Origin of the sequence: Streptomyces echinatus (assembly GCF_014203595.1) — a bacterium.
GTDB classification, from domain to species: domain Bacteria; phylum Actinomycetota; class Actinomycetes; order Streptomycetales; family Streptomycetaceae; genus Streptomyces; species Streptomyces echinatus.
The window spans coordinates 339742-396344 of record NZ_JACHJK010000009.1; the positions used below are offsets into that span (position 1 = coordinate 339742).

At 71.7% G+C, this 56603-nt stretch carries 53 protein-coding genes and 2 pseudogenes (1 of these 55 running past the window's edge); 21 read left to right on the forward strand and 34 right to left on the reverse strand.

Annotated features, from left to right (window positions below):
* The 5 genes from FHS34_RS25805 to pssA all read left to right on the forward strand — a co-directional run.
* A protein-coding gene (locus tag FHS34_RS25805) for an HpcH/HpaI aldolase/citrate lyase family protein (RefSeq protein ID WP_184969516.1) crosses the window boundary here: on the forward strand, positions 1 to 304 show its 3' portion. It extends 659 nt beyond the left edge of the window; the window shows 304 of its 963 coding nt (coding positions 660-963); its start codon lies beyond the left edge, outside the window; the stop codon is at positions 302 to 304.
* Between the two features lie 5 nt (positions 305 to 309).
* Positions 310 to 822 (forward strand): MaoC family dehydratase, encoded by a 513-nt coding sequence (locus FHS34_RS25810; RefSeq protein WP_037654726.1) that lies wholly within the window; start codon positions 310 to 312, stop codon positions 820 to 822.
* A gap of 2 nt (positions 823 to 824) precedes the next feature.
* Positions 825 to 2030: an acyl-CoA dehydrogenase family protein gene (locus FHS34_RS25815; RefSeq protein WP_184969518.1), complete on the forward strand. Its 1206-nt coding sequence runs from the start codon at positions 825 to 827 to the stop codon at positions 2028 to 2030.
* Positions 2031 to 2199: 169 nt separating this feature from the next.
* Positions 2200 to 2856: a phosphatidylserine decarboxylase gene (locus tag FHS34_RS25820; RefSeq protein WP_184969520.1), complete on the forward strand. Its 657-nt coding sequence runs from the start codon at positions 2200 to 2202 to the stop codon at positions 2854 to 2856.
* A gap of 22 nt (positions 2857 to 2878) precedes the next feature.
* Entirely contained in the window at positions 2879 to 3697 is an 819-nt protein-coding gene (gene pssA / locus FHS34_RS25825) for a CDP-diacylglycerol--serine O-phosphatidyltransferase (RefSeq protein WP_184969644.1), read from the forward strand.
* 261 nt (positions 3698 to 3958) lie between these two features.
* Here the strand turns inward: pssA and FHS34_RS25830 are convergent, their stop codons facing one another.
* Complete coding sequence (locus FHS34_RS25830) at positions 3959 to 5110, reverse strand: glycerate kinase (protein ID WP_184969522.1); 1152 nt, start codon at positions 5108 to 5110, stop codon at positions 3959 to 3961.
* Between the two features lie 150 nt (positions 5111 to 5260).
* On the opposite strand from FHS34_RS25830, the gene FHS34_RS25835 reads away from it, so the two are divergent.
* Both FHS34_RS25835 and FHS34_RS25840 read left to right on the forward strand, forming a co-directional pair.
* Positions 5261 to 6334, forward strand: a complete 1074-nt coding sequence (locus tag FHS34_RS25835; RefSeq protein WP_184969524.1) for an ADP-ribosylglycohydrolase family protein — start codon at positions 5261 to 5263, stop codon at positions 6332 to 6334.
* Positions 6335 to 6362: 28 nt separating this feature from the next.
* Positions 6363 to 6857 (forward strand): NUDIX domain-containing protein, encoded by a 495-nt coding sequence (locus FHS34_RS25840; RefSeq protein WP_184969526.1) that lies wholly within the window; start codon positions 6363 to 6365, stop codon positions 6855 to 6857.
* 47 nt (positions 6858 to 6904) lie between these two features.
* Here the strand turns inward: FHS34_RS25840 and FHS34_RS25845 are convergent, their stop codons facing one another.
* Positions 6905 to 7105, reverse strand: a complete 201-nt coding sequence (locus tag FHS34_RS25845; protein ID WP_184969528.1) for a type II toxin-antitoxin system VapB family antitoxin — start codon at positions 7103 to 7105, stop codon at positions 6905 to 6907.
* Between the two features lie 69 nt (positions 7106 to 7174).
* Between FHS34_RS25845 and FHS34_RS25850 the strand changes: the two genes are divergently transcribed.
* From FHS34_RS25850 to FHS34_RS25860, 3 genes are all read left to right on the forward strand, one after another.
* The gene (locus FHS34_RS25850; protein ID WP_184969530.1) at positions 7175 to 7486 is read left to right on the forward strand and encodes a hypothetical protein; all 312 of its coding nucleotides are present in this window, start codon (positions 7175 to 7177) and stop codon (positions 7484 to 7486) included.
* A 444-nt stretch (positions 7487 to 7930) separates the two neighbouring features.
* Positions 7931 to 8908, forward strand: a complete 978-nt coding sequence (locus FHS34_RS25855; protein ID WP_184969531.1) for a hypothetical protein — start codon at positions 7931 to 7933, stop codon at positions 8906 to 8908.
* A 15-nt stretch (positions 8909 to 8923) separates the two neighbouring features.
* Entirely contained in the window at positions 8924 to 9616 is a 693-nt protein-coding gene (locus tag FHS34_RS25860; RefSeq protein ID WP_184969533.1) for a hypothetical protein, read from the forward strand.
* Here FHS34_RS25860 and FHS34_RS25865 read toward each other — a convergent pair.
* From FHS34_RS25865 to FHS34_RS25875, 3 genes are all read right to left on the reverse strand, one after another.
* On the reverse strand, positions 9549 to 11951 hold the full coding sequence (locus FHS34_RS25865) for a tetratricopeptide repeat protein (protein WP_225817734.1): 2403 nt from the start codon (positions 11949 to 11951) through the stop codon (positions 9549 to 9551). The two genes, FHS34_RS25860 and FHS34_RS25865, sit on opposite strands and share 68 nt — an antisense overlap.
* Positions 11952 to 12105: 154 nt before the next feature.
* On the reverse strand, positions 12106 to 12453 hold the full coding sequence (locus FHS34_RS25870; protein ID WP_184969537.1) for a hypothetical protein: 348 nt from the start codon (positions 12451 to 12453) through the stop codon (positions 12106 to 12108).
* Between the two features lie 185 nt (positions 12454 to 12638).
* Positions 12639 to 13259: a hypothetical protein gene (locus tag FHS34_RS25875; protein WP_184969539.1), complete on the reverse strand. Its 621-nt coding sequence runs from the start codon at positions 13257 to 13259 to the stop codon at positions 12639 to 12641.
* A 139-nt stretch (positions 13260 to 13398) separates the two neighbouring features.
* Between FHS34_RS25875 and FHS34_RS44205 the strand changes: the two are divergent.
* Positions 13399 to 13509, forward strand: a pseudogene (locus FHS34_RS44205) (cytidine deaminase); the annotation flags it as partial.
* A 44-nt stretch (positions 13510 to 13553) separates the two neighbouring features.
* Complete coding sequence (locus tag FHS34_RS25880) at positions 13554 to 14291, forward strand: SIR2 family NAD-dependent protein deacylase (RefSeq protein WP_184969541.1); 738 nt, start codon at positions 13554 to 13556, stop codon at positions 14289 to 14291.
* Between the two features lie 18 nt (positions 14292 to 14309).
* Here FHS34_RS25880 and FHS34_RS25885 read toward each other — a convergent pair whose 3' ends face one another.
* The 8 genes from FHS34_RS25885 to FHS34_RS25920 form a co-directional block, all read right to left on the reverse strand.
* A complete protein-coding gene (locus tag FHS34_RS25885; RefSeq protein ID WP_184969543.1) occupies positions 14310 to 14792 on the reverse strand; it encodes a methylated-DNA--[protein]-cysteine S-methyltransferase in 483 nt (160 codons plus the stop codon).
* Positions 14793 to 14803: 11 nt separating this feature from the next.
* Positions 14804 to 16282, reverse strand: coding sequence for a DNA-3-methyladenine glycosylase 2 family protein (locus FHS34_RS25890; protein ID WP_184969545.1), 1479 nt, complete (start codon positions 16280 to 16282; stop codon positions 14804 to 14806).
* A gap of 82 nt (positions 16283 to 16364) precedes the next feature.
* On the reverse strand, positions 16365 to 17186 hold the full coding sequence (locus FHS34_RS25895; RefSeq protein ID WP_225817735.1) for a methylenetetrahydrofolate reductase: 822 nt from the start codon (positions 17184 to 17186) through the stop codon (positions 16365 to 16367).
* A 338-nt stretch (positions 17187 to 17524) separates the two neighbouring features.
* Positions 17525 to 17977: a DUF7144 family membrane protein gene (locus FHS34_RS25900; protein ID WP_184969549.1), complete on the reverse strand. Its 453-nt coding sequence runs from the start codon at positions 17975 to 17977 to the stop codon at positions 17525 to 17527.
* 151 nt (positions 17978 to 18128) lie between these two features.
* The gene (locus FHS34_RS25905) at positions 18129 to 18638 is read right to left on the reverse strand and encodes an O-acetyl-ADP-ribose deacetylase (protein ID WP_184969551.1); all 510 of its coding nucleotides are present in this window, start codon (positions 18636 to 18638) and stop codon (positions 18129 to 18131) included.
* Entirely contained in the window at positions 18635 to 20053 is a 1419-nt protein-coding gene (locus tag FHS34_RS25910; protein ID WP_184969553.1) for a phytoene desaturase family protein, read from the reverse strand. The genes FHS34_RS25905 and FHS34_RS25910 overlap by 4 nt, the downstream gene beginning before the upstream one ends.
* Positions 20054 to 20142: 89 nt before the next feature.
* Positions 20143 to 20988, reverse strand: a complete 846-nt coding sequence (locus FHS34_RS25915; RefSeq protein ID WP_184969555.1) for an inositol monophosphatase family protein — start codon at positions 20986 to 20988, stop codon at positions 20143 to 20145.
* A gap of 94 nt (positions 20989 to 21082) precedes the next feature.
* Complete coding sequence (locus tag FHS34_RS25920; RefSeq protein WP_184969557.1) at positions 21083 to 22945, reverse strand: gamma-glutamyltransferase family protein; 1863 nt, start codon at positions 22943 to 22945, stop codon at positions 21083 to 21085.
* Between the two features lie 120 nt (positions 22946 to 23065).
* Here FHS34_RS25920 and lplAB point away from each other — a divergent pair, with 120 nt between their 5' ends.
* Both lplAB and FHS34_RS25930 read left to right on the forward strand, forming a co-directional pair.
* Positions 23066 to 24130, forward strand: a complete 1065-nt coding sequence (gene lplAB / locus FHS34_RS25925) for a lipoate-protein ligase LplAB (RefSeq protein ID WP_184969646.1) — start codon at positions 23066 to 23068, stop codon at positions 24128 to 24130.
* A gap of 239 nt (positions 24131 to 24369) precedes the next feature.
* Positions 24370 to 25041, forward strand: coding sequence for a hypothetical protein (locus tag FHS34_RS25930; RefSeq protein ID WP_184969559.1), 672 nt, complete (start codon positions 24370 to 24372; stop codon positions 25039 to 25041).
* Positions 25042 to 25102: 61 nt separating this feature from the next.
* On the opposite strand, the pseudogene FHS34_RS25935 reads toward FHS34_RS25930, so the two are convergent.
* The 10 genes and pseudogenes from FHS34_RS25935 to FHS34_RS25980 form a co-directional block, all read right to left on the reverse strand.
* Positions 25103 to 25243: pseudogene (locus tag FHS34_RS25935) on the reverse strand (FHA domain-containing protein); the annotation flags it as partial.
* Between the two features lie 149 nt (positions 25244 to 25392).
* Positions 25393 to 26919: an NCS1 family nucleobase:cation symporter-1 gene (locus tag FHS34_RS25940; RefSeq protein ID WP_184969561.1), complete on the reverse strand. Its 1527-nt coding sequence runs from the start codon at positions 26917 to 26919 to the stop codon at positions 25393 to 25395.
* A 119-nt stretch (positions 26920 to 27038) separates the two neighbouring features.
* On the reverse strand, positions 27039 to 28058 hold the full coding sequence (locus FHS34_RS25945; RefSeq protein WP_184969563.1) for a TIGR03842 family LLM class F420-dependent oxidoreductase: 1020 nt from the start codon (positions 28056 to 28058) through the stop codon (positions 27039 to 27041).
* A gap of 11 nt (positions 28059 to 28069) precedes the next feature.
* Positions 28070 to 29473, reverse strand: coding sequence for a dihydropyrimidinase (gene hydA / locus FHS34_RS25950; protein WP_184969565.1), 1404 nt, complete (start codon positions 29471 to 29473; stop codon positions 28070 to 28072).
* Positions 29474 to 29555: 82 nt separating this feature from the next.
* Positions 29556 to 30398, reverse strand: coding sequence for a nitrilase-related carbon-nitrogen hydrolase (locus tag FHS34_RS25955; RefSeq protein ID WP_184969567.1), 843 nt, complete (start codon positions 30396 to 30398; stop codon positions 29556 to 29558).
* Positions 30399 to 30553: 155 nt separating this feature from the next.
* On the reverse strand, positions 30554 to 32137 hold the full coding sequence (locus FHS34_RS25960; RefSeq protein ID WP_184969569.1) for a PucR family transcriptional regulator: 1584 nt from the start codon (positions 32135 to 32137) through the stop codon (positions 30554 to 30556).
* A gap of 129 nt (positions 32138 to 32266) precedes the next feature.
* Entirely contained in the window at positions 32267 to 33517 is a 1251-nt protein-coding gene (locus tag FHS34_RS25965; protein ID WP_184969650.1) for an aspartate aminotransferase family protein, read from the reverse strand.
* Between the two features lie 29 nt (positions 33518 to 33546).
* Complete coding sequence (locus FHS34_RS25970; RefSeq protein ID WP_184969571.1) at positions 33547 to 34389, reverse strand: nitrilase-related carbon-nitrogen hydrolase; 843 nt, start codon at positions 34387 to 34389, stop codon at positions 33547 to 33549.
* A gap of 208 nt (positions 34390 to 34597) precedes the next feature.
* Positions 34598 to 35929 carry a hypothetical protein gene (locus FHS34_RS25975; protein ID WP_184969574.1) on the reverse strand — a complete coding sequence of 444 codons (1332 nt, stop codon included), beginning with the start codon at positions 35927 to 35929 and terminating at the stop codon, positions 34598 to 34600.
* 150 nt (positions 35930 to 36079) lie between these two features.
* On the reverse strand, positions 36080 to 36331 hold the full coding sequence (locus FHS34_RS25980; RefSeq protein WP_184969576.1) for a helix-turn-helix domain-containing protein: 252 nt from the start codon (positions 36329 to 36331) through the stop codon (positions 36080 to 36082).
* 54 nt (positions 36332 to 36385) lie between these two features.
* On the opposite strand from FHS34_RS25980, the gene map reads away from it, so the two are divergent.
* Both map and FHS34_RS25990 read left to right on the forward strand, forming a co-directional pair.
* On the forward strand, positions 36386 to 37162 hold the full coding sequence (gene map / locus FHS34_RS25985) for a type I methionyl aminopeptidase (RefSeq protein WP_184969578.1): 777 nt from the start codon (positions 36386 to 36388) through the stop codon (positions 37160 to 37162).
* Positions 37163 to 37505: 343 nt separating this feature from the next.
* Positions 37506 to 40043, forward strand: a complete 2538-nt coding sequence (locus tag FHS34_RS25990; RefSeq protein ID WP_184969652.1) for an ATP-dependent Clp protease ATP-binding subunit — start codon at positions 37506 to 37508, stop codon at positions 40041 to 40043.
* Positions 40044 to 40053: 10 nt separating this feature from the next.
* On the opposite strand, the gene ggt is transcribed toward FHS34_RS25990, so the two are convergent.
* The gene (gene ggt, locus FHS34_RS25995) at positions 40054 to 41856 is read right to left on the reverse strand and encodes a gamma-glutamyltransferase (protein WP_184969580.1); all 1803 of its coding nucleotides are present in this window, start codon (positions 41854 to 41856) and stop codon (positions 40054 to 40056) included.
* 143 nt (positions 41857 to 41999) lie between these two features.
* On the opposite strand from ggt, the gene FHS34_RS26000 reads away from it, so the two are divergent.
* Together FHS34_RS26000 and FHS34_RS26005 are read left to right on the forward strand one after the other, a co-directional pair.
* Complete coding sequence (locus FHS34_RS26000; protein ID WP_184969582.1) at positions 42000 to 42746, forward strand: hypothetical protein; 747 nt, start codon at positions 42000 to 42002, stop codon at positions 42744 to 42746.
* A gap of 106 nt (positions 42747 to 42852) precedes the next feature.
* Positions 42853 to 44418, forward strand: coding sequence for an alpha/beta fold hydrolase (locus FHS34_RS26005; protein WP_184969584.1), 1566 nt, complete (start codon positions 42853 to 42855; stop codon positions 44416 to 44418).
* Positions 44419 to 44467: 49 nt separating this feature from the next.
* On the opposite strand, the gene FHS34_RS26010 is transcribed toward FHS34_RS26005, so the two are convergent.
* The 9 genes from FHS34_RS26010 to FHS34_RS42725 all read right to left on the reverse strand — a co-directional run bounded on the left by FHS34_RS26010 (position 44468) and on the right by FHS34_RS42725 (position 51353).
* A complete protein-coding gene (locus FHS34_RS26010) occupies positions 44468 to 45346 on the reverse strand; it encodes an amino acid ABC transporter permease (RefSeq protein WP_184969586.1) in 879 nt (292 codons plus the stop codon).
* Positions 45343 to 45987 (reverse strand): amino acid ABC transporter permease, encoded by a 645-nt coding sequence (locus FHS34_RS26015; protein ID WP_184969589.1) that lies wholly within the window; start codon positions 45985 to 45987, stop codon positions 45343 to 45345. The genes FHS34_RS26010 and FHS34_RS26015 overlap by 4 nt, the downstream gene beginning before the upstream one ends.
* An 11-nt stretch (positions 45988 to 45998) precedes the next feature.
* The gene (locus FHS34_RS26020; protein WP_184969591.1) at positions 45999 to 46910 is read right to left on the reverse strand and encodes a glutamate ABC transporter substrate-binding protein; all 912 of its coding nucleotides are present in this window, start codon (positions 46908 to 46910) and stop codon (positions 45999 to 46001) included.
* 17 nt (positions 46911 to 46927) lie between these two features.
* Entirely contained in the window at positions 46928 to 47671 is a 744-nt protein-coding gene (locus FHS34_RS26025) for an amino acid ABC transporter ATP-binding protein (protein WP_184969593.1), read from the reverse strand.
* Positions 47672 to 47807: 136 nt separating this feature from the next.
* Positions 47808 to 48227, reverse strand: coding sequence for a DUF6278 family protein (locus FHS34_RS26030; protein WP_184969595.1), 420 nt, complete (start codon positions 48225 to 48227; stop codon positions 47808 to 47810).
* 15 nt (positions 48228 to 48242) lie between these two features.
* Positions 48243 to 49022, reverse strand: coding sequence for an exodeoxyribonuclease III (locus FHS34_RS26035; protein ID WP_184969597.1), 780 nt, complete (start codon positions 49020 to 49022; stop codon positions 48243 to 48245).
* A gap of 46 nt (positions 49023 to 49068) precedes the next feature.
* Positions 49069 to 49704, reverse strand: coding sequence for an MBL fold metallo-hydrolase (locus FHS34_RS26040; RefSeq protein WP_184969600.1), 636 nt, complete (start codon positions 49702 to 49704; stop codon positions 49069 to 49071).
* Positions 49705 to 49743: 39 nt separating this feature from the next.
* Positions 49744 to 51057 carry a bifunctional 3-oxoadipate enol-lactonase/4-carboxymuconolactone decarboxylase PcaDC gene (gene pcaDC / locus FHS34_RS26045; protein WP_184969602.1) on the reverse strand — a complete coding sequence of 438 codons (1314 nt, stop codon included), beginning with the start codon at positions 51055 to 51057 and terminating at the stop codon, positions 49744 to 49746.
* A 32-nt stretch (positions 51058 to 51089) separates the two neighbouring features.
* Positions 51090 to 51353 carry a transposase gene (locus FHS34_RS42725; RefSeq protein WP_225817736.1) on the reverse strand — a complete coding sequence of 88 codons (264 nt, stop codon included), beginning with the start codon at positions 51351 to 51353 and terminating at the stop codon, positions 51090 to 51092.
* A gap of 546 nt (positions 51354 to 51899) precedes the next feature.
* On the opposite strand from FHS34_RS42725, the gene FHS34_RS26055 reads away from it, so the two are divergent.
* Positions 51900 to 52481 carry a hypothetical protein gene (locus FHS34_RS26055; RefSeq protein ID WP_184969657.1) on the forward strand — a complete coding sequence of 194 codons (582 nt, stop codon included), beginning with the start codon at positions 51900 to 51902 and terminating at the stop codon, positions 52479 to 52481.
* A 139-nt stretch (positions 52482 to 52620) separates the two neighbouring features.
* Here FHS34_RS26055 and FHS34_RS26060 read toward each other — a convergent pair whose 3' ends face one another.
* A complete protein-coding gene (locus FHS34_RS26060) occupies positions 52621 to 53760 on the reverse strand; it encodes a PucR family transcriptional regulator (protein WP_184969604.1) in 1140 nt (379 codons plus the stop codon).
* A gap of 87 nt (positions 53761 to 53847) precedes the next feature.
* Between FHS34_RS26060 and FHS34_RS26065 the strand changes: the two genes are divergently transcribed.
* Positions 53848 to 54903: a ferredoxin reductase gene (locus FHS34_RS26065; protein ID WP_184969606.1), complete on the forward strand. Its 1056-nt coding sequence runs from the start codon at positions 53848 to 53850 to the stop codon at positions 54901 to 54903.
* Positions 54904 to 54910: 7 nt separating this feature from the next.
* A complete protein-coding gene (locus FHS34_RS26070; RefSeq protein WP_184969608.1) occupies positions 54911 to 56029 on the forward strand; it encodes a fatty acid desaturase family protein in 1119 nt (372 codons plus the stop codon).
* Positions 56030 to 56603 lie beyond the last annotated feature (574 nt).

Consider the following 56603-nt stretch of genomic DNA (forward strand, 5'->3'; position numbering starts at 1 on the left):
CTACCGCGAGGTGGCCCAGCGCGCCGCCGCGCTCGGCTTCGACGGCAAGTGGGTGCTGCACCCCGGCCAGGTCGAGGCGTCCAACGAGATCTTCTCGCCGTCGCAGGAGGACTACGACCACGCCGAGCTGATCCTGGACGCGTACGACTACTACACGTCCGAGGCGGGCGGCAAGAAGGGCTCCGCGATGCTCGGCGACGAGATGATCGACGAGGCCAGCCGCAAGATGGCCCTGGTCATCTCCGGCAAGGGCCGGGCCGCCGGCATGCAGCGGACCAGCAAGTTCGAGATCCCGGAGGCCTGAGCGCGATGCAGTTCGGACGCACCTACGAGGAGTTCGAGGTCGGTGCGACGTACAAGCACTGGCCGGGCAAGACGGTCACGGAGTACGACGACCACCTGTTCTGTCTCCTCACCATGAACCACCACCCGCTCCACATGGACACCAACTACGCCGAGAAGACGACGGATTTCGGCAAGAACGTGGTGGTCGGGAACTACATCTACTCCCTCCTGCTCGGCATGTCCGTCCCGGACATCTCCGGCAAGGCGATCGCCAACCTGGAGATCGAGTCGCTCAAGCACGTCGCGCCGACCTTCCACGGCGACACGATCTACGGCCAGACGACCGTGCTGGACAAGTGGCCGTCGAAGTCGAAGAACGACCGTGGCATCGTCTACGTCGAGACCAAGGGCTACAAGCAGGACGGCACCCTGGTGTGCGTCTTCCGCCGCAAGGTGATGGTGCCCACCGAGACGTACATCAAGGAGCGCGGCGGCGAGCAGCCCGGCCGCCCGGAACCGAAGCAGCAGGAGAAGTAGGCATGGCCCGTCTCGCCCAGACCGCCGGTCTGACCGACGTCCAGCAGGAGATCCTCTCCACGGTTCGGGACTTTGTCGACAAGGAGATCATCCCTGTCGCGACCGAACTGGAGCACCGCGACGAGTACCCGCAGCAGATCGTGGACGGCCTGAAGGAACTCGGCCTGTTCGGTCTCATGATCCCCGAGGAGTACGGGGGCCTGGGCGAGTCGCTGCTCACCTACGCGCTGTGCGTGGAGGAGATCGCCCGCGGCTGGATGTCGGTGTCCGGCATCATCAACACGCACTTCATCGTCGCGTACATGCTCAAGCAGCACGGCACGCAGGAGCAGAAGGACCACTTCCTGCCGAGGATGGCGGCCGGCGACATCCGCGGCGCCTTCTCGATGTCGGAGCCGGGCCTGGGCTCCGATGTGTCGGCGATCACGTCGAAGGCGGTCAAGGACGGCGACGAGTACGTCCTGAACGGCCAGAAGATGTGGCTGACGAACGGCGGCACGTCCTCGCTGGTGGCCGTTCTCGTCCGGAGTGACGAAGGACACCCCGAGGGCACCGCGCCCCACAAGTCGATGACCACCTTCCTGATCGAGAAGGAGCCGGGCTTCGGCGAGGTCCGCCCGGGCCTCACCATCCCCGGCAAGATCGACAAGATGGGCTACAAGGGCGTCGACACCACCGAGTTGATCATGGATGGCCTGCGCGTTCCGGCCGACCGGGTGCTCGGCGGGGTCACCGGCCGAGGTTTTTACCAAATGATGGACGGCGTGGAGGTCGGCCGCGTCAATGTGGCGGCGCGCGGCTGCGGCGTCGCCCAGCGCGCCTTTGAGCTGGGCGTCCGCTACGCCCAGCAGCGGCACACCTTCGGCAAGCCGATCGCCCAGCACCAGGCCATCCAGTTCAAGCTGGCCGAGATGGGCACCAAGGTCGAGGCCGCGCATGCCATGATGGTCAACGCGGCTCGCAAAAAGGATTCCGGGGAACGAAACGACCTCGAAGCAGGGATGGCGAAGTACCTCGCCTCCGAGTACTGCAAGGAGGTCGTGGAGGATGCCTTCCGGATCCACGGCGGCTACGGCTTCTCCAAGGAGTACGAGATCGAGCGCCTCTACCGGGAGGCCCCGATGCTGCTCATCGGTGAAGGCACCGCCGAGATCCAGAAAATGATCATCGGGCGCAGGCTGCTCGAAGAGTATCGATTCCAGGGCTGATTGTCCGGATACGGGGTGTTTTCTTCGAGAAGAAGATCACACCCCGTAGACGGTCTTCGGCCGCCGACTCGGCTTCCTGGCTTGCCCAGTTGTAGGCCCCGACCGGTACGATCCCGGGAAAGCCGCCGTCCCCCGTCGAGCGCGGCATCATCCGCTACGAAGGTCATCCATGCCCCACAGCCAAACCTCTGCACACCGCGACAGCCTGGTAGGCGCACGCCTCGCGCGCGGAGCATCGCCGTGGCTTCTCCCGACCGTCGCCACCGCAGCCCTCAGCCTGGCCCGTGCCCGCCGCTCCGGCGTGGCGAAGGCCGTCGCAGTGCCCGCCACCGCGCTCGCGGCGGGCATGCTGTGGTTCTTCCGCGACCCCGAGCGCGAGATCGCCACGGGCAGGGTCATCTCCCCCGCCGACGGTGTGGTGCAGAGCATCATGCCGTGGAAGGACGGGCGCACCCGCGTCGCGATCTTCATGAGCCCGCTCAACGTCCACGTCAACCGCGCGCCGCTCGCGGGCACGGTGACGTCGGTCGAGCACATCCCCGGCGGCTTTGTTCCGGCTTTCAACAAGGAGAGCGAGAACAACGAGCGCGTAGTCTGGCATTTCGACACCGAACTCGGCGACATCGAGATGATCCAGATCGCCGGCGCGGTGGCCCGCCGTATCGTGCCGTACCTCCCGGAGGGGACGAAGGTCGAGCAGGGCGACCGCATCGGTCTGATCCGCTTCGGCTCGCGTGTCGACCTCTACCTGCCCGAGGGCGTGGAGGTCGCGGTCGAGGTCGGTCAGAAGACCGTGGCTGGGGTGACTCGCATTGACCGTGATTGATCCGGAGACCCAGGCCGGCTGGGTGCCCGAGGCCGACGAGGTGGACGACGAGGAGGAGATGCCCCTCTCGCTCCGCCTGTCGATAGCGGACACCCTCACGCTGGGTAACGCCACGTGCGGCTTCATGGCGGTGTACTTCACCACCACCGGCATCCTGATCCCGCACCTCACCGGGAGCCAGGAGTCCGGCATGGCCCGCCACAGCGCGGCCACGGCGGTCATCCTGATGCTCTGCGCGGCCGTGTTCGACCTGTTCGACGGGCTGGTGGCGAGGAAGCTCCGCTCCTCCCCCATGGGTGCCGAGCTGGACAACCTCTCGGACCTGATCAGCTTCGGACTCGCCCCCGCGTACTTCGTCCTCGTCTACGGCATGGTCGCGGACGACGCGCACCAGCGGGTGGCGGCGGTGGGCGCGATCGTGGTGCTGCTCGCGGTCGTGCTGCGGCTGGCGCGCTTCTCCTGCGTGACGCTGAAGGACGGCATGTTCCAGGGCATGCCCTCGCCGTTCGGCGCGCTGACCGTCGTCTCGATCGTGCTGCTGGAGCTGCCCTTCGTGGCGACGCTGCTGGCGATCCTGGGGACGGCCTGGCTGATGGTGAGCCGGGTCGAGTACCCGAAGCCGCGGGGCCGCCTGGCCGGCGCGATGCTCGCCTGGATCGTGCTCTCGATGGGCCTCCTGGCCGCGTGGGCCTTCGACGCCCCGAGCGGTCAGCTGCTCCTCCAGACGGGCTGCGCCCTGCAGCTGGTCATGGGCGCGGTGATCCCGCTGTTCGCCACGGCCCGCCGGGTGAACAACTTCCGCGACAACCGGCGTGAGGCTCGCGCGGCACAGCTGCCGTAGCGCTTCGCTCCAAGGGCCCCGGACCACCTGGTCCGGGGCCCTTCGCCGTCTCCGGCACCGGCGCAGCCGGGACCCACGGGGCCCTTGACCTCCCGGCCTCGCCCACCCACCACCCGACTCGGCGGGCCGGAAAGCGACCGACGAGGCCGAGCCCGGCCCGCGCCGGTTCCGCGACGGGCGGTGCCCGGGGGGTGCCTCTGTGGCGGACCGAGACGGGTGGGTGGGCCAAGGGGGGGTCTGGGGGCGGAGCTCCCAGGGGGCTCAGCTCAGGCGGTCCTCGGCGATCCGGGCGGCGACGCGCTCGAGGATCGGCCCGGCGTCCGCGATGCACTTCGCGACGTCGGGCTCGACCGAGGTCAGGGGGTACGCCTCGGCGATACCCGCCCCCGCGAGCGCCTCCGTCGGCAGGGCCAGCCGCCCGCACACCGCCACCACGGCCTTGCCCGCGGCCCGCGCCGCCGCGGCCACCCCCGCCGGCGCCTTCCCGTGCAGCGTCTGCTCGTCCAGCGACCCCTCGCCGGTGATGACCAGCGAGGCCCGCTCCAGGGCGGGCGCGAAGCCCAGCACGTCCAGCATCACCTCGATGCCGGGGCGGAAGCGCGCGCCCAGCAGGAGGGCGCCGTAGCCGATGCCGCCGGCGGCACCCGCCCCCGCAGCCGCCGCATACTCTGCGGCCCGCGGGCCGGCCTCGGCCTCCAGCACCTTCGCGAAGTGCGCCAGCGCCGCGTCCAGGGCCGCCACGTCGTCCGGCGAGGCCCCCTTCTGCGGGCCGTAGACGGCGGGAGCGCCCTTCGGCCCGGTCAACGGGTTGTCGACGTCACTGGCGAGCACCAGCTCGACCGAGGACAGCCGGGGGTCCAGGCCGGAGAGATCCGCGCGGGCCAGCTCGGCGAGGCCGCCGCCGCCCGGGGACACCGGCTCGCCCTTTTCGGTGAGGAACCGCGCGCCCAGCGCCGACAGCATGCCCGCGCCGCCGTCCGTCGTGGCGCTGCCGCCGACGCCGAACACGATCGTCCGCGCGCCCGCGTCCAGCGCGGCCCGCAGCAGTTCGCCGGAGCCGTAGGTCGAGGCGGTCAGCGGCGCGAAGACGCCCGCCGGCAGCCGCTGGAGGCCGCTCGCCTCGGCCATCTCCACGACCGCGGTGCCGTCGCGCAGCGCGAACGCCGCCGTCACCTCCTGGCCGAGCGGCCCGGCGACCCGGACCTCGCGCCGTTCGAAACCGGCCGCGACCGCCGCGTCCACGGTTCCGTCGCCGCCGTCGGCCACGGGCAGCGCCTCGACCCGGAGATCCGGCACGACCCGGCGCAGGCCGGCCGTCACCCGCTCGGCGACCTGCACGGCCGTCAGCGAGCCCTTGAACTTGTCCGCGGCGATGAGCACCCGACGGGTCTCGTTCCCTGCAGCGTCCGCCACCTTGTCTTCCCCTTGCTCTCCGGGCCCCGCGCACGTCAGGGCCAGTCGCGCCGCTGTGACCATAACCGCAGGACACCCCCGCCGTCATGCCCCGCCCGAACCGTGGGAAGCCGCTGGGAGCCGGCTGGGCAAAGTGGGTACACCCCTGCCATGGACACCCAGCGCACCGGACCGGAACTCGCCGACCGCATCCACGGCGGCTGGCTCGGCCGTATCGCGGGCAACATGCTGGGCAAACCGGTCGAACAGGGCGAGGTGTGGACCCGCGACCGCATCGACCGCTATCTGCGCGGTGCGTCCGCCCTGCCGCTGACCGACTACCTCCCCGAGCCCGCCGACGCGGACGAGGCCGCCGTACTGCGCCCGGAGTGGCGCCAGTGCGTGCGCGGCCGGATCCACGGCAGCTGCCGGGACGACGACGTCGACTACGCGATCCTCGGCCTGCACCTGCTGGAGACCCACGGCTTCGGCTTCAGCACCGAGCAGGTCGGCGACCTGTGGCTGCTCAGGCTGCCGTACCTGCAGACGTTCACGGCGGAACGCGCGGCGTACCGGAACCTCGCGAACGGGATGAAGCCGCCGCTGACGGCGACGTACGAGAACCCGTACCAGGAGTGGATCGGCGCGCTGATCCGCGCCGACGTCTACGGCTGGACCTGCCCGGGCGATCCCGTCCGGGCCGCCGGTCTGGCCCGCCGGGACGCGGTGCTCTCGCACACCGGCAACGGCGTCTACGGTGCGATGTGGGCCGCCGCGCTGATCTCGGCGGCCTTCACCGCCCCGACCGTCCGGGACGCCCTGGACACCGCGCTCACGGTCGTCCCGGCGAGCAGCCGGCTGGCCCGGACCGTACGGCGGGTGGCGTCCCTGCACGAGACCCGGCTGCCCTGGGAGGAGACGCTGGCCACGGTGTCCGAGGAGACCGCCGGGCTGGGCTGGATCCACACCGTGCCGAACGCCGCCGTGCTCACCGCCGGGCTGCTGTACGGCGACGGCGACTTCACCCGGACCATCGCCCTGACCGTGCGCGGCGGGCTGGACACCGACTCCAACGGGGCGACGGCCGGCTCGGTGGCCGGCGTCCTCACCGGTGCCGACGCCATTCCGGGCCGGTGGCGGGACCCGCTGGAGGACACGGTGCACAGCGCGGTGTTCGGCTTCGACGGCGTGCGTATCAGTGCGCTGGCCGAACGCACCCTGCGCCTTGCCTCGACCGGGACGTAGGGGCGGGGTGGCTGGTTACCCTTCCCCCATGACCACCACTCCTGACTTCGCCGCGTACATCGCGGGCCTGCCCCGTGTCCTCGCCGGGGCCGCCGCGCTCTTCCGGGACGCCGAGGGTCGGGTGCTGCTCGTGGAGCCCAACTACCGGGAGGGCTGGGCGCTGCCCGGCGGGACCATCGAGTCCGACACCGGGGAGACGCCGCGTCAGGGCGCCCGCCGGGAGACGCTGGAGGAGATCGGGCTCGACCGTCCGCCGGGCCGGCTGCTCGCGGTGGACTGGGTGCACGGCGTGGGCCGGCCGCCGCTGGTGGCGTACCTGTACGACGGGGGCGTCCTCACCGAGACCGACCTGAAGGCCATCCGCCTCCAGGAGGAGGAACTGCTGTCCTGGCGTCTGGTCGCCCGCGACGACCTGGCCGCCCATCTCCCCGACGCCCTCGGCCGCCGCGTGCTGGCGGCCCTGGACGTACTGACGAACGGCTCCGACACGGCGGAACTGGAAAACGGCCACCGGGCGGCCTGACCGCTCAGGTCCCGCCCCCCGGCAACCTCTTGGCCCGCCGTGACCGCTCAGCCCTCTGGGTCCCGCGGCTTGGTGTCGGCCTCGCGCAGTGCCTCGTCGCGGGCGGCGGTCCGTGCCTCGGTCCGGTGCCCGCGCTCGATGTAGTCCCTCACGACGAGCTCGACGGCGTCCTGCGGATTTCCCACCCCCGCCAGCACCATGACCTCCACGACGAGCTGGGCGTCGAGCGAGACAGTCACCTTGGCCATGCCGGGACGCTAGCATCGGGGGCTCCCCACGGGGACCGATTCCACCCACCCGAGGACCGTTCCGCGCCCATGCCCCGCCCCGCCGACCCCGCCGACGACCGGGGCTGTCTGCGCCTGGTGCTCGCGGTGCCACTCGCCCTCCTCACCGCCGTCGCCGTGTACTCCTGCTGGACGGCACTGACCATCCGGCCCTCCGGCCCCTGGGACGACGACGCGTACGCCGGCATCGTCCTGGCCTGCGCGTCGAGCATCGCGGCGGCGGGCGGGACCGTCGTGCTGCGACTGCTGCCCGGTGTCCGGCGGGTGCTGCCCTGGAGCTGGACGCTCCCGGCACTGCTGCTGGGCACGGTGGCCGCGATGCGCTGGGCGGCGTCCGGCTGACCCGCGTCCGCGCCGGCTGATCCAGACGACGCTGGGCCGACTACATCACCCTGCGGGACACCGTCTACGACCCAGGGCTAGGGCGGCCGTTGCAGGGGTATGCCACGCCTGGCATGAACCATGGAGGGATGGTGGTGCAGTGGCGGAGCCGTTCAGCCGGCTCGCCGGCCGCCGCCCGGGAGAAGAGCGCCCTCGTCCGCCACGTAGGAGTGGGGCGTGGTACGGATGAAACCGGTCGCGACGGGAGCAGATCCGGGACAGGAACGGGAGTCCGCGAAAGTTCCGAGTGGTGGTCACGAACTCGGCGCTACCGTGACTGACCGGCAGCCGGGATCCGCATCGGAACCCGCGACCGCGACTGGCCCGCTCCTGCCGCCTCGACCACCCTCCGCGTCGGTTCGCGAACGCGCCGCGCTGCAGGACAACACAGACTGAGGAGTTGATGTGAACGTCCCGAACGGACCCATACGCGGCCCCTTCCGCGTGGACCGCTCCCGCTCCATCACTGGAGCGGCCCGCCCCGGGGCGGGCGAGTGCGTGGTGGTCCTCCTCGGCACCGCGCTCCACTGTCTGCCCAAGGGCGAGTTGCCTACGTCCGGACAGCGGTGGTTCCGGCCGAAGAGCGAGTACTGGGTGGTCAATGTCGCAGTGGAGAGCACGTCTCTCGCCGTCGAACTCGACAGCGCCGACAAGGGCTTGCGTTTCCACGGCACCATCGATGTCGACTGGCGCATCGCCGATGCCAAGCTGGCGGTGGAGCGGGGGCGATTCGATGTGGAGCGGCTGCTCAGGCGTCTGATCGGACCTCGCCTCAGCGCGGCTGCGAAGGTCTGCGCGTACGACGCCGTGCGGGAGCTGGAGGAGCGCCTCGAGCGCGAGCAGTTCACCGGTGAGAGTGGTGATGGTCTGCTGAAGATCGTGGATGTCGGCTTCGATCTGCGGCCGGATCCCGCAGCCACCGAGATCCACCGTGCCGGAGCACTGGGGCAGATGCGGCGCAGCCAAGCCACCGAGGTCCTCGAGCAGGGCGGCATCGGCATCACCGCCGAGGTGCTGAGCCAGAATCCAGAGGTCGCGGTGGAGATGTACCGCAACATGCGCGATGACGCGCGTTTCGCACTCCTCGCCCAACTGGAGGTCGCCAAGGCCATGCATACGCCGGAAGGCAGCGAGGAGCACGAGCGGGCGCGTGCTCTCCACGAGTTACTTGCTCAACTGGGCGTGTCTCTGCCGGGCACGGCTCAGGAACTGCCACTGCCGCGTCCCGCCGATGGTCCTCTCCAACTCGACAAGGTGCGACCGGGGCCTCGGGACGGTCGGGACCGGGGAGACAACCGCGGCGAAGACCTCGACGATGCAGACGCACGCGCGGATCCCGACGAGGGCGGCCGGAACGACCGCGCACACCACGTGGACGAATAAGGGGGCCGGCCACCAGTGATCGAACCCTTCGAGGCACTGGGGGAGGCGTGGCAGGACGCCTTCTCGTGGTTCGTCTATCCGATTCGGATGCCGCTGCTGATCGTCGCCTGGGTCGTACTGATCCGGCTCACTGCGCTGTGGGTTGCGCCCCCGCTGGGAAGGATCATCGCCTGGGCCGGCCCGAAGTTCGCGTGGCTTGTCGGCACCGTGCTGCTCGCCCCGGAGTACGCGTACACGATGCGACTCATCCGCCAGGGAGCGGGTATTCCCCTGGCACTGCGTCTGTACGGTGAAGGGGTGGAGAGCGCCACGGACTGGATGACGGCGTCCGGGCGGGCTCTGGGCAGACACGTCAGAGGCTTTACCGCCGTCTCCACGAAGGCCGCCCTTGCGCTCGTCCTCCTGTGTGTCGCTGTCTACAACCTGAACGTGCTGCGCCACGGCTCCGAACTTGATCCGCCGAAAGCGCCGGCGACGATCTGGTGGAAGTCGTTCCAGGCCTGGCTCGATGACCCGCAGCACCCGCTCTGGAGAGACACCCTGCCGCGCTCCGGTCCCCACAGCCCCCACCACACCCCTCACTCCGGGAGAGCGCCCATGGGTGAGTTCAACGGCGGGCGGTTCGACGGAGAAGCAGCCTTCAGGGCCGGGCCCGCCTCTTCCTCCGGAGCCGCGCTGCCCACCGGTGGAGCCACGACCGGTACGTGACCTTCGGCAGGCCATTGCCCTTCGCCCTTTCCGCCCAAGCCAGGACTTCCCCTTGGGTCGTCAGGGTGTCGGGGTGGTCGGTGCCCTGCACCCGCCGCCGGTCGGACACCAGCTCCGCGAACGCCTCCGCCGCACCCGCGGCATCACCCGCCTCCCCCTGCCAGTAAGCCAGGTTGTGGCGGGCCGCCAGGGTGTCGGGGTGGTCGGCGCCCTGCACCCGCCGCCGGTCGGACACCAGCTCCGCGAAGGCGTCCGCAGCGCCCGCCGCATCACCCGCCTCCCCCCGCCAGCGAGCCAGGCTGTGCCGAACGGCCAGAGTGTTCGGGTGGATGGGGCTCTGAGTACGCAATTGGTCAGCCAGCAATTCCGTCAAGGCCTCAGCCGCACCCGCCGCATCCCCCAGCTCTCCCCGCCAGCGAGCCAGACTGCGCCTGACAGCCAACGTATTGGGGTGATCAGCACCCTGCACCCGCAACTGGTCCGCCAGCAATTTCGTCAAGGCCTCAGCCGCACCCGCCGCATTCCCCAGCTCTCCCCGCCAGCGAGCCAGACTGTGCCTGACAGCCAACGTATTGGGGTGATCAGCACCCTGCACCCGCAACTGAATCTCGACAAGCTCTGTGAGCGCGGCGGCCGCCTTGGCCGCGTGGCCGGCCTCTCCCCGCCACCGCGCCAGGTTGTGGCGGGCCGCCAGGGTGTCGGGGTGGTCGGCGCCCTGCACCCGCCGCCGGTCGGACACCAGTTCCGCGAACGCCTCCGCCGCACCCGCCGCATCACCCGCCTCCCCTCTGCAGTGGGCGAGATTGTGGCGGGCCGCCAGGGTGTCGGGGTGGTCGGCGCCCTGCACCCGCCGCCGGTCGGACACCAGTTCCGCGAACGCCTCCGCCGCACCCGCCGCATCACCCGCCTCCCCCCGCCACGACGCGAGATTGTTCCGGGCAGCCAAGGTGTCGGGGTGGTCGGCGCCAAGATGGCGCTCGGCCTTCTCGTGCAGGTCGCGGAAGTGGTCGACGGCTGCCGCGAACTGCCCGGACTCACCAAGGCTTCTGCCGGCGCGGTAGAGCACGCGGTGAACTTGGCCGGAGTACAGGTCCGCACCCTCGACCAGGTTTGCCAAGGCGGCGGTGTTGGCGCACAACGACTGCACGAAGCGGGTGTCGAGTTCCGACTCGGGCCAAGCATCCATCAGCGCGTCAGCCGCCGCGCGGGCCAACTGACGGCGGGTGTCGGCAGCGAGACTGTCCCGGGTGGCGCGCTGAACGAGCCGGTGCACACGTACGGTTCCGACGTGGTCATCCGGCGCATGGTCGAGCAGGCTGAGACGATGTGCGGCGCGCAGGGCCAGAACGGCGTCCTGCACGGTCGGAGCTGCGCAGGCACCGGGGGGTGCATGCGTGAGAGCCTCGTCATCAGGGCTCTCGTGCGTTCGTGTCAGCGCCAGGTACTCCAAGGCCGAGGCGCTGGTGAGAACGGCTTGGGGGATGCCGTTGGGGTCGAGCATGCTCGCCATGCACAGCATCGGCCGCGCCAGACCGGCTGGGCGCAGGCAGTCGGCACGTTCAAGGGACAAGGACCAGGCAGCAGCGACTGCCACCCCTTGGCCGTCGGGCAGACGCTCGGGGGCGGCGTCCGCCAGGGTACGCGTACGGTCTGCGAGCAGTGCCCGGTAATCGGCGATGCCCTGCCCTGTGTCGACGAGGTAGGCAGCGGCCTGGGACAGGGCGAGCGGCAGAAAGCCCAAGTCGCGGGCGAGCGCACCGGTCTCGACGGGCTGTGCGGGGCGTTCGGGGGCGTCCAGGGCTTTGGTCAGGTACGAGGTGGCTTCGTGGGAGGTGAACGTGCCCACGTCGACCCGGAGGCGACCGTCACCGACCAGAGCGGCGTCCCGGCGCCTCGTGGTCACCAGCGTCCGCCCGTGAGGGTGGGGTGGCGGCCACAACTGGTCCAGGACATCGGGGTCGGCTACGTCGTCCAGCACCACCAGCCAGCGGCACCGAGGGCGCACGGGAGCCGCCTCCAGCCACCCGAGGAACATCTCCGCGGCACGGTCGAGATCACGCTTGTCAGCCCCGCACAGCACCTCACCCGCGTCAGCATAGGCACGCAACACCGCATCGCGGCTCGTCGCATTCACCCACACCAGGGCGTCGATTTTCCCTGCTTGCAGAGCTGAGCGGGCGTAGTCCGCCGCCAGCTGTGTCTTGCCCACCCCTCCCAGCCCGCTCAGTACTCGCCCCGTCACCCCCGTGTCGCTTCCGTCATCCAGACAAGAACGCAACCGGTCGGCCTCCGCCCGGACTTGGAACCATGAGGATCTCGGCGGTATGGCTCCCACTACGGGCGGCCGGTCGGACCCTGCCCGGGGCCCGGGACCGTCGGCAGGGGGATGTACATGCACATTCCCCGCGACCTGGAAGACGTCTCCTTCCGCTCGTGCCTGCTGCCAGGTACGGCGCTGCCCCGAACGCTCCACGACCGGTCCCCCTGACTCAGCTGCGGTCCCCGCCGACCTGATCGATGTCACCGCCACCATCGCTGCGGGCCTTCTGCCACACGTCCGTCGCAGCAGTGGGCGCCCCGCTTCCCACGCTGCCCCCCGTCTGCCGGACACCGCCCCGGCCGCGCGCGAACTGCCGGACACGACGGGTCCCCGACCCGCCGGCCTGCGCCGCCCACCAGCCCAGCGCTGCCAGCACTCCCGCCGCGACCACACCGGCCACCGGACCGATCACATCCCACGGATCGTCGCCGCTCCACACCGCCCAGGGCACCGCCACGGCGGCGAACGCCACCAGCGACCCCGCCACCGCCACCAGCCACCGCGCCGCAGCCTGCACACTCGCCCCCGAGCCATCTCGCCGACACACGCCCAAGCAGTTCATGCTGGCACGCCGACGCCCGCACCAGCCCGAAGAAGCCGGAATCCGGATCGGCCGCCCAGTAGGCGCATGTGAGGCCTAAAAGAGAACGACTGCTGAGACTCGGCACCCTGGCACCGGAGCTTGGACAGGGCTGGTCGGTATCACGTACTTGGGCGGTACAGGGCCACCGGGTCGGCCCATCCGCCGAGGCGGCGGGAGAGCCCGAAGCGCTGAGGGAGCCACCAGCGGCGTCCGGCACGTTCCGGGGTGACAGGTGACCACTGTGAGCCGGACAGGTCTTCCACGCCCCACCACGTCTTGACGGCTTTCGCTCCGTGCATTTTCAGCAGCGGCCAGCGCGGAAGGTGCAAGCCGATGTAGAACATCGAGACGTCGTCTCCGCACTTGGTGGTGTAGAAGTAGCGCTCAACGTCCGTGTAACTTGCCCCTAATCCGCAGTCCAGCCCCATTGTTCCCCCGAGCCAGGTGAGAGCCAGTTTTCCGCCGGCCGGGATGGACGGAACCAGTACCGGGTTGAACCAGACCTCGCCGTGGAGGCCTCGTTCGAGACTGGTCCGTGCGGCTTGGGCTACCACGACGTTGGTTGCCGGACCCGTGCCTACGTTGACGAGCCACCACTTCGGCGCGCTGCCGTCAGCCTGCCCGCTTTCCCACATGAACTGCAATACAGGCATGTGGGTGCGTCGACCGGATGCATAGGACAGGGCCAGCGAGCCAAGTGATACGAGCACCGCAAGGACCGAGATCAGAATGGTCGGCATCGCCCCTCCTGTGCGTGACAGACGCGCGTCCTCCCTACCCGCTGTCTCGTGACCGGATGCATCTCGACTACGAGGCGGCAGGCGGCCTCCCACGGCCAGGAGCGGGACCTGAACACCCCGTGCCGACGAGGGAGAGAAGATGACCACACGTCCCCACACCGTCGATCACTGACTCGTCCAGGCCGCGGCCCATCTCACGCGCACTCGGTACCGCGGCGACAACCACACCGCCGCGGCAGCGTCGCGCGCCGATACTCGCTCGCTCCGAGCGGGCGGGCGTTCTAGCCTCGGTTCATGACCAAGCCGCTCGTGGCCGTGTTCAGTGGTGCCGGCATCTCCACCGACTCCGGAATTCCCGACTACCGTGGGCCGAACGGGCTCTGGCGGCGGGAGCCGGAGGCCGAGAAGCTCGTGACGTACGAGTACTACATGACGGATCCGGAGATCCGGCGGCGGTCCTGGCGGATGCGGCGCGAGAACCGGGCGTCGGCCGTCGAGCCGAACGCCGCGCACCGGGCGGTCGCCGAGCTGGAGCGGTCCGGTGTCCCGGTGCGGGTGATCACGCAGAACGTGGACGGACTGCACCAGCTCGCCGGGATGCCCGCCCGCAAGGTGCTGGAACTGCACGGCAGCGCGCGGAGCGTGGTGTGCACGGAGTGCGGGGCGCGCGGTCCGATGGAGGAGGCCCTGGCCCGGCTGGACGCCGGTGAGGAAGACCCGGCCTGTCTGGCGTGCGGGGGCATCCAGAAGTCGGCGACGGTGATGTTCGGCCAGCAGCTGGATCCCGTCGTCCTGGGCGAGGCCCTGGCGATCAGCAAGGCGTGCACGGTGTTCGTCGCCGTCGGCAGCAGTCTTCAGGTGCAGCCCGCCGCCGGCCTGGTCGGGGTCGCCGCCGACAACGGCGCCCACCTGGTCATCGTCAACGCCGAGCCGACGCCGTACGACGAACGCGCGCACGAGGTCGTCCGCGAGCCGATCGGCACCGCCCTGCCCCGGCTGCTGCCCGGCCTCGTCCGGCAGTTCGGCGGCTAGCGGGGCCGGTACGGCACGTCAGAACAGGGCGGTGCCGCGTTCGAAGTCCAGCAGGCGGCGCTTGCGGTCCAGTCCGCCGCCGTAGCCGGTGAGGTCGCCGCTCGCGCCGATCACCCGGTGGCAGGGGACGATGATGCCGATCGGGTTCTTGCCGTTGGCGAGGCCGACCGCGCGGGACGCCTTGGGATTGCCCAGCGCTTCGGCGAGTTGGCCGTAGGAGCGGGTCTCGCCGTACGGGATGCGGGTCAGCTGTTCCCAGACTCTGCGCTGGAACGGAGTGCCCTGCAGGCGGAGTTCGAGGGTGAACTCCTTCGACTCGCCCGCGAAGTAGGCCGACAGCTGCTCCTCGGCCGCCGCGAAGGGCGCGTCGTCGTGGGCCCCGAACGTCTCCTCCGCCGGGCGGTGGCGCTGGTCGGCCATGTAGAGGCCGCACAGGACGCCGTCGTCGGCGACGAGGGTGAGCGGGCCGTAGGGGCTGTCGATGACCGTGTACTGCTTCATGGCGAAGGTCCTCACGCGGGCAGGAAGTTGATCGGGTGGCTGTCGGTCGCCCACAGGTACTGCACCGCGTAGGCCCGCCAGGGCCGCCAGCCCTCCGCGCGGGCGGTGAGCGCGGCCGGGGTGGCCGGCAGGCCCAGCTCCTTGGCGGCCCGCCGGACACCGAGGTCGGTGGCGAGGAACGCGTCCGGGTCGCCCAGGGCGCGCATGGCGATGACGTCCACGGTCCAGGGACCGAAGCCGGGCAGCGCGAGCAGCCGGGCGCGGGCCTCCGCCCAGTCGGCGTCCACCCCCAGCCGCAGCTCGCCGTCGGCGAGCCGGCGGACGAGGGTGGTGAAGGTGGTGCGCCGGGTGCGGGGCATGGCGAGGGTCTCGGGGTCGACGCCGGCCAGTGCCTCGGGGGACGGAAAGAGGTGGGTGAGGCCGCCCTCGGGGTCGTCCAGGGGTTTGCCGTGCGCGGTGACCAGGCGGGCCGCGTGGGTGCGGGCGGCGGCCGTGGACACCTGCTGGCCCAGTACGGCCCGGACGGCGAACTCGGCCTCGTCGACCGTGCGCGGCACCCGGCGGCCGGGGCCCCGGTCGACCAGCGGGGCGAGCAGCGGGTCGGTGCGCAGCCTTTCGTCGACGGCGACCGGGTCGGCGTCCAGGTCGAGCAGGCGGCGGCAGCGGCTGATGGCCACGGTCAGGTCGCGCAGGTCGCTCAGGGTGAGCCGGCAGGCGATGTGGTCGGGGCGCGGGGCGAGAGCGGCGATGCCGTGGCCGTAGGGCAGGCTGAGGGTGCGCCGGTAGGAGCCGTCGCGCCACTCCTCCACGCCGGGTACGGCGGTGGCGGCGAGGTGTCCGAAGAGGTTGGACGGGTTGAGCGGGGCGCGGAACGGCAGCCGCAGCGTGAGCACGCCGGGGGTGCTCGCGCCGCTGCCGGGAACCCGGGCGCGCAGTTCGCTCGGGGACAGGGCGAAGACCTCGCGGACGGTGTCGTTGAAGGCGCGGATGGAGGAGAAGCCGGCCGCGAAGGCGATCTGCGCCATGGGCAGCGAGGTGGTCTCGATGAGCAGCCGTGCGGTCTGGGCGCGCTGGGCACGGGCGACCGCGAGGGGGCCGGCGCCCAGCTCGGCGAGCAGCTGCCGCTCCACCTGCCGGGTGCTGTAGCCGAGCCGGGCGGCCAGTCCGGGCACGCCCTCGCGGTCCACGATCCCGTCGGCGATCAGCCGCATGGCCCGGGCCACCAGGTCGGCGCGCCGGTTCCACTCCGGGGAGCCGGGGCTGGTGTCGGGGCGGCAGCGCTTGCAGGCCCGGAACCCGGCCTGCTGGCAGGCGGCGGCGCTCGGGTGGAACGTCATGTTCTCCGGCTTGGGCGGCACGACCGGACAGCTCGGCCGGCAGTAGATCCGGGTGGTCAGAACGGCCGTGAAGAACCATCCGTCGAACCGCGCGTCCTTGGACTGCACGGCACGTACGCAGTGCTCCCGGTCGAGGTGCGTCCCTGTCTGCATGTGTCCAGCATCGGCCACCGGCCGCCTTGGTCGCTGGCGGAAATCCGACACGTACGTGGGCCCGGCCAGGGGTCCGGCCGGCTCATGAGGAGTGCGTGGCGGGGGCGCTCTGCTGCGGGAAGCGGGTGATCCACTCGGCGGTGGTCCGCAGCCCGCCGAACGTGTAGAAGTGCACCTTCACCGCGCCGTGGCGAGCGGGGTCGTAGCGGTCGGCCAGGCTGTGCAGGAAACGGTCCGGGCCGGTCGTGCCCATGAGGTTGGTCAGCGAGAACCCGTACTTGCGGGCGACGGAGGCGCTGGTGCCGACGCCGAACCGGGTGGCGTAGCCCAGCAGCCGGCGCACCCCGGCCGGTCCGGGGACGCCGATGCGGACGGGCAGCCGCACGCCGCGGGCGCGGAGGGCCTCCAGCCAGGTGAGGACCGGGTCGGCGTCGAAACCGAACTGGGTGATGACGTCGCCGGTGAACCGGCCGGCGTCGATGGCCGCCGCCTTGTCCGTCAGCGCCGACCACAGCTCGTGGTCGGCTATGCCGGGGTGGCCCTCGGGGTAGCCGGTGATGCCGATGTGCCGGACGCCGTGGTCGTGCAGCAGCCCGGTGCGCAGGACGGCGAGCGCATCCGCGTAGGGGCCCTCGGGCCGGGCGGGGTCGCCGCCGACGACGAACACGTTCTCGGCGGTGCCGTCGGCCGCCAGCCCGCCGAGGAACTCCTCCAGGGCCGGCCGGGAGGGCAGGCGGCGCGCGGAGATGTGCGGTACGGGGACGAAGCCGAGCCGTTTGACCGCGCGGGCGGCCGTCAGCCGTGTTGCGGTGTCCTCGCCGGCGAGGAAGGTGATGTTGATCCGGGTGCCCGGAGGGATGCTGCCGCCCGCTTCCTCGAGCCTCGCGACGTCCTTGCCGGTCATCTCCAGGGAGAAGTCGTCCAGCAGGCAGGCGCCCCGCCCCGGGCTCCCTGCGCCGCGCGGGCGGGGGGTGGTGCCCTCGGGCGACTCGGTGAGCGCGGGGTTCATGGTGCTCCTCGTACGGCGGCGGTTCTGACCCCGGCCGATGATGTCACGCGGACCACGGCGGGCGTGGGCCAGGGTGCTCGGCATACGGACCAGGTGCGGGCCGCGTACCCCGGGCTGTCCGCCGGCGCGCCGTACGCGCACCCGGCATCCGCGGCCGTCGCGCGGGCGCCGCCGCAGGCGCCAGGACGCGAGGGGCACCGCCCTCGCCGGGCGCCCTGACCGGCGCGGTGGCTTCAGGACACCGCTTCCTGACGGGTCGCCAGGGCCCAGATCACGAAGATGTCGATGGCCATCAGGACCAGCGACCAGACGGGCGCGTACGGCAGGAACAGAAACTGCGCGATGAGGCTGAGCGCGACGAGGAACAGGCCGACGATCCGGGCCCACGCCATGTCCATGAGCAGGCCGACACCGGTCAGGAGGACCAGGGCGCCGAGGATGATGTGGAGCGTGCCCCAGCCGGTGAGGCTCATCTTGTAGATGTACGCGCCGATGCGGAAGTAGACGTCGTCCCCGGCGACCGCGGCGATCCCCTGCAGGATTCCGAGGACACCTCCGCACACCATCAGGACGCCGGCGAACGTGATCCCGCCGGTCACCCAGCCACTGCTCCGGGTGGCGGTCTGCCGCGGCGGCCCCGAGCCGCCCGAGGGAGTCGGTCCGGTGGGCTGCGCTGCCTGGCTCATGAGCGTTCCTTTCTGCCTCCCCGTCGTGCGGTGCGCTCCGTCCTCGTGGGGCGTACCGGCACTCCGAGCGTTGGCCAGGCGGCGTCGGGGCGCACCGCGGATGACGCCGTTCGGGTGAAGTCCGGGCCGCTGTGCGGTGTCGGGGCCGCCGTCAGCCGACCTGGCGGGCGAACGCGTCGTAGGCCCGGTCGTCGAAGAGGACGAAGCGCACCTCTTCGACGGCCGTCCGGGTGCTCCGTACCGCCTCCACCGCGATCCGGGCCGCGTCCTGAATCGGCCATCGGTAGACGCCGGTGGAGACGGCCGGGAACGCCACCGTACGGGCGCCGAGTTCACCGGCGACGCGCAGGGACTCGCGGTAGCAGGAGGCGAGCAGCTCCGAGCGGTCCTCGCTCTCGCTGTACACCGGGCCGACGGTGTGGATCACCCAGCGGGCGTCGAGCTCGCCCGCCGTGGTGGCGACCGCCTGGCCGGTGGGCAGGCCCTTGCCGTACCGGGAGGCGCGCAGGGCACGGCACTCGTCCAGGACGGCGGGGCCGCCGCGGCGGTGGATCGCGCCGTCCACGCCTCCGCCGCCGAGGAGCGAGGAGTTCGCGGCGTTGACGATGGCGTCGGCGCGCTGCCGGGTGATGTCGCCCTGGACGAGGGTGATGGTGGTCATGTCTGCCTCAGTCTCCGCCAGACCGCCTTGGCCGCGTTGTGGCCGGACATGCCGTGGACCCCGGGGCCCGGCGGGGTGGCCGAGGAGCAGATGAAGACGGCCGGGTGGGGTGTGTGGTAGGGGAACAGGGACAGTCTGGGGCGCAGCAGCAGCTGGAGTCCGGAGGCCGCGCCGCAGGCGATGTCGCCGCCGACGTAGTTGGCGTTGCGGGCGGCCATCTCGGCGGGTCCGGCGGTGGCGCGGGCGAGCACGCGGTCGCGGAAGCCGGGGGCGAAGCGTTCCAGCTGGCGTTCTATGGCCTCGGTGAGGTCCCCGGACCAGCCGTTCGGCACATGGCCGTAGGCCCAGAAGACGTGCTTGCCCTCGGGGGCACGGCCGGGGTCGACGACGCTGGGCTGCACGGTGATCAGGAACGGCTTGTCGGGGGCGCGGCCCTCCCGGGAGGCGGCGCGCAGGGCGGTGCCGATCTCGGTGTGGTCGGCGCCGATCTGGACGGTGCCGGCGACGCGGGCCTCGGGTGCGGTCCAGGGCACCGGGCCGTCCAGCGCGTAGTCGATCTTGAAGACGCTGGGGCCGTAGCGGTAGTTCGCGTAGTAGTCGCCGAAGCCGGCGATGCGGGCGAGCGCGGCGGGCGAGGTGTCGAAGACATACGCGCGGGCGGGCGGCAGGTCGTCCAGGCGCTTGACCTCGTAGTCGGTGTGCACCTCGCCGCCGAGGTCGCCGAGGTAGCCGGCGAGGGCGTCGGAGATGGCCTGGGAGCCGCCGCGGGGCACCGGCCAGCCGTGGGCGTGGGCGGCGAGGGCGAAGACCAGTCCGATGGCGCCCGTGGCCAGACCGTCGAGCGGTGCCATCACATGGGCGACCAGGCCGGCGAAGACGGTCTTGACCCGCTCGTCCTTGAAGCGGCGCATCAGCCACGTGGACGGCGGGAGGCCGGCCAGTCCGAAGCGGGCCAGGGTGACGGGGTCGCGCGGGAGCGCGGTCAGCGGCAGCGACATGAAGTCCCGTACCAGCGTGTCCCAGTGGGCGAGGAGCGGCTCGACCAGTCTGCGGTACGCGCCCGCGTCGCGCGGTCCGAAGGAGGCCGCGGTCTCGGCGACCGAGCGGGACAGCACGGCCGCGGTGCCGTCGGGGAAGGGGTGGGCCATGGGCAGCGGGGCGTGCAGCCATTCGAGGCCGTACCGGTCGAGCGGCAGGGCGCGGAACGCCGGGGAGCTGATGCCGAGGGGGTGGGCGGCCGAACACGGGTCGTGCCGGAAGCCGGGGAGGGTCAGTTCCCCGGTGCGGGCGCCGCCGCCCACCGTGGACTTCGCCTCGAACAGGGCCACGGAGAAGCCGCGACGGGCCAGCTCCACGGCAGCCGTCAGTCCGTTCGGACCCGCACCCACTACGACCGCATCGAGCATCGACGGCACCTTCGGACCCCTTCGTCAGCCGACGGCCATTCCGGGTCAGGATATGCCGGGGGACGGACACTCCCCCGGCCCGGGTGACCCCGGCGGGGTCAGGAACCGGTGCGCAGCAGGCCTGCCACCCGGCGGGCGGTGGCCGTGTCCCGGGCGGCTGTGAACGGCAGGGCGTTGCCGCCGGTGACCCGGAACGGCTCGCCGGACAGGGTGAGGTGCGTGCCGCCCGCCTCCTCGACCAGGAGCAGACCGGCCGCGTGGTCCCAGGCGGCCTCCCAGGAGAACGCCACGGCGTCCGACTCGCCCCGGGCGACGGCGAGATACTCCAGGCCGGCGGAGCCGCACGGGCGCGGGGCGAGGCCGTCGGTCCACAGGGCGCGCAGCGCGCGCTTCTGGTCGTCGGTGGTGTAGTCCGGGTGCGAGGTGGCGACGACGAGGTCCCGGCCGGGCTCCGGCGGGCCCGCGAACAGGCGCTCGCCGTCCAGGAAGGCGCCCCGGCCGCGGACGGCGGTGGCCAGCTGGTCGCGGGCCGCGGCGTAGGTCCAGGAGGCGATGACGACGCCGCGGTGGGCGAGGGCCACCAGGGTGCAGAAGCCGTCGTCGCCGTGGACGAACTGGCGGGTGCCGTCGACCGGGTCGACGATCCAGACGGGTGCGTCGCCCTGGAGGGCCTGGTACACCGCCGGGTCGGCGTGCACGGCCTCCTCGCCGACCACCACCGAGCCGGGCAGCAGCGAGCCGAGGTCCTCGGTGAGCCGCAGCTCCGCGAGGCGGTCGGCGTCCGTCACCAGGTCGTGCGGGCCGCTCTTCTGGTCCACCTCGTGCGCGGCGAGGCGGCGGAAGCGGGGCAGGATCTCGGCCGCGGCGGCCTTGCGGACCGCTTCCTCCACGTCGGCCGAGCAGCGGGCGAGAAACTCGTCGATGGTTTCCGTCTCTTCGAACATGCCTCTTATGAGAACACGCCCCACTGACAGGCCCCGCCCCGCGGGTGTACGCGGGGTGGAATCCGGATGAAGGACGGGAAACCCGGCCGGGCCGTCAGCGGCCGACGGCGTATCCCTGCATCCCGCGCGGGTTCGCCGCCGCCGACAGCACGCCCGTCTCCGGGTCCCGGGCCACCGCGCACAGCCGCCCCTCGGACCAGGCGGGGCCGACGGTGACGTCGTGGCCGCGCCGCCGCAGCTCCTCGATCACCTCGGGGGCCGTGCGGGACTCCACGGTCACGCTGCCGGGGCGTCGCCCGCGCGGGTGGAAGGAACTGGGGAAGCTGTCGTTGTGCCAGTTGGGGGCGTCGATGGCGCCTTGGAGGTCGAGGCCGCCGCGGACGGGGGCCCGCAGCACGGCGGCCAGGAAGAAGTGCAGCTGCCACTGGTCCTGCTGGTCGCCGCCGGGCGTGCCGAACGCCATGACGGGCACCCCGCCGCGCAGTGCGAGGGACGGGGTGAGCGTGGTGCGGGGGCGGCGGCCGGGGGTGAGGGTGCTCGGCAGGCCCTCCTCCAGCCAGGTCATCTGCAGGCGCGTGCCGAGCGGGAAGCCGAGTTCGGGGACGACCGGGTTGGACTGCAGCCAGCCGCCGCTGGGCGTGGCCGCGACCATGTTGCCCCAGCGATCGACGACGTCCAGGTGGCAGGTGTCCCCCTGGGTCGTGCCGTCGGCGGCCACCTGGCTCTCCCCGGTCACCTGCGCCTCCCCGGTCACGTCCGCGAGGGCCGGATCGCCGGGCAGCGGCGCGACGGTCGGCTCGCCGGCGCCCATCGGGTCGAAGCCGGGCACCGCGCCGGCCGGCACGCACGCGTGCGCCTGTGCGGTCAGCCGCGGTACCCGTCCGCCGGGGCTGCCGGGCCGCAGGTCGTAGGAGGCCTTCGCGCCGATCAGGGCCCGCCGCTCGGCGTTGTAGCCGTCGGACAGCAGGTCCGCGAGGGGCACCTCGGCCGCGTCCCCGTACCAGGCCTCGCGGTCGGCCATGGCCAGCTTGCAGCCCTCGATCAGCAGGTGGACGTACTCGGCGGAACCGTAGGCGGGCAGCTCGGGCGGGAGCAGGGCGAGCTGCTGCAGGAAGGCGGGGCCCTGGCTCCACGGGCCGGCCTTGCACACGGTCCAGCCGTTCCAGTCGTACGTCACCGGTGTCTCGTAGCCCGCCGACCAGCCCGCCAGGTCGGCCTCGGTGAGCGTGCCGGTGTGCCGCTCGCCGCTGGTGTCCAGGGTGGGCCGCCGGGACTGCCGCAGCAGGGCCTCGGCGATGAAGCCGGAGCGCCACACCTCGCGCGCGGCGTCGATCCGCGCCTCCCGGTCGCCGGCGTGGGCGGTCTCGGCCAGCAGCCGCTTCCAGGTGGCGGCGAGCGCCGGGTTGCGCAGCAGCGTGCCGGGCCGGGGCGCCCTGCCGCCCGGCAGGTACACCTCGGCCGACGAGGTCCACTCGGTCTCGAACAGCCGCCGTACGCTCTCGACGGTCGCGCCGACGTTGTCCACGGGCGCGTGCCCGTGTTCGGCGTATCCCACGGCGTACTTCAGGACGTCGTCCAGGGACTTCGTGCCGTGGTCGCGCAGGAGGAGCAGCCAGGCGTCGAAGGCGCCGGGCACGGCGGCGGCGAGCGGTCCGGTGCCCGGTACGAGGTCCAGCCCGAGCCCCCGGTAGTGGGCCGGGGTGGCGCCCGCCGGGGCGACGCCCTGTCCGCACAGCACGCGCACGGCACCGCCCGCCGGGGCGAGCAGGATCGGCACCTCGCCGGCCGGCCCGTTGAGGTGGGGCTCGACGACGTGCAGCACGAAGGCACCGGCCACGGCCGCGTCGAACGCGTTGCCGCCCTCCTCCAGGACCGCCATCGCCGACTGGGAGGCCAGCCAGTGGGTGGACGACACCATGCCGAAGGTGCCTTGGAGGGTGGGCCGGGTGGTGAACAACAGCGTGCTCCTCCGCTCGGATACGGCTTCCGGGTGAAGCGTACGGAGGTGATCGGCTTCCGGGAACACCGCGACCGCGCCCCGCGTTGATCCCGTGCGGCAGGAACGGAGGCCATGGCGGTGCATGGTGAGTACAAGGTGCCCGGCGGCAAGCTCGTCGTGGTGGACGTGGACGTCGAGGACGGGGTGCTGCGGCACGTGCGCGTGGCGGGCGACTTCTTCCTGGAGCCGGACGAGGCGCTGGAGGCGGTGAACGGCGCGCTGGAGGGCGCGCCCGCGGACACCGGCACGGCCGGGCTGGCCGCGCGGATCGACGCGGCGCTCCCGGCGGGGACGGTGCTGTACGGCCTGACCTCGGAGGGCGTCGGCGTCGCGGTGCGCCGCGCGCTCGCGCACGCCACGGACTGGACCGACTACGACTGGCAGCTGATCCACGAGCCCGCGCAGCCGCCGGCATTGCACATGGCGCTGGACGAGGTGCTGACCGCCGAGGTCGCGGCGGGCCGGCGGCCACCGACGCTGCGGGTGTGGGAGTGGGCGGCTCCGGCGGTGATCATCGGCAGTTTCCAGTCGCTGCGCAACGAGGTGGACCCGGAGGGCGCCGCCCGGCACCGCATCGAGGTGGTGCGGCGGATCTCCGGCGGCGGCGCGATGTTCGTGGAGCCCGGCAACACGATCACCTACTCGCTGTCGGTGCCCGAGTCCCTGGTGCACGGCCTGTCCTTCCAGGACAGCTACGCCTATCTGGACGACTGGGTGCTGGGCGCGCTCGGCGACATGGGCATCCGGGCCTGGTACCAGCCGCTGAACGACATCGCCACGGACCAGGGCAAGATCGCGGGCGCGGCGCAGAAGCGGGTCGTCGGACCGGGCGGGGGTCCGGGTGCCGTGCTGCACCACGTGACCATGTCGTACGACATCGACGCCGACAAGATGGTCGAGGTCCTGCGGATCGGGCGGGAGAAACTCTCCGGCAAGGGGACGGCGAGCGCGAAGAAGCGGGTCGATCCGCTGCGCCGGCAGACGGGGCTGGCGCGTGAGGCCGTGATCGACCGGATGATCGAGTCCTTCCGCGCACGGTACGGGCTGGCGCCCGGCAAGGTCACCGACGGGGAACTGGCCCGGGCGCGGGAGCTGGCGCGCACCAAGTTCACCTCGCCGGAGTGGACGGCGAGGGTGCCGTAGCCGCGGCGTCCGGGGGTACGTCCGCCGGGGTGGCGGTCGGCGAAGTGGCGCGGCGCGGGTGTGGCGGCGCGGGTGTGGCGGCGACGTAAGGGGGTGAAAGGGACATCTGCCGAAGGGTTCTGTCACCGGGCGAGCACGCAGCGAGTTTCCGCTTCCGCCCCACAGACAGTCGTGTGACACTGTCGTCCCCGTCCACATTGCGGACCCCTCCGCACCACCTCCCCCACGAGAAGTGCGCCGTGCGTTCCCTTCCTCTGCCGCTCGCGCTCACCGCGCGTCTGTCGCCGGTCGCGGTACTCGCCTGCGCCGGCTGGGCGCTGACGTCCGGTCCGGCGGCCCCACCCGCCGCCGCCGGTCACCAGACCGTCCAGAACACACCCGCGGGGTCCTCCGTCACGGCCGCGCCCTCCTCCACGGCCGCGGCGAACGCCTACTCCACCGCGCCCGCGCCCTGCGCCGGTGTGCCCGCGGCCACCGTCAAGTCCCTGGTGCCCGGGGCGAAGACGGCCGGCAAGGAGATCCCGTCGACGGACACCAAGCTGCGCCGCACCTGCTCCTGGAACGCGCTGCACGGTTACGACTACCGCTGGCTCGACGTGTCGTTCGAGATCGGCGCGTCGGAGCAGGACGCGAAGAAGGGGTACGAGCAGCGGGTCGCGGAACGGAGCGGCGGCGGGACCGTCCCGGGGCTCGGGGACAGCGCCTACTCGGTCGTGAACCTCACCACGGAGGACGGCCAGCAGACGCGTGAGGGCGTGGTGCTGGCCCGCGTCGCCAACGCCCTCGTCGTCGTCACCTACAGCGGCAGCGACTTCGAGTCCAAGAAGGCCCCCGACACGGACGAGATCAACAAGGGGGCCATCAAGGCGGCGAAGTCCGCGGTGGCCGCGCTGGGCGGCGGCCGGGGCTGAGCCCGCGGCCGCCGGAGCCGAGGCCCCGGACGCCCGGTGGCCAACCCCCGGCCGCCCCTGCTCAGTCCGCCGGTTCAGCCGGCACGTCCTCGACTCCGTGGACCACGAAGCCGACCCGAGGGCCGAGTTCGACCCGGTCGCCGTCGCGCAGGCGGACGGCCCGGGCCGGCGTCAGGACACGGTCGTTGACGCGGGTGCCGTTGGTGGCGCCCTGCGGGACCTCGCTGGTGCCCGTTCCCCGTTTCCCGGTGGCGGAGCCGGGCGCGCCTCACCGGCATCCTGCCGGACAACGCCCGGCTCCCGGCCGGTTTCCGCCCGGACCGCGCCCGCCGCGGCGGAGTGCCGACGGGCTCAGCCGGTGCGCCGGTCCCGGCCCGATGCCAGGGTCAGTGCCAGGTACAGCACCGAGGAGGTGCCCAGGCCCACCGCCCAGCCGTAGTCGGCGAGCGGGGACAGCGCCGGGACGGGGCGGCCGTCGATCAGGGGTTTCAGGCTCGCCCCGCCGATCGCGAGGACACCGCCCGCCAGGAAGGCGACGACCGCCCGCCAGTTCCAGCCGCCCGTGTACCAGTAGCGGCCGCCCGCTCGGTACAGGTCGGCGAGGTCCAGTCGGGTGCGGCGCAGCAGCCAGTAGTCGGCGACGAGGATGCCCGCGACGGTGCCGAGCAGACCGCCGACCAGGCCGAGCCAGGTGAAGATGTAGCTCTGCGGGTCGGAGTACAGCTTCCAGGGGAAGATGAGGACCGCGAGGACGGCGGTGATGAGCGCTCCGGTGCGGAAGCTCACCTTCCTGGGCGCGACGTTGGAGAAGTCGAAGGCCGGGGAGACCAGGTTGGCGGCGATGTTCACGGACAGGGTGGCGACCAGCACGGTGACCAGGGCGTAGAGCAGGCCGACCACGTTGTCCGTCTTGGCGGCGAGCTGCACCGGGTCCCAGACGGGCTCACCGTAGACCGCCTGCGAGCCGGAGGTGACCAGGACCGACAGGAACGCGAACAGGGTCATCGTGGTGGGCAGGCCGAGCGCCTGGCCCCAGGTCTGCGCCTTCTGGCTCTTTCCGTAGCGGGTGAAGTCCGGGATGTTCAGCGACAGCGTGGACCAGAAGCCGATCATGCCCATCAGGGAGGGCCAGAACAGCTTCCAGAACTCCCCGCCCCAGCCGAGCCGGGAGGGCTGGCCGAAGAGCGGGCCGACGCCGCCGGCCTTGCTGCTCATCCACCACAGCATCACGAGGGCCCCGACGAGGACGAACGGCGCGGCCCAGTTCTCGAAGCGGCGGATGGTCTCCATGCCCCGGTGGATGATGGCGACCTGGAGGGCCCAGAAGATCGCGAACGACAGCCACATGGTCCAGGCGTGGCCGCCGACGTGCGCGGCGTCCGTCCAGCTGTCGCCGATCAGTTTCCCGGCGAGGAAGTAGATGGCCTCGCCGCCGATCCAGGTCTGGATGCCGAACCAGCCGCACGCCACCAGCGCCCGGACGACGGCGGGCAGGTTGGCGCCGCGCACGCCGAAGGAGGCGCGGGCGAAGACGGGGAAGGGAATGCCGTACTTCGGGCCGGCGTGCCCGGTGAGCAGCATCGGGACCAGCACGATCAGGTTGGCGAGGGCGATGGTGAACACCGCCTGCTTCCAGTCCATGCCCACCGCGATCAGTCCGGAGGCGAGGGTCCAGGACGCGGTGTTGTGGGCCATGCCGACCCACAGGGCCGAGAAGTTGTACGTGGTCCAGGTGCGCCTCGCCGTGGGGACCGGGAGCAGGTCCTCGTTGGCGTAGGGGCCGCTGGGCGGCGGTGTGCCGGGGGCGAGTTCCACGCGCCCGTCCGGGAGGGTGACCTGGCCGGACGTGGGTATGGCGGGGTGAGCGGTGTCGGTCATGGGCTGGCCAATCGGGGAGAGACGGATCGGGAGAGGCCGTTGCGGGCACCAGCCCCCTCCCCGGGACGGCGGGGAGGGGAGACCAGGAGGAGCGTGGGGGGCGGACTCGCGGGAGCGGTTCAGGCGTTGACGGCGGGGATCACCCGGCTTCCGTAGGCGTCGATCGTGGCCTCCTGCGCGTCGTGCATGTCGTACACCGCGAACTGGTCGACGCCCAGGGCGCGCAGTGCCCTCAGTTTCTCGATGTGCTTCTCGGCGGGGCCGATGACGCAGAAGCGGTCGACGATCTCGTCGGGTACGAACCGGGTGTCCGGGTTGTCGCTGCGGCCGTGGTGGGCGTAGTCGTATCCCTGCCGGGCCTTGATGTAGTCGGTGAGTTCCTCGGGGACCTGGGCGGAGTGTTCGCCGTACTTGGCGACCAGGTCGGCGACGTGGTTGCCGACCATGCCGCCGAACCAGCGGCACTGGTCGCGGGCGTGGGCGAGGGCCTCGGGCGAGTCGTCCTCGGTGACGTACGCGGGGGCGGCGACGCAGATCGTCACCTCGGCGGGGTCACGGCCGGCCGCCGCCGCCGCGTCCTTGACGGCCTTCACCATGTACTCGGTCAGGTACAGGTCGGCGAGCTGGAGGATGAAGCCGTCGGCCTCCTCACCGGTCATCTTCAGCGCCTTGGGGCCGTACGCGGCCATCCAGACCGGGAGTTCGGCGCCTTCCCCGACCCACGGGAAGTGGATCCTGGTGCCGCCGAGGTCGGCCTCCGCGCCGCGGCCGAGGGCACGGATGACCTTCATGGCCTCGCTGATCCGGGCGAGGGTGTTGGGTTTGCGGCCGGCGACACGCATCGCGGAGTCGCCGCGGCCGATGCCGCAGACGGTGCGGTTGCCGAACATGTCGTTGAGGGTGGCGAAGGTGGAGGCGGTGACCTCCCAGGTGCGGGTGCCCGGGTTGGTGACCATCGGGCCGACCTTCAGCTTCTGGGTGTTCGCCAGGATCTGGCTGTAGATCACGAACGGCTCCTGCCAGAGCACGGCGGAGTCGAAGGTCCAGCCGTAGCGAAAGCCGTTGCGTTCGGCCCGTTTCATCAGGCTGACGACGCGGGAGGCGGGCGGGTCGGTCTGCAGGACGAGTCCGAAGTCCATGGGCGCCACTCCTAGTTCAGGTACTGACAGGTGGAGCGCGGGGTGTAGACGCCGTGGCCGGCGTGTCCGGTGTACTCCCGCTGGTCGATGACGACCCGGCCGCGTGACAGCACCGTCTCGACGCGGCCGGTGACGCGCTTGCCCTCGTACGCCGAGTAGTCGACGTTCATGTGGTGGGTGCCGGCGGACATCACCTGCTCGGCGTGCGGGTCGTAGACGACGACGTCGGCGTCGGCGCCCGGGGTGATGGTGCCCTTCTTCGGGTACAGGCCGAACATGCGCGCCGGGGTGGCGCAGGCGATCTCGATCCAGCGGCGGCGCGAGATGTGCCCGTCGACGACCGCCTGGTGGAGCAGGTCCATACGGTTCTCCACGCCCGGCAACCCGTTGGGGATCCTGGAGAAGTCGCCGCGGCCCAGCTCCTTCTGGCCCGTGAAGCAGAAGGGGCAGTGGTCGGTGGAGACGACCTGGAGGTCGTTGGTCCGCAGCCCCCTCCAGAGGTGCGCCTGGTGTTCGCGGGGCCGCAGCGGAGTGCTGCACACGTACTTGGCGCCCTCGAAGTCGGGTTCGGCGAGGTTGTCGGTGGACAGGAACAGGTACTGCGGGCAGGTCTCGCCGAAGACGTTCAGCCCCTCGTCCCGGGCACGGGTCAGCTCGGCCACCGCCTGCAGGGCCGACACGTGCACCACGTACAGCGGGGCTCCGGCGACCTGGGCCAGCCGGATGGCGCGGTGCGTGGCCTCGGCCTCCAGCAGGGCCTTGCGGACCTCGCCGTGGTAGCGCGGGTCGGTCTCGCCGCGGGCCAGCGCCTGCTCGACCAGCACGTCGATGGCGATGCCGTTCTCGGCGTGCATCATGATCAGCCCGCCGTTGTCGGCGGCGCGCTGCATGGCCCGCAGGATCTGCCCGTCGTCGGAGTAGAAGACGCCGGGGTAGGCCATGAACTGCTTGAAGGAGGTGACGCCCTCCTCCACCAGCAGGTCCATCTCCTTCAGCGTCTCGTCGTTCACGTCGGAGACGATCATGTGGAAGGCGTAGTCGACGGCGCAGTTGCCCTCGGCCTTGGCGTGCCAGGCGTCCAGTCCCTCGCGCAGGGTGTGGCCGACGCTCTGGATGGCGAAGTCGACGATCGTGGTGGTGCCGCCCCAGGCGGCGGCGCGGGTGCCGGTCTCGAAGGTGTCGGCGGCGGTGGTGCCGCCGAAGGGCATCTCCATGTGGGTGTGGCCGTCGACGCCGCCCGGGATGACGTACTTGCCGGTGGCGTCGATGACCTTCTCGGCGGTGAACGCCTCGGCCGCGGGGGTGCCGGAGGCGGCGAGGGCGGCGATGCGGCCGTCCTCGATCAGGACGTCGGCGTGGATCTCGTCGGACGCGGTGATGACTAGGCCGCCGCGGATGACGGTGCGCGTGGTCATGGGGTGCCTCTCTCTCGTGACCGTCTGCGGGTCGTCTGTGGCTGTCGCGCGGTTCCCCGCGCCCCTTCGGGGGCGCTTTCCCCTACGGCGCCGTCAGCGGTCCGTAGGCCCCCGGCGCCCGGTCGCGGTAGAACTGCCAGCGGTCGCGGACCTCGCGGAGCCTGGCCATGTCCAGGTCGCGGACGACGAGTTCGGTCTCCTTGTCGCTCGCCGGCTCGCCGACGAACTGGGCCTCCGGGTCCACGAAGTACGTCGTGCCGTAGAAGTCGTTGTCGCCCAGGTCCTCCACGCCGACCCGGTTGATCGCGCCGACGAAGTACTCGTTGGCGACGGCCGCCGCCGGCTGCTCCAGCTGCCACAGGTAGCGGGACAGGCCGCGGGAGGTGGCCGAGGGGTTGAAGACGATCTCGGCACCGGCGAGGCCCAGCGCCCGCCAGCCCTCGGGGAAGTGGCGGTCGTAGCAGATGTAGACGCCGATCCTGCCGACGGCGGTGTCGAAGACGGGCCAGCCGCTGTTGCCGGGACGGAAGTAGAACTTCTCCCAGAAGCCCTGCACTTGCGGGATATGGGTCTTGCGGTACTTGCCGAGGTAGGAGCCGTCCGCGTCGATCACGGCCGCGGTGTTGTACAGGACGCCCGGCTGCTCCTCCTCGTACATGGGCAGGACGAGGACGATGCCCAGCTCGCGGGCGAGCGCCTGGAAGCGCCGGACGGTCGGACCGTCGGGGATCCGCTCGGCGTACTCGTAGAACGCCTTGTCCTGGACCTGGCAGAAGTAGGGGCCGTAGAACAGCTCCTGGAAGCAGAGGACTTGGGCGCCCTGGGCGGCGGCGTCGCGGGCCGCCTGCTCGTGGACCTGGATCATGGATTCCTTGTCGCCGGTCCAGGCGGTCTGGAAGAGGGCGGCACGGATCACTCGGCTCATCGGGACCTCCGGTAGCTCGGTGTGCGGTGAGCCTAGGAAGCGCCGAGGGCCGGTTCGACGGGCAGCGTGTCACGTCCGCGGGCGACCGGCGTGCCACCGTGTCACGTCTGCGCCGTCCCATGTTTCACCGCCGTTGTCGCAGGTCTTCGCATGTTTCACCCCTGTTGCGCGTCGTGCGCGAGGAGCGCGATGTGCACGGAGGCCGCCTGTTCGAAGTCGTCCAGGTCGACGCCGAGGCGGGTCTGTATCGCCTCCAGGCGGCGGTACAGGGCCGGCCGGGAGACATGGTGGAGCAGGGCGGTGCGGGACTTGTTGCGGCCCGTCGCCAGATAGGTCCGCAGGACGTTCAGCAGCTCCGGTTCGGGCTCGCGCAGCAGTCCGTCCAGCTCCCGCTCGGCGAAGGACTGCACGTGCGGGTCGTCCCGCAGCAGCCGGACCAGCCCGCGCAGATGGACGTCCCGGAGCCGGACGACGGCCGGCAGGTCGCGGGCGGCCGCGGAGTCGGCGACGGCGTCGGCCACGTGCCGGGCCTCGCGCAGCCCGGCGGGCACGTCGTCCCAGCTGGTGCGCGGGCCGGCGGCGGCGACCGTCGGCGCCGGCCCGGTCTCGCCGCGCAGCCGGGCCGCGAAGTGCGCGGTCAGCGTCTCGGCCTGCTGGTCGCGGGCGAGGCTGAGCAGCACGGCGACGACCCCGTCGGCCAGCTCGGCGACCAGCCCGGGCAGCCCCAACAGCCGCAGCACGCGCCCGAGTCCGGCCGGATCCGCGCCGGGTACGACCAGCGGGACGAAGATCCGCCGGTTGACCGGGAGCCCGGCCGCACGCGCCCGCGGCAGCAGCTGCCGGGCCGGTACGACCCCGGAGGCCAGGTCGGTGAGCAGGCTCTGGGCGGACTGCTCCTCCCAGGTGGGCGCGGAGCCGCCGCCGAGCATGCGGTGCAGGACCAGCGCCTCGGCGGCCCGGTCGGCGAGCAGTCCCCCGGTGGCCGGGTCGCCTCGGTAGCCGCACAGCACCAGCCGGCCCCACCGCTCGCCGCGTCCGCCGAGTTCGGCGTGGATCCAGCCGTCGCCCGGGCCGCCGCCGGCCTGCCGGGCGATCCGCTCCCAGTCGCGCAGCACGTCGTCCACCGCGGGCCGCTCCCCCGCCGTGGCGAGGACGCGGTGGGCGAGGTTGGTGACGACGACCGGGCAGCCGCTGTGCTGGGCGATCTCGTCGAGCAGCCGCCCGAGCGGGGCACCGGCCGTGATGAGCGCGGTGAGGGCGGTCCGCACGGTCTCCGACAGACTGACGGCGGCGAACTTGCGCCGCACGAGCCGGCACTGGACCTCCTCCGTCAGCTCGGCGAAGGGGAACGGCCGGTGCAGGACGACCATGGGCAGCCCGCACCGCTCGGCGGCCCGGCGCATCACCTCGGGCGGCGTCGGGAAGGCGCGGCCGAGTCCGAGCACGACGGCGGCGGCCTCGGCCCGGTGCAGGGACTGGATGTACTCGGCCTGCTTGGCCTCGTCCCCGGCGAGGAGCACCCCGGTGGTGAGCACCATCTCGCCGCCGCTGAGCATCACGCCGACGTCGGCCGCCTCGGCGACGTGCACCCAGCGCACGGGCCGGTCGAGCTGCCCGGCTCCGGCGACCACCTCGGGGTCCCCGGCGAGGACCCGCTCCAGGCCGAGCACCTGGCGGACCGAGAGGACGGGATCCGGTGGCTGCCGGACGGGGCTGCGCGTGTCGGAGTCGGATGCCATGGCCGTATCCCTTGCTCGGACGGTGCTGGGCGGCGCCCCCGGGAGGGGCGCGGAAACTGCGCGACCGGCCACGACGGACCCCGCGGACGTCCGCCGGCGGGCCCCGTCACGGTTCTCCCCGCGTGGCGCCTAGTACGAACTGCGCAGCGCCTCTTCGAGGATGGCTGCCCCTTCCTCGGCCTCGGCGACGGTCAGGGACAGCGGCGGGGCGATCCGCAGGGCGCTGGTGTCGTGCCCTCCTCCCTTGCCGATGAGCAGCCCGCCCTGGCGTGCCGCCTCCAGCACGGCGGCGGCGGTCCGCGGGTCGGCCTCGTCGGTGCCGGGCTTGACCAGCTCGACGCCGATCATCAGTCCGCGGCCGCGCACCTCCCGTACCCCGGGGAGCTGGGCGGTGACCGCCCGCAGGCGCTCGATGAGCAGGCCGCCGACGCGCCGGGCGTTGCCCTGGAGGTCGTGTTCGAGCAGGTAGCCGAGGTTGGCGAGCCCGGCGGCCATGGTGATCTGGGTGCCGCCGAAGGTGGAGATGCTGTTGGCGTCCAGGCAGTTCATGATCTCGGCGCGGGCGATGACGCCGCCGATGGACATGCCGTTGCCGATGCCCTTGGCGAAGGTGACGATGTCCGGCGGGCCGCTGCGGGCGTGCGCCTGCCAGCCCCAGAAGTGGTCGCCGGTGCGGCCCCAGCCGGTCTGCACCTCGTCGGCGATCCACAGGATCCCCTGGGCCTTCAGCACGTCACGGAAGGCGGCGTACAGCCCGTCGGGCGGTGAGGTGAACCCGCCGACGCCCTGGACGGGTTCGGCGATCAGCGCGGCCGGGGGCCGGGTGTGGCCGAGGACGTCCTTCAGGTCGGCGACGCAGGCGTCGATGAAGTCGCGGTCGTCGAGACCCGCGAACGGTCCCCGGGTGCGCACGCCGCCGTGGACGTACAGGGTCTGCAGCGGAGAGAGCGAGGTCGGGGACCAGCCGCGGTTGCCGGTGATGCCGACCGCGCTGAAGGAGCGGCCGTGGTAGCTGTTGCGCATCGCCAGGATCGTGTTGCTGCGCCGGTGGGCGGTGGCGAGCAGCAGGGCGGTGTCGTTGGCCTCGGTGCCGGAGGTCGTGAAGAACACCCGGGCGTCCGGGATGCCGCTCACCTGGGCGATGCGCTCGGCGAGTTCGACCATCGGCCGGTTGAGGTAGAGCGTGGAGGAGTGGATGATCCGGCCGGCCTGCTCGCTGACCGCCTTGGTCACCTCGGGCAGCGCGTGCGCGGTCATCGTGGTCAGGATGCCGCCGAAGAAGTCCAGGTACCGACGGCCGTTGAAGTCCCAGACGTGCCGCCCCTCGCCGTGGGTGATCTCGATCGGGTCGTCGTAGTAGAGGGCGAGCCAGTCGGGCATGATCCGGCGGTGGCGGGAGTAGAGGTCGTTCACGGCTGCACCAGCCCTTCGTAGGCGTCGGGGCGGCGGTCGCGGTAGAAGGCCCACTGCTGCCGCACTTCCTCGATGAGGTCGAAGTCCAGGTCGCGTACGACGAGTTCCTCGGTCTTGTCGTCGGCCGGCTCGCCCACGAACCGCCCGCGCGGGTCGACGAAGTACGACGTCCCGTAGAAGTCGTTGTCGCCGTACTCCTCCTGCCCCACCCGGTTGATGGCGGCGACGAAGTACTCGTTGGCGACGGCCGCCGCGGGCTGTTCCAGCTGCCACAGGTGGGCGGACAGGCCCCGGTGGGTGGCGGACGGGTTGTACACCAGCTGGGCGCCGTTGAGGCCGAGTTGCCGCCAGCCCTCCGGGAAGTGCCGGTCGTAGCAGATGTAGACGCCGACCTTGCCGACGGCGGTGTCGAAGACGGGCCAGCCCAGGTTGCCGGGCTTGAAGTAGTACTTCTCCCAGAAGCCCTTGACCTGCGGGATGTGGTGCTTGCGGTACTTGCCGAGGCAGGTCCCGTCGGCGTCGATCACGGCGGCGGTGTTGTAGTAGAAACCGGACTGCTCGATCTCGAACACCGGGACGACGATCACCATGCCGGTCTCGCGGGCCAGCTCCCGCATCCGGCGCACGGTCGGCCCGTCGGGCACCGGCTCGGCCCAGCGGTAGTGCTCCGGTTCCTGGACCTGGCAGAAGTAGGGGGCGTTGAAGACTTCCTGGAACCCGATGATCCTCGCGCCCCGGCGAGCCGCCTCGCGGGCGTGCTCCTCGTGTTTCGCCACCATGGACTCGGTGTCGCCGGTCCAGGTGGCCTGGACCAGAGCGGCGCGGACGACGTTGGCCATGAGCTGCTCCTTCGACACGACCGTCAGAGCCTCTACGCCCGTAGAGCAGGGCGTAGAGGCACGAACGTAAGCCTCCGCGGGGCCCTTGCCAAGACCATCGTCGTCAACCCGCTGAGTCGATCACGTTTCACACTCCTGTGGGTGAGCGGATCCCGCGGCCCGCAGGGGCGTACCGGGACAGACCGGGAGGCCTTGAGGCACCTCTCGGTCACAGGGTGTGTCCGGCGACGCGCAGGGCGTGCACGAGGTCCCAGTGCCGCTCCTCGGAGACGCCGAGCGCGGCCTCCAGCAGGAGGGGCACGAGGTGCCGGGGGCCGGCGGCGGCGCACCGGGCGGCCTCCTGGGGCGGACGGGCCCGCACACAGGCGTCCAGCAGGGCTCGCGCCTCGCGGTGGCGGCCCTCTCCGTCCAGCCGCAGTACGGCCGCGCCGATCTGCTCCGCGGGCCGCGCCACGCCCTGCAGCAGCATCCGGTGCGCGTCGGTGTCCCGGCCGGCCGCGGCGAGCGCGTCGGCGGCGTCGACCAGCCGCTCGGCGGGCAGGGCGGCGGACTCCCACAGCAGGGTGGCCCAGTCGGCGCCGAGCCCGGAGCGGTGCAGGGCGTCCGCGAGCAGCGGCAGCCGGCCGGCGGGCCACGCCGCGAGCTCCACCAGCAGCACATGCGCCTCGCCGCTGCGCCCCTCGGCCCGCAGCCGCGCCAGCCGCCCGACGGCCCCGGCGACCTCGGTACCAGCCTCTTCGTCCGCCGAGGCGAGGGCCCCGGCCGCCGCCTCGGCGGGCTGCGCGGCGCCCGCGAACCGGGCCCCGCGGGGCGTACGGCGCACGGCGGCGTCCGGGGTCATGGGCGCGGGGGCCCCTGGCGCGGCGGCGGGGGCGGCGCCCTGGTCCGCGTCCAGCCCGGCGAACCGGGCACTGCCCCTACGGCGTCTGCGGGGCGCGGCGGGGGTGTCCGCAGGAGCGGGGGCCGGGGGCACCACGCGGGCCGGGGTCCGGGCGGGGGCCGGTGCCGCGTCCCGGCCGGGGGACGAGAGCGCCGCCGACCGGTCCAACTCGTCGATGCGTGCCCGGAGTTCGTCGCAGCGTGCGGTGGCGCGCCGGTGGTCGTCGCGCGCCCAGGCGAGGTCCGTGCGCAGCGAGTCGGTGTCCGTTCCGGGCGCGGGGGCGGACAGCAGTCGGGCCAGTCCGGCGTGGCGCTCCGCGGCGTAGCGCCGCTCGCGGAGCATGACGTCGAGGCGGTCGGCCAGGTCCTCCCGGGCGCCGGGCCGGGCGTCGTGCGCGCCGAGCGCGGCGGCGTGCAGGGCGCGGGCCCGTTCCCGCTCGGCCGTCGCGGTGGCCCGGCCGTACATTCCGCCGAGGTCCTCCAGCAGGGCCTCCACCACGTCCCAGGGGGGTGCCTCACGCCCGTCCAGGCATGCCTGCATGCCGTCGGGGTCGCGCTGCCAGAAGACCCCGCACCAGCCCGCCCCCTGGTCGAGACGGGCCAGCAGGCCGTCCAGGTAGCTCGCGAACTCCCGCATGCGAGCGGGGAGTCGATCCGCCATGGTCCAGCTCCCGCCCGGCTGCCGGCAAGCACTCCGTCCGGTAGGCAACACCAGTTGTGTTACGGGCTCGCTACGGAGAGTTTTCCGGCAGTGCGCGGACGGCTGTCGGCCGGATCTCGCGCCCGGCGCGGCCGGCGCCCCGGGGGCACCTCAGACGACGGCCGGTGCGCACCGCGCCATCAGCTCGTCCATCGACAGTCCGAGCACACCCGCCAGCGCGGCCACCGTGAAGAACGCCGGCGTCGGGGCCCGGCCGGTCTCGATCTTGCGGAGCGTCTCCGCCGAGACGCCCGCCTCGGCGGCGACGTCGGCCATGCTGCGGTCGCCGCGCGCCTCACGCAGCAGCCGCCCGAGCCGCTCGCCGCGCTCGCGTTCTTCCGGGGTGAGGGGGGTGCGCACCATGCCCCCATTCTGCCCGTCACCCGCCCCCATTCAAATACCGGTATAGTAATTGGCATGGTGGAACTGAAGACGGACACGTCGATCGACGCGATGCACCGTGCGGGCCGGGTGGTCGGGCGCGCCCTGACAGCCGTGCGGGAGGCGGCCCACGTCGGCGTCTCGCTGCTGGAGCTGGACGAGGTGGCCCGGGGGGTGCTGCGCGAGGCGGGCGCGTCCTCGCCGTTCCTCGGCTACCGGCCCTCCTTCGCCCCGACCCCCTTCCCCGCGGTGATCTGCGCCTCGGTGAACGACGCGATGGTGCACGGCATCCCCACCGCGTACCGGCTCCGCGACGGCGACCTGGTCTCCGTCGACTGCGGCGCCCAGCTGGACGGGTGGGCCGGGGACGCGGCCGTCAGCTTCGTGGTGGGCCGCGCGCGCCCGGCGGACCTCCGGCTGATCGAGACCGCCGAGCGGGCCCTGGCGGCGGGCATCGCGGCGGCCGTGCCCGGCAACCGCGTCGGCGACATCGCGCACGCCGTCGGCCGGGTCTGCCGCACGGCGGGCTACGGCATCCCGCAGGGCTTCGGCGGCCACGGCGTGGGCCGCCGTATGCACGAGGACCCCGAGGTCCCCAACGAGGGCCGCCCGGGCCGCGGGCTGCCGCTGCGCGCGGGCATGGTCCTGGCCATCGAGCCCATGCTCATCGCGAGCGGCCGGGACACCTACTACGAGGCGGACGACGGCTGGACCCTGCGCACGACCGACGGCTCCCGGGCCGCCCACGCGGAGCACACCGTGGCCGTCACCGACTCCGGACCCCGGATCCTCACGGCCGCGGCACCGGCGTGAGGCGGCACGGGGAGCCGCGCGGGCGGACGCGCACGGGGGCGGGCGCCGCGGGACGGTGAGAAGTCACGCGGGAAGCCGTGCGGGCGGGCGCCGCGGGGCGGTGTGAAGCAGCGCGAGAGGCCTTGCCCGCGACCGCGCACGGCGGACGGGCGTCGCGAGACCGTGTGAAGTCGCTTGGGAACCGGGCGGCGGACGCGCACGGCGGGCGGGCGCCGCACCGGAGCGGCCCGCGCCCTCATCGGCGAACATGCCCGCCCCCACGGATCGTGTCATCGTGGGCATGAGCAACCCGCCCCCGGGTTACCCGGCCGCTCCGCATGTCGTCAGCGAAGGAACCCACGCCATGACCAACGGCTACCCTCCTGACCCCTTCGGTGAATTCATGGCCCGCTTCTTCGGCGGTCTGCCCGGCGGAGCGCAGGGACCGCGCCACATCGACATCGGCCGCCTGCTCAGCCAGCCGGCCCGGGACCTGGTCAGAGGAGCCGCCCAGTACGCCGCCGAGCACGGCAGCCGGGACCTGGACACCCAGCACCTGCTGCGCGCGGCCGTGTCGACGGAGCCCACCCGGAGCCTGCTCAGCCGGGCGGGCACGGACCCTGACTCGCTCGCGACGGAGATCGACGACCGGGCCGGCCCCGTCCAGCACGCGCCGGACGAGGCGCCGCCGCCGACCTCGCTGTCGCTGACCCCGGCCGTCAAACGCGCCCTGCTGGACGCCCACGACATGGCCCGGGCGAGCGGCGCGGGGTACATCGGCCCCGAACACGTGCTGAGCGCGCTGGCCGCGAATCCGGACTCGGCGGCCGGGCACATCCTGAACGCGGCCCGGTTCTCGGCGGGCGGCCTGCCGGCCGAGGCCCCGGAGGCCCCGCAGCCCCGCCCGGAGCGGCAGCGGCCCACCGGCACGCCGACGTTGGACAAGTACGGCCGGGATCTGACCGAGCTGGCCCGGCAGGGCCGGATCGACCCGGTCATCGGCCGGGACACGGAGATCGAGCAGACCATCGAGGTGCTGTCGAGGCGCGGCAAGAACAACCCGGTCCTCATCGGGGACGCGGGCGTCGGCAAGACGGCCATCGTCGAGGGCCTCGCCCAGCGCATCGCCGACCGGGAGGTACCGGACGTCCTGGCGGGCCGCCGGGTCGTCGCCCTGGACCTCACCGGGGTCGTGGCCGGCACCCGCTACCGGGGCGACTTCGAGGAGCGGCTGAACAACATCGTCGAGGAGATCCGCGCCCACTCCGACCGGCTGATCGTGTTCATCGACGAGCTGCACACCGTCGTCGGCGCCGGTTCCGGTGGCGAGGGCGGCGCGATGGACGCCGGGAACATCCTCAAACCCGCCCTCGCCCGGGGCGAGCTGCACATCGTGGGCGCGACCACGCTGGAGGAGTTCCGCCGGATCGAGAAGGACGCGGCGCTGGCCCGCCGCTTCCAGCCGGTCCTGGTGCCGGAGCCGACCGTCGAGGACACGGTCGAGATCCTGCGCGGGCTGCGCGACCGGTACGAGGCCCACCACCAGGTCCAGTACACCGACGAGGCGCTGGTCGCCGCCGTCGAGCTGTCGGACCGGTACCTCACCGACCGTCGGCTGCCGGACAAGGCGATCGACCTGATCGACCAGGCGGGCGCGCGGGTCCGGCTCGGCGCCGGGACCAAGGGCACCGACGTCCGCGCGCTGGAACGCTCGGTCGAGCAGCTGGTCCGGGACAAGGACCAGGCGGTCGCCGACGAGGACTACGAGCAGGCCAAGCAGCTGCGCGACCGGATCGGGGAGCTGAAGCGGCAGATCGTCGAGGCGAGCAACGAGGACAAGGCCGACGAGGGACAGCTGGAGGTGACGGCGGAGGCCATCGCCGAGGTGGTGTCCCGGCAGACCGGAATCCCGGTCAGCCGGCTGACCCAGGAGGAGAAGGAGCGGCTGCTCGGCCTGGAGGCGCACCTGCACCAGCGGGTGATCGGCCAGGAGGAGGCCGTCGCGGTGGTGTCCGAGGCGGTACTGCGCTCCCGCGCGGGGCTCGCCAGCCCCCACCGGCCGATCGGCAGCTTCCTCTTCCTCGGCCCGACCGGCGTCGGCAAGACCGAGCTGGCGCGGGCGCTCGCGGAGGCCCTGTTCGGCAGTGAGGACCGCATGGTCCGCCTCGACATGAGCGAGTACCAGGAGCGGCACACCGTCTCCCGGCTGGTGGGCGCCCCGCCCGGATACGTCGGACACGAGGAGGCCGGGCAGCTCACCGAGGTGGTGCGCCGGCATCCGTACTCGCTGCTCCTGCTGGACGAGGTGGAGAAGGCGCATCCGGACGTCTTCAACATCCTGCTGCAGGTGCTGGACGACGGCCGGCTCACCGACTCCCAGGGCCGGACCGTGGACTTCACCAACACAGTCATCGTGATGACGAGCAACCTCGGCTCCGAGGCGATCACCCGGCGGGGCGCGGGCATCGGGTTCGGGCCGGGCGGCGCGGACGCCGACGAGGAGGCGCGGCGCGAGCAGATCCTGCGGCCCCTGCGCGAGCACTTCCGGCCCGAGTTCCTCAACCGGATCGACGAGATCGTGATCTTCCGGCAGCTGACCGGCGAGCAACTGCGGCAGATCACCGACCTGTTGCTGGAGAGCACCCGGCGGCTGCTGCACGGGCAGGGCATCGGCGTCGAGTTCACCGACGCGGCCGTCGACTGGCTCGCCGAACGCGGCTACCAGCCGGAGTACGGCGCCCGGCCGCTGCGCCGCACCATCCAGCGGGAGGTGGACAACCAGCTGTCCCGGCTGCTGGTGAACGGCACGATCACCGAGGGAAGCCGGGTCACGGTGGACGTACGGGACGGACGGCTGGACTTCCGCACGGACGAAGCCCGGCCACCCGCCCCCGAGTTGTGATCCGGTTCCGCTACGGCGCCGGGTCCACCACCATCGCCGAGCCGCCGCCGCGTCGTACCTTCTCGGCGGCGGCCAGCCACTTGCCGTTCGGCAGGCGCTGTACGCCGGTCGCCGCGCCGATCTCGGGGTTCAGCTTGAAGTTGTGGCCGACGGCCTCCAGCCGCTTGCGCAGATCGCTGTCGTACAGGGCGGGTTCCAGCTCGGTCTGGGCCGCGTTGCGCTGGCTGGCGCGGGGTGCGGCGATGGCGTCGACGAGCGGCAGGTGCCGGTCGAGGAATCCGGTGAGCGTCTGCAGCACGGTGGTGATGATGGTCGCCCCGCCGGGTGAACCGACCGCCACGACGGGCTTGCCGTGCCGGTCCAGGACGATCGTCGGGGAGATCGAGGAGCGCGGGCGCTTGCCCGGGCCCGGCAGGTTCGGGTCGTGCACGGCCGGGTTGGCCGGCGCGAAGGAGAAGTCGGTCAGCTCGTTGTTGAGCAGGAAGCCCCGTCCCGGCACGGTGATGCCGCTGCCGCCGGTCTGCTCGATGGTGAGCGTGTAGGCGACGACGTTGCCCCACTTGTCGGCCACCGTCAGGTGGGTGGTGTTCTCGCCCTCGTAGGTTGTCGGGGCCGCCGTACCGCCCTTGCCGCAGGCCGCCGGGTGACGCGGGTCGCCGGGGGCGAGCGGGCTGCCGAGGACGGCGTCGTCCTTGATCAGGCAGGCGCGGGAGTCGGCGAACCGCTGCGACAGCAGCTGCTTCGTGGGCACGTTCTCGGAGGCGGGGTCGCCGACCCAGCGTCCGCGGTCGGCGAAGGCGATCCGGCTCGACTCGATGAAGTGGTGCAGGTACTGCACCTCGCTCGCCTTGGAGAGGTTCGTCCCCTCCAGGATGTTGAGCGCCTCGCCGACCGTGGTGCCGCCGGAGGAGGAGGGCGCGATGGAGTACACGTTCAGACCGCGGTACGACGTCCTGGTGGGCGCCTGGAGCTTGGCGCGGTAGACCGCGAGGTCCTTCTCGGCCAGCTTGCCGGGGCGGGCGTTCCAGCCCGAGGCGGGGTCCACCGGCGGGTGTTCGACGGTCTTGACGATGTCGTCGCCGATGTCCCCGCGGTAGATCGCGCCGACGCCCTGACGGCCCAGCTGCTCGTAGGTGCGGGCGAGTTCGGGGTTCTTCAGGGTGGAGCCGACGACGGGGAGCCGGCCGTTCGGCAGGAACAGCCGTGCGGTGTCCGGGAAGTAGCGGAACCGCGTCTCGTTGGACGCGGTCTGCGAGCGGAAGGTGTCGTCCACGGTGAAGCCGTCGCGGGCCAGCCGCTCGGCGGGCCGCAGGAGGGTGCCGAGCCGCTCGCTGCCCCATTGGTCCAGCGCCGTCTGCCAGGTGGCGGGCGTGCCCGGGGTGCCGACGCCCAGGCCGCTGCTGACGGCGTCGGCGAAGGCGAGCGGCTTGCCGTTCTCCGTGAACAGGTCGGAGTCGGCGCTGAGCGGTGCGGTCTCGCGGCCGTCGATGGTGTGCACCGTACGCGACTTGGCGTCGTAGTAGACGAAGTAGCCGCCCCCGCCGATGCCCGCGGAGTAGGGCTCGGTCACGCCGAGCGCGGCGGCGGTGGCGACGGCCGCGTCGACCGCGTTGCCACCGTGCCTGAGCACCTCTATGCCGGCGGCGGAGGCGTCCGCGTCGACGCTGGCGACGGCGCCGCCGTAGCCGACGGCCACGGGCACCTTGCGGACGGTCTCGCTCGTCGTCGCGGCCGGCGGCGCCGCCGCCCCCACCGACACCACGGCGGCCGAGACCGCCAGAACCGCCAGTTTCCGCGTACCTGGACGACCCATGCGTACCTCCCGTCGGGACAGTCCGCGCAGCGTAACCAGATCGGTGCAGTACCGACAGTACGCCTCCGGGGGCTGCCACACGAACGTCACACATCGAACACCGGTCCGTACGAGGTCACCACGGGCCGCTAACATGCGCGGCCATGAACGACGACGTGCGCAACATCGCCCTGGGCGTCATCGCGGCCGGCATCAGCGCCGCGCTCGGCTGGCTGGCCCGCACCTATCTGTGGCGGCGCAAGCTGCGGCGCAAACAGGAGTTCTTCGGGCTGCCCGAGAACTCGGAGTCCCTGCTCGTCGTCAACCGGGACCCGGCCACCGCGGAGCCGGCCGTCCACCGTTTCGACGTCTTCGCGCTCCTGGAACTCTCCGGGCTGATCAAGGACTGCGGCGCGAACGTCGAGGTGGCCACCCAGGACACGGTCCGGCAGGGCTTCGGGGAGCGGACCGAGTTCTGCGTGGGCGGGCCGGCGTCCAACCGGCGCATGCTCGCCCACATGACGGCGATGCTCCCGGGCATCCGCGTGAACGCCGACCCCGAGCCCGGCCCGGACCGGAGCGCGTTCCACATCGGCGCCGACCGGTACCGCATGGAGCCGGGCGTCTCCGAGTACGTCCTGCTGGTGCGCCTGGCCAAGAGCCGGCAGGCCCGCCCGGTGTTCCTCTTCTGCGGCCAGCGGGCCATCACCAACCAGGCCGCCGCCCGCTATCTGGCCCGCCACCACGAGCGGCTCCACCGCAAGTACGGCACCGGCCCGTTCGTCTTGCTGCTGAAGGTGCTCAACTCGCAGGCGTACGGCCCGGACGTGGTCGAGCTGGTCGCGGACGTGACGCGGACGGCGCTGCGGCCCCTTCCCGAGACGGACTCCGCCGAGGCGGTCGCTCAGTGATTCAACAATCTTTACTGGTACGTAACTTACCGACGGGTTACTTGCGGTAAGGGACCAAGGTTACCGTCGGGTCACTTTGCCACCGAGCCAAGTGAAGGAGTGACCCATGGGACACGGTCGCACCGCGCTGCGCACCTCCGCCGCGGGAGCCGTCTCCGCGGCGCTGATCGCCGGCACCGTCGTCGGTCTGGCGCCGGCCGCGCAGGCCTCCCCGTCCGTTCGTTTCGTCGACATCACCGGCGACGGCGGCATCCCGCTGAAGGCGAACGTCGTCACGCCCGCCGACGCCGACGGCTCGCGCCGCTACCCGCTCATCGTGCTGCCCACGAGCTGGGCCCTGCCCCAGGTCGAATACCTCGCGCAGGCACGGAAACTCGCCGACTCCGGCTATGTCGTGCTCACCTACAACGTCCGCGGTTTCTGGCAGTCCGGCGGACAGATAGAAGTGGCCGGTCCGCCCGACACAGCGGACGCCTCCAAGGTCATCGACTGGGCCCTCGCGCACACCCCGGCAGACCCCGAGCACATCGGCATGGCGGGCGTGTCGTACGGCGCCGGGATCAGCCTGCTCACCGCCGCCCACGACAAGCGGATCAAGGCGGTGGCCGCGCTCAGCGGCTGGGCCGACCTGATCGACTCGATCTACTCGGGCCGCACCCAGCACCTGCAGGCGGCGGCCGTGCTGGACGGCGCGGCCACCCTCACCGGCCGCGAGAGCCCCGAGCTGCGCGAGATCTTCGACAATCTGTACGCCTCCGACCTGGACAAGGAACAGGAGATGATCGACTGGGGGCGCAAGCGTTCCGCCGCCACCTACGTCGACCAGCTGAACAAGAACGGCGCCGCGGTCATGATGGCCAACGCCTGGGGCGACACGGTCTTCCCGGTGAATCAGTACGCGTCCTTCTACGAGAAGCTGACCGTCCCGAAGCGGCTCCAGCTGCGCCCCGGCGACCACGCGACCCCGGAGCTGACCGGACTGTTCGGGCTGCCCAACGACGTGTGGACGGACACCGGGCGCTGGTTCGACCACTACCTCAAGGGCGTCGACAACGGCGTCGACCGCGAGCAGCCGGTCCGGCTGAAGTCCCGTAGCGCGGGGGGATACGAGGGCTACCCGGACTGGAAGTCGGTCACCGCCACCCGGCGGAAGGTGGAGCTCGCCGGCTCGACCACCATCCACGCGAACGTCGACTCCGGCGCGGACGGCGGGATCGTCTTCCTCTCCAGCATCCTGGACCAGGTCGCCCAGCTGCCGCCGATGGCCTCGATGCCGCTGCTGCCGCGCCGCTGGGCGGCCGTGTGGCAGTCGGAGCGCTACGGCGACGCCCAGCGGGTGCGCGGCACGGCCCGCCTGCACACCACGCTCACCCCGACCGCGGAGAGCGGCACGCTCGTGGCCTACCTGTACGACGTGGGTCCGCTCGGCATCGGCAAGCTGGTCACCCACGCGCCCTACACCTGGCACGGGCGCACGCCCGGCGAGGCGTTCGGCGTGGACCTGGACCTGTTCTCCACGGCCTACGACGTGCCCGCAGGACACCGCCTCGCGCTGGTGGTCGACACCGTCGACCCGCTCTACGCCGAGCACAACCCGTCCGGCGCGCAGCTGACCTTCTCCTCGTCCGCGGACGACCCGTCGTACGTGTCCGTCCCGCTCGCCGAGCAGTGATCTCCGGCTGCCGCCGGACGAGCCTGGCCCGTGTGAACTGCCGCCCCCCTTACGGTTTCGGGGCCATGGGAGGCTCCCCGCCCGGCAGCAGCGCCCCAGGGCCGGCCGTGGCGACAGCCACGGCCTCGGTCTTGGGGCTGCGCTGCTCACGGCGGGACACCCAGCCGGCGAACCACGAGAGCAGCATGCACATCCCGATGTAGATCGGCGAGATCACCATCACCACGGGGATGAACGGCAAATCGTAGTCGAGGTTGGAGGCGATGAGTTTCCCGGCATGGAGGAACTCCTCGTAGGTGATGAGAAAGCCGAGGGAGGTGTCCTTCAGGGCGACCACCAGCTGGCTGATGATGGCCGGCAGCATGGCGCGCATCGCCTGTGGGGCGAGGACGTACGTCATGACGTGCGTCTTGCGCATGCCGAGCGCGAACGCGGCCTCCCGCTGGCCGCGTTCGACGGCGTTCACGCCCGAGCGGAAGACCTCGGCGAGCACCGAGCCGTTGTAGAGGGTCAGTCCGGCGACCAGCGCGGGCAGCGGCTGCACCTTCAGCGCCACGAAGATGAAGAAGATCATCACCAGGACGGGCATGGCGCGGAAGAACTCCACGACGAGCGCGGCGAGCAGGCGCACCGGCCGGTGGTCCGAGAGCCGGCCGGCGGCCAGTACCCCGCCGAGGACGAGGGAGAGGACGGCCGCCATGGCGAACGCCTTGAGCGTGTTGCCGAGGCCGCGCAGCAGCAGTTCCTGGATGCCCTGGTACTCGAAGGGCATCCACTTGGTGTAGGTGAACTGGCCGGTGTCGAAGAGGAGGTACAGGCCCCAGGCGACGAGCGCCAGGATGACGACGGCCGAGAGGGCGCCGTAGAGGGCGTGCCGTCGGCGGGTGCGCGGGCCCGGGAGGTCGTAGAGCGCGGTGGCCTCGGTCATCGGGCGACTCCGAACCTGCGCTCCAGGAGGTGGAACAGGGCGCTGATGGCGAGCGTGATGATCAGATAGCCGACGGCGATCCAGACGAACGTCCAGACGATGTTGTAGCCGAGTTCGCTGAGCGTCTTGTACGTGCCGAGCAGTTCGGTCACGCTGAACGCGCCCGCGATGGCGGAGTTCTTGGCGAGGGCGATGAGGGTGGAGCCGACGGGCGGGATGACGGACCGGAACGCCTGCGGCAGCACGACCAGCGACAGCGTCTGCCCGAAGGTCATCCCGAGGCTGCGGGCCGCCTCGCCCTGCCCCCTGGGCACGGTGTTGATGCCGGAGCACAGCGCCTCGCAGATGAACGCCGAGGTGTAGCAGCCGAGGGCGAGGACCGCGAACACCTCGAAGGGCAGGACGAGTCCGAACCGGGGCAGGCCGAGCAGCACCGCGAAGAACAGCAGGGTCAGCGGGGTGTTGCGCAGCACGGTGACCCACACGGTGCCGAAGACCCGGAGGGAGCCGACGGGCGCGACCCGGAAGGACGCCATCACGAAGCCCAGGGCGAGGGCCAGCAGGGAGGCATACACGGTGAGTTCGAGGGTGCCGAGGAACCCTTCGGCGTAGGTCGGGAAGTTGTCTGTCAGTACCTTCATGCCGTCCTCGCTCAGCTGGCCGGATAGCGGTCGATGGCGGGCGGATGGGGGGCGGGTACACCCGAGAGGCCGAGCGTGGCGTCGTAGGCCTTCTTCCAGTCGCCGTTCTTCTCGCGGGCCTGGAGCGCGTCGTCGAGGGCGAGGCGCAGGGCGTTGTCGCCGCGCGGGACGCCGATGCCGTAGGGCTCCTCGGAGAAGGGCTTGCCGACGACCTTGAGTTCGCCCGGGGCCTTGGCCGCGTAGCCGATGAGGATGGCATCGTCGGTGGTGACGGCGTCGACCTGGTAGGTGAGGAGGTTGTCGACGCAGACCGAATAGGTGTCGTAGGCGACCAGGACCGCCTTCGGGTAGTCGGTCCTGATGCGCTGGTAGGGCGTCGAACCGGCCGCCGAGCAGACGCGCTTGCCGACGAGGTCCTGGGGGCCGTGGATGTCGTTCTCGTCCTTGCGCACCAGGAGTGACTGGCCGGCCATGTAGTAGGGGCCGGCGAAGCCGACGAGCTTCTTGCGGTTCGCGTTGATGGTGTACGTGCCGACGTAGTAGTCGATCTGACCGTTCTGCAGGGCGGTTTCGCGATTGGCGGAGGCGATCGTGCGGAAGCGGATCGTCCGGGGCGGGAGGCCGAGGGAGGCGGACATCATCCTGGCGATCTCGATGTCGAAGCCGGAGTAGGTGCCGGTGGCCGGGTCCTTCTCGCCGAGGTAGGGCTGGTCCTCCTTGGCGCCCACGACGAAGTAACCGCGTTTTTCGGCCCGGGTCCAGGTCCGGGAGCCGGGCAGGCGGAAGTCCCGGGCCACCTGGTAGTGCGGGAGCTTCTCGGGCGCCGGGCCCTTGCCCGGCGGGCTGCCCTGCTTGCCGCAGGCGGCGGCCAGCAGGGTGAGCAGCGCGCAGAGGGCACGGGGCACACGGGTGGTACGGAACACGGGTCGCACTCCCCGGGTCAGTGCTTGAGGATCTTGGAGAGGAAGTCCTTGGCGCGCTCGCTGCGCGGGTTCGTGAAGAACGCGTCCGGGCTGCGGTCCTCGACGATCCGGCCGTCGGCCATGAAGACGACGCGGTTGGCGGAGGCACGGGCGAAGCCCATCTCATGGGTGACGACGATCATGGTCATGCCGTCCCGGGCGAGCTGCCGCATGACCTCCAGCACCTCGTTGATCATCTCGGGGTCGAGGGCGGATGTGGGCTCGTCGAAGAGCATCGCCTTGGGTTCCATGGCGAGCGCGCGGGCGATGGCGACGCGCTGCTGCTGGCCGCCGGAGAGCTGGGCCGGATACTTGCCGGCCTGGTTCAGCAGGCCGACGCGGTCGAGGAGTTCGCGCGAGCGGCGGTCGGCCTCGTCCCTGCCGCGCCCGCGGACCTTGACCTGAGCGAGGGAGACGTTCTGCAGGACCGTGCGGTGGGCGAAGAGGTTGAAGGACTGGAAGACCATGCCGACCTCGGCGCGGAGCCGGGCGAGTGCCCTGCCCTCCGCGGGCAGCGGCTGCCCGTCGAGCGTGATGGTGCCGGACTGGATGGTCTCCAGCCGGTTGACCGTCCTGCACAACGTCGACTTGCCCGAGCCCGAGGGGCCGATGACGACGACCACCTCCCCCTTGCCGACGGTGAGGTCGATGTCCCTCAGGACATGCAACTCCCCGTAGTACTTGTTGACGTTCCGCAGTTCGATCAACGGATCGACGGCCATCCGCAGCCCTACTCACTTTCAGCCGTGTCGTGGTTGCCGCAACCTATCCAGGCGTCTGCGGAGTTGAGGGACGACACGCACTTTCCGGGCAATAGCCGTATTTACGTCAACAGGGTGAGTGGGCGGCCCCGGCCGGTCAGGCCTCGGCGATCTCGCCGTACAGCTGGGACAGCTCAGGAGCGCCGGTCGCGGCCCACTCCTGCCCGGCCGGCACCACCTCGACCGCCCGGCCGGAGGCGAGCCGTACGACGGGTTCGCCGTCGGACCGGATCTGCCAGGCGGCGCCGGGCACGGTGCGCACCACGACCGTGCCCAGGTACAGCCCGGCGTCATGGCCCAGCCAGGGCAGGATCTCGGGATCGTCCCGCCAGCGCGGCACCATCTGGTCCAGGGCCTCCAGGGAGGCCGGGGTGTCGTCGAGGCGGACACCCGCCCGGTCTGCTTGCGAGCGGAGCAGCTCGCACTCGGAGAGCAGTTCGGCGACCGCCTCGGGGTCGGCCGGAAGCGCCGCGTCACCCCTCTTCGTGTGCCGTGGGCCCAGGAACGGAAGGTGCATGGACCCAGCCTGGCATCACACGTCCAGGTCGACCACCACCGGCGCGTGGTCGGAGGCACCCTTGCCCTTGCGCTCCTCGCGGTCGACGTAGGCGTCCCCGACGGCCTTGGCGAACGGCTCGTTGCCGTACACCAGGTCGATGCGCATGCCGCGGTTCTTCGGGAAGCAGAGCTGGCGGTAGTCCCAGTACGTGAACGGGTGGTCGTACTTCAGCGGGCGCGGCACGACATCGCTCAGGCCCGCCTCGCGCAGGTCGGCGAGGGCGGCGCGCTCGGCGGGGGTGACGTGGGTGGAGCCCTCGAAGGCGGCCGGGTCGAAGACGTCGTCGTCCGTCGGCGCCACGTTGTAGTCGCCCAGCACGGCGAACGGGCGGCTGCCCTGGGCGTCGCCGCGCACGGCCGCCTTCAGGGCCTCCAACCACTGGAGCTTGTACACGTAGTGCGGGTGGCCGACCTCGCGGCCGTTCGGCACGTACACCGACCAGACACGGACCGGGCCACAGGTCGCCGCGATGGCGCGCGGCTCGGTCGTCCCGTCGTACCCGGGGTCGCCGGGGAGGCCCTTGACCACGTCCTCGATGCCGACGCGGGAGAGCACCGCCACGCCGTTCCACCGGCCGGTGGCGTGGACCGCGGCCTCGTACCCCCGCTCGCGCAGCTGGTCGAAGGGGAACTGCTCCTCGGCCAGCTTGGCCTCCTGGAGGCAGAGCACATCGGTGCCGCTGCTCTCCAGCCAGGCCAGCAGCCGCGGAAGGCGGGCGGTGATCGAGTTCACGTTCCAGGTGGCGATGCGCATGGCTCACAACCTACCCGCCGGGTGTGACAACGCCGGCTCCGCGCGCTCAGACCTCCGTGGACGCCCCGGGGGCGAGCCGCTGGTGGTCGGTGCCGCCCAGGGCGCCGATCTGGCGGTCGTAGATCGGGCGGGCCAGGTCGGTGAGCAGGGCGTCGTGGACGTCGTAGGCGCGCCGCGGGCCGACCTCGCGGACGTAGTCGATGACCTCGGAGATCTTGTTCCAGGGGGCCATCACCGGAAGCATCAGGGTCTGCACCGGATGGTCCGGGACGGTGAGGGCGTCGCCGGGGTGGAAGACCGTCCCGCCGTCGATCAGATAGCCGACGTTGGTGATGCGCGGGATGTCCGGGTGGATGACCGCGTGCAGCTCGCCGTGGACCTGTACGTCGAAGCCGGCGGCGGTGAAGGTGTCACCGTGGCCGACCGTGTGCACGCGGCCGGGGAAGGCCGCCGTGATCCGGTCGGCGACGGACCTCAGCGTCCAGATCTCCGCGGCCGGGTTCGCCTCCAGGGCGGCCCGCAGCCGGCCCTCGTCGAAGTGGTCCGGGTGCTCGTGCGTGACCAGGACGGCGTCCGCGCCGACCGCCGCGTCCTCCTCGGAGAACCCGCCCGGGTCGATGACGAGCGTCCGCCCCTCCTTGTCGAGGCGGACACAGGCGTGGGACTTCTTGGTGAGCTTCATGCCTCCCCATCCTGCCGGGTGGGGTGGCCCCGCGGGGTGCTACCCGGCGGGTGTGGTCTCCTCCCGGATGACCCGCTGGGCCACCCGGAACGCGCTGTTCGCAGCCGGCAGGCCGCAGTAGACGGCCGCCTGGAGCAGCACCTCCCTGATCTCGTCCGGGGTCAGCCCGTTGCGCAGGGCGGCCCGAGTGTGCGCGGCCAGGTCCTCCAGGTGCCCGCCCGCGATCAGGGCGGTGAGCGTGATGCAGCTGCGGGTGCGGCGGTCCAGGCCCGGCCGGTCCCAGATCTCGCCCCAGGCGTAGCGGGTGACGAACTCCTGGAAGTCGCCGGAGAACTCGTCGGTTCGGGCCAGGACCCCGTCGACGTGCGCGTCGCCGAGCACCTCGCGGCGGATCTTCAGCCCGGTCTCGTACCGGCCGCCCTGGCCGGGGGGCCGCACGGCCACCGCGGCCGGGGCTATCTCGGCGACCGGCGCGGGCTGCGGGGGCGCGGCCGGGACGGCGACCGCGACCGGTACCGGCACCGGCGCGGCGGGGGTGGCCGGCAGGGCGGTCTGTCCGGTGTCGAAGGGCTGCTGCCAGGCGGTGGAGAAGTGGTGGACGAGCAGGTCGGTGACGGCGGCGGGCTGCTCGACCGGCACCAGGTGGGAGGCGCCGGGGACGACCGCGAGCCGGGCGTCCGGGATGCCGGCCACCAGGGTGCGGGCCTCGGCGGGGCCGGTGACCTGGTCGTCGGAGCCGACCAGCACCAGAGTGGGCACGCCGACCCGGCCCAGCTCGGCCCGTACGTCGAAGGCGGCGAGGGCCTCGCAGGCGGCGATGTAGCAGCCCGGGTCGGTGGTGCGGACCATCTGTACGGCCCACTCGGTGATCGCGGGCTGCGCGGCGGCGAACCCGCCGGTGAACCAGCGGTCGGGCGCGGTACGGGCGATCGGGTCGAGTCCGTTGGTGCGGACGACCACCCCGCGCTGGCGGAACTCGTCGGCGGTGCCGAACCGGGGCGAGGCCGCGACCAGCGCGAGCGAGGCGAGCCGCTCGGGGTGGCGCAGGGCCAGCTCGATGCCGACCGCGCCGCCCAGCGCGCAGCCGGCGTAGCCGAAGCGCTGCACGCCGAGCGCGTCCAGCGTGGCCAGCAGCCGGGCGGTCAGCTCGGTGACGGAGTCGGCCGGGTGCGCGGGGGCGCCGCCGTGGCCGGGCAGGTCGAACCGGAAGACCCGCCACTGCTTGGTCAGCTCCGGCACCTGACGGTCCCACATGTGCCAGGTGGTACCCAGTGAGGGACCCAGGATCAGGACCGGAGCGTCTTCTGGCCCGTCAAAGCGGTATTGCAGGGTGTTCGGTGGTGTCTCGCTCACGCCCCAGACCCTCTCATGTCTCACGACTGCCCCTATAACGGGGGGACGGTGGGTACCGTCCTGACCAGGTGGAAGACCTCCCGGGCCGCATAGCGCTTGAGGCTTCGGACTGTCTCGCGCCGGGTCTTGCCCTCCTTGCTGCGATGTTCGTAGTAGTCCTGGGTGCGCGGGTGGACGCGCAGGCGAGTCTGCACGATCCGGTGCAGGGCCGCGTTGGCTTGCCGGTCGCCGCCGCGGTTGAGGCGACGGTACTGCCGACTGCCCGAGGAAAGCTCGACGGGACTGACCCCGCACAGCGCCGCGAACGACGCTCACTGCCCAGGCGTTCCGGGTTGTCCCCGATCGTGATCAGCAAAGTGACGGCCGTGTCCGGGCCGATGCCCACCACCTCGAGCAGCTGCGGAGCGTGGCGCTCCACCAGCCAGGTCAGACGGACCTCCAGGGCCTGGATCTCTTCGCTGAGCTGCCTGATGCGCCGGGCCAGGAACCCAGGGTGACGTGGGTGGCGTGGAGCACCGCCCCTTGGTCGGCCTCGTGGTTCGGGCTGTCGTCGACGAGCCCTGCGCAGGTGCGGAAGAGTTCTGCGTTGCCCAGCCCGGCAAGTTCCTCCCTCAGCTGCGGATCGGCAGCTCCTACAAGACCACCTGCCAGGCACTCCACAACCGTGGCCTGGTGACGGTCTCCCGGAAGGGCGGGCAGTGGAGCGTCGCCCTGACGAGCGCCGGCCAGCACTACCTGGCACACGGCACGTACCCTCCCCGCGGATCACGCCCGCTGAAGACCCGGGCCGCCGGTCCGCGAAGGCCGGCGGCAGGATCGTCAAGAGCGGCAGCAGACCCGACTTGGAGAAGTGGCCGTCCCGCGTCGCCGCAGCACGCAGATCCGGAAGGATTCCGGAGACGAAGGAGCTGCACGGAAGCTGGTGCCATGGCGGATACGAGATCAAGCTCGCCGACATCCCCGCCTGGCGCCTTGCCGCCCTCGACCCCGTCCCCGTGCCCTCGCGGCTCACCCGGCCGCACACCGCTATCCGGGCCATGCAGAACGAACGCCAGCCGCTCGGCCTGACCAAGCCCGTCCAAGGACGCGCTCTCCGACTCATCCAGGCACTGATCACCGCCGCCGAGGCGATCGCGGCACACCGACCTGGTGGGTCATCGGAAAGATGTCGACCTGAGCGATCTTCGGAAAACCCGAGGTCAGATCCCATTTCCTGGCCCATCGCCATGCATGTGGGTGCCCAGGCAATCAAACGGGCGTCACGGCCGACAGTCCGCCCTTTCAACCCGGTCGCTCCAGCCTTCGCCAACACCCTGCTCGACGCGACCGGCGTTCTCCTCGGCCGACTCCCGCTCAGTCGCGACCGGGTGTGGCTGGTCGTGCGAGACGCGGGCCTTACGGATCGACAGGTGGGCGACTCGTAGTGGAACGCTCCCTGCCAGCCGACCTGCTGCACCTTGATCGCGTCGCTCACCCGAACCGTCCCGGCTGCAGGGACGTCCAGGTAGACACCGAGCACGATGCCGGGATCCTCCGGGAGTTCGTGGACGGTCGAAGTAGTCGTCAACTGGCCCGAAGACCGACCGCCAGCGTCAGTTCAAGGACCCGGTGTGGCGATGCGAGATCCGGAAACAGCTCCCGCAGCTGCGACATCCGGTACCGGACTGTCTGGGGATGGACGAACAACGCCGCCGCCACCTCGTCCCGCCTGCCCTGGTGCAGCAGCCACGCCCGCAACGTCTCCTCCAGCCGCCGTGCGGTCGCGACAGGCAAGGTGCGCAACGGTGCGAGGGCTCGGGCACGCAGGTCTGCGAACGCGTCCACGTCGGCGCTCAGCACCAGCTCGGGCAGGTGGTCCTCGGTGTCGCGGATATCAGGGGAGAGGGAGCGCGCGCGTACGGCTCGTGCGTACGAGGCGGACGCACGAGTCCATGGCCGGGCCGGGCCGACCACGGCGGTGCGGTCGGTCAGCTGTCGCAAGAGATGTGACCGGTCGGAATCGGGGACGAGCAGCACACCGGTGGCGTCCGGCAGATCGTCGAGGACGAGGGTGCTCGGGTCGAGCGCGCGGTAGGCAGGCCGGGCCTGGGCGGCGGGCAGCAGGACCGCCGTCAGCGTCACCGGAGGCTGCCATCCGGCCCGTTGAGCAGAGGCCAGCAGCACGTCCGGGCTCGCGCCGGCGAGGAGGTCGCGGGCCAGGTGTTCCAGGTGGCGCTCGTGGGCCCTGCCCCGGGCGGCCAGTTCGTCGGCGTGGCCCGCGGCGCTCGCGGCGGAGAGCTCGTCGATGTAGGCGAAGGTCAGCTCGGCGAACTTGGCGACCTCGGCGGCGGGTAGACCTGCGGACACGGCACCCGCTGCCAGGCATCGCCAGGCCACGCGGGCGCCGACGCGGTAGGCGCTGAGCAGGGCGTCCATCGAACGGCCGTCGCGCACCTCGCCGCGGCCCAGCTCGTAGGCCGCGTCACCGCCGTCGCCGCCCGTGGCGTTCCCGCTCGCGAGGTCCAGGTAGTGCCCGAGGGCGGTGCGAACGGCTCGGCGGATGGTGCCGCCCATGCTGCCCGAAAGGGCGCCTGCGTAGGGAGAGACCTCGTCGATGATCGCCTGGACGACCTCGTCGGCGGTGGTCTTCAGCGCGGCCCGAATTGCGGTGACCGTCGTCTCATCCAGGGCCAGTTCGCTGGCCCTCTGGGTTACACGACTCACGTTTTTATTCCCTGCGAACAATTCCACCCACCAGATTCACATCCTACGGTCAGGACTTTACGCCCTGAGACGCAGCAAGCTGGAGTCATGACGAGTGCAGCCCTTCGCAGCAGGGCGTGGAAACTGCTGGAGATGGTCACGACGCCGCTGCTGCCGTCGGACTACCTCGACCTGGTCAGCCCACTGCGTGCGGGCGCTGACCTGCGGGGGCGCATCGAGGCCGTGCACCCCGAGACGGATGACGCCGCGACCATCGTGATCAGGCCGGGACGGGGCTGGCGCGGCCACACGGCCGGTCAGTACGTGCGGATCGGGGTCGACGTCGACGGGGTTCGCCTGTGGCGTGCCTACTCCATCACCTCGCCGACGAACCGCCAGGACGGCCGCGTCACGATCACCGTGAAGGCGATCCCGGACGGCAAGGTCAGCAGCCACCTGGTCCGCAGGGCGCAACCGGGCACGCTGATCCAGCTCGGCCAGGCGACCGGTGACTTCGCGCTGCCGCAGGCCAAGCCCGCCAAGGTGCTCTACCTGACGGCCGGCAGCGGCATCACACCCGTGATGGGCATGCTGCGCGACACCGAGTTCGACGACGTCGTCATGGTCCACTGCGCGCCACGGCCGCAAGACGTGATCTTCCGCAACGAACTGCACGACCTGGTCGCGGACAAGAAGCTGCGGCTCACCGAGGTGCACACCGACACAGACGGCATGCTCGACGTCGCCTGTCTCGACGAACTCGTGCCCGACTGGGCCGAGCGCGAGACCTGGGCCTGCGGACCCGCGGGCCTGCTCGACGCCGCCGAAGAACACTGGAGCGAACACGGCGTCCAAGAGCGCCTGCACACCGAACGCTTCCGCCCCGGCATCGTCGTCGCCGGCGACGGTGGCGAGGTCACGTTCAGCGCCACCGGCAAGACCGTCGACGCGGACGGCGCCACGCCGTTGCTGGACATCGGCGAGGAGGCCGGCGTACTCATGCCGTCCGGGTGCCGCATGGGCATCTGCTTCGGCTGCGTGACGCCGCTCAAGGCGGGCGCCGTCCGCGACCTGCGCACCGGCGAGATCACCGAGGCCGAGCCGGGCGTCCTCATCCAGACCTGCGTGTCCGCCGCGGCGGGCCCCTGTGACATCGAACGGTAGGAGCACCTTGACCGCTATCGACCCCACCGCCCACCTGACCGCGGAGCAGATCGAGGAGCTCGGCCGCGAGCTGGACGCGATCCGTGACGAGGTGATCGCCGGCCGCGGCGAGAAGGACGCCGCCTACATCCGCAAGGTCATCTCGGCGCAGCGCAAACTCGAGCTGGTCAGCAGGGGCGTGCTGCTGTTCTCGATGTTCCCGCCCGCGTGGCTGCTCGGCACCGCCGGGCTGTCCGTGGCGAAGATCATGGACAACATGGAGATCGGCCACAACATCCTGCACGGCCAGTGGGACTGGATGCGGGACCCGAAGATCCACTCCACCACCTGGGAATGGGATCACGTCTCGCCGGCCGACCAGTGGAAGCACTCGCACAACGAGCTGCATCACACGTACACCAACGTGATCGGCAAGGACAACGACCTCGGCTACGGCATCATGCGCGTCGACGAGGACCAGAAGTGGCATCCGTCCCACCTCGGCCAGCCGCTGTGGAACTTCATCAACGCCTGCTTCTTCGAGTACGGCATCGCAGCGTACGACCTGGAGCTCGGCAAGAACCTGAACAAGCGCCGCCGCAAGAACCCGGAGTTCCGCGCGCGGGCCAAGGCCGTGGGCCGCAAGATCCGCAAGCAGGTGCTCAAGGACTACGTGATCCACCCGCTGCTGTCGGGCCCGTCGTTCCTCCCCACGCTCGCCGCCACGTTCACCGCGAACCTGGTCCGCAACATCTGGTCCCACTCGGTGATCATGTGCGGGCACTTCCCCGAGGGCGTGCAGGTCTTCGAGCGCCGGTCGATCAACGGCGAGACGCGCGGCCAGTGGTACCTGCGCCAGATGATGGGCTCGGCGAACATCAGCGGCAGCAGGGCCATGCACTTCATGACCGGCAACCTCTCGCACCAGATCGAGCACCACCTGTTCCCGGACCTGCCGAGCAACCGGTACGCCGAGGTCGCGGTGAAGGTGCGTGCGCTGTTCGAGAAGTACGAGCTGGAGTACGTCACCGGACCGCTGCCCAAACAGGTGTTCTCCGCGTGGCGCAAGGTCTTCCGGCTCTCGCTGCCGAACAGGAAGCCCGAGGTCAAGACGCCGGACCGTGAGCAGCAGCTCGTCGCCGCCTGATCGTTACAAGCGCCTGGCTCACGAACCCGAGGTCAGGCGCCCCTGTCCGTAGGCTCCGGAATCGCCACGCACTCCACGTGATGCGTCATCGGAAACACGTCACAAGGTGTGTGGACGGGAGGCGAATCTGCAGGTCACATGGGGTTTTCCTGCCTTGGGCGCGGGCTGTGAGGCGGCCGGAGCGTCACATGAGCGTCATGTCTGACGGATTTTCTCTCCTCCTTCGGCCGGTACACCGGGCTGTCCGCGTTTCTGATGCCCGTGGCCGTCATGTTGCTGCTCGGGCGGCAGGTCAGCTGCTGGAGGTGCTGCGTGATGCCCGGCGCAGCGCTCGCCACCGGGCCGCCCGGGCCGACCCGGTGGGCCTGTGATGAGGCTGGACATCAGGACCGACTCATCGCCGGGTTTCAGCTCGTGCACATCGGCGTCCGCCCCCGGGCGCCTGCCCGGGTGTGGCTCAGGCGTCGATGATGACGGGAATGATGAGGGGCTGGCGGCGGTAGGTGCGGAACGCCCAGTTCGCCACGGCCCGGGCGACGAGCTGTTCGAGTTGGCGCGCGTCCCCGACGCCTTC

Coding starts and splice junctions, on each gene's coding strand:
- FHS34_RS25840 (WP_184969526.1), top strand. CDS start 6,363: ATGACCACCACTCCTGACTTCGCCGCGTACATCGCGGGCCTGCCCCGT.
- FHS34_RS26005 (WP_184969584.1), top strand. CDS start 42,853: ATGGGACACGGTCGCACCGCGCTGCGCACCTCCGCCGCGGGAGCCGTC.
- FHS34_RS25810 (WP_037654726.1), top strand. CDS start 310: ATGCAGTTCGGACGCACCTACGAGGAGTTCGAGGTCGGTGCGACGTAC.
- FHS34_RS26025 (WP_184969593.1), bottom strand. CDS start 47,671: ATGGCCGTCGATCCGTTGATCGAACTGCGGAACGTCAACAAGTACTAC.
- map (WP_184969578.1), top strand. CDS start 36,386: ATGGTGGAACTGAAGACGGACACGTCGATCGACGCGATGCACCGTGCG.
- FHS34_RS25990 (WP_184969652.1), top strand. CDS start 37,506: ATGACCAACGGCTACCCTCCTGACCCCTTCGGTGAATTCATGGCCCGC.
- FHS34_RS26015 (WP_184969589.1), bottom strand. CDS start 45,987: ATGAAGGTACTGACAGACAACTTCCCGACCTACGCCGAAGGGTTCCTC.
- FHS34_RS25975 (WP_184969574.1), bottom strand. CDS start 35,929: ATGGCGGATCGACTCCCCGCTCGCATGCGGGAGTTCGCGAGCTACCTG.
- FHS34_RS25885 (WP_184969543.1), bottom strand. CDS start 14,792: ATGAAGCAGTACACGGTCATCGACAGCCCCTACGGCCCGCTCACCCTC.
- FHS34_RS25895 (WP_225817735.1), bottom strand. CDS start 17,186: ATGACCGGCAAGGACGTCGCGAGGCTCGAGGAAGCGGGCGGCAGCATC.
- FHS34_RS25900 (WP_184969549.1), bottom strand. CDS start 17,977: ATGAGCCAGGCAGCGCAGCCCACCGGACCGACTCCCTCGGGCGGCTCG.
- FHS34_RS25940 (WP_184969561.1), bottom strand. CDS start 26,919: ATGACCGACACCGCTCACCCCGCCATACCCACGTCCGGCCAGGTCACC.
- FHS34_RS25915 (WP_184969555.1), bottom strand. CDS start 20,988: ATGTTCGAAGAGACGGAAACCATCGACGAGTTTCTCGCCCGCTGCTCG.
- FHS34_RS26035 (WP_184969597.1), bottom strand. CDS start 49,022: ATGCGCATCGCCACCTGGAACGTGAACTCGATCACCGCCCGCCTTCCG.
- FHS34_RS25965 (WP_184969650.1), bottom strand. CDS start 33,517: ATGCCCGACTGGCTCGCCCTCTACTACGACGACCCGATCGAGATCACC.
- FHS34_RS25835 (WP_184969524.1), top strand. CDS start 5,261: ATGGACACCCAGCGCACCGGACCGGAACTCGCCGACCGCATCCACGGC.
- FHS34_RS26000 (WP_184969582.1), top strand. CDS start 42,000: ATGAACGACGACGTGCGCAACATCGCCCTGGGCGTCATCGCGGCCGGC.
- FHS34_RS25980 (WP_184969576.1), bottom strand. CDS start 36,331: ATGGTGCGCACCCCCCTCACCCCGGAAGAACGCGAGCGCGGCGAGCGG.
- FHS34_RS25850 (WP_184969530.1), top strand. CDS start 7,175: ATGCCCCGCCCCGCCGACCCCGCCGACGACCGGGGCTGTCTGCGCCTG.
- FHS34_RS26010 (WP_184969586.1), bottom strand. CDS start 45,346: ATGACCGAGGCCACCGCGCTCTACGACCTCCCGGGCCCGCGCACCCGC.
- FHS34_RS25945 (WP_184969563.1), bottom strand. CDS start 28,058: ATGGACTTCGGACTCGTCCTGCAGACCGACCCGCCCGCCTCCCGCGTC.
- FHS34_RS25845 (WP_184969528.1), bottom strand. CDS start 7,105: ATGGCCAAGGTGACTGTCTCGCTCGACGCCCAGCTCGTCGTGGAGGTC.
- FHS34_RS25820 (WP_184969520.1), top strand. CDS start 2,200: ATGCCCCACAGCCAAACCTCTGCACACCGCGACAGCCTGGTAGGCGCA.
- FHS34_RS25815 (WP_184969518.1), top strand. CDS start 825: ATGGCCCGTCTCGCCCAGACCGCCGGTCTGACCGACGTCCAGCAGGAG.
- FHS34_RS25875 (WP_184969539.1), bottom strand. CDS start 13,259: ATGCCGACCATTCTGATCTCGGTCCTTGCGGTGCTCGTATCACTTGGC.
- FHS34_RS25890 (WP_184969545.1), bottom strand. CDS start 16,282: ATGCAGACAGGGACGCACCTCGACCGGGAGCACTGCGTACGTGCCGTG.
- FHS34_RS26040 (WP_184969600.1), bottom strand. CDS start 49,704: ATGAAGCTCACCAAGAAGTCCCACGCCTGTGTCCGCCTCGACAAGGAG.
- FHS34_RS25955 (WP_184969567.1), bottom strand. CDS start 30,398: ATGAGCCGAGTGATCCGTGCCGCCCTCTTCCAGACCGCCTGGACCGGC.
- hydA (WP_184969565.1), bottom strand. CDS start 29,473: ATGACCACGCGCACCGTCATCCGCGGCGGCCTAGTCATCACCGCGTCC.
- FHS34_RS26030 (WP_184969595.1), bottom strand. CDS start 48,227: ATGCACCTTCCGTTCCTGGGCCCACGGCACACGAAGAGGGGTGACGCG.
- FHS34_RS25905 (WP_184969551.1), bottom strand. CDS start 18,638: ATGACCACCATCACCCTCGTCCAGGGCGACATCACCCGGCAGCGCGCC.
- FHS34_RS25880 (WP_184969541.1), top strand. CDS start 13,554: ATGACCAAGCCGCTCGTGGCCGTGTTCAGTGGTGCCGGCATCTCCACC.
- FHS34_RS25970 (WP_184969571.1), bottom strand. CDS start 34,389: ATGGCCAACGTCGTCCGCGCCGCTCTGGTCCAGGCCACCTGGACCGGC.
- ggt (WP_184969580.1), bottom strand. CDS start 41,856: ATGGGTCGTCCAGGTACGCGGAAACTGGCGGTTCTGGCGGTCTCGGCC.
- FHS34_RS25960 (WP_184969569.1), bottom strand. CDS start 32,137: ATGGCATCCGACTCCGACACGCGCAGCCCCGTCCGGCAGCCACCGGAT.
- FHS34_RS26065 (WP_184969606.1), top strand. CDS start 53,848: ATGACGAGTGCAGCCCTTCGCAGCAGGGCGTGGAAACTGCTGGAGATG.